This window comes from Compostibacillus humi, assembly GCF_014637175.1.
GTDB classification, from domain to species: domain Bacteria; phylum Bacillota; class Bacilli; order Bacillales; family Amphibacillaceae; genus Oceanobacillus; species Oceanobacillus humi.
This window is the reverse complement of sequence record NZ_BMEV01000015.1, coordinates 1-54,195: the sequence shown is the minus strand read 5'-3', so window position 1 is coordinate 54,195 and position 54,195 is coordinate 1. Positions and strand designations below refer to the sequence as shown.

At 42.2% G+C, this 54,195-nt stretch carries 52 protein-coding genes and 1 other annotated feature; of the genes, 4 read left to right on the top strand and 48 right to left on the bottom strand.

The window, feature by feature from the left end; translation table 11 throughout:
• Positions 1-166: 166 nt before the first annotated feature.
• From rpoZ to IEV18_RS05775, 4 genes are all read right to left on the bottom strand, one after another.
• Complete coding sequence (gene rpoZ / locus IEV18_RS05790; RefSeq protein WP_188391438.1) at positions 167-361, bottom strand: DNA-directed RNA polymerase subunit omega; 195 nt, start codon at positions 359-361, stop codon at positions 167-169.
• A gap of 3 nt (positions 362-364) precedes the next feature.
• Positions 365-976 (bottom strand): guanylate kinase, encoded by a 612-nt coding sequence (gene gmk / locus IEV18_RS05785; protein ID WP_188391437.1) that lies wholly within the window; start codon positions 974-976, stop codon positions 365-367.
• Between the two features lie 28 nt (positions 977-1,004).
• Positions 1,005-1,265: an extracellular matrix/biofilm regulator RemA gene (gene remA / locus IEV18_RS05780; protein ID WP_188391436.1), complete on the bottom strand. Its 261-nt coding sequence runs from the start codon at positions 1,263-1,265 to the stop codon at positions 1,005-1,007.
• 285 nt (positions 1,266-1,550) lie between these two features.
• Positions 1,551-4,202, bottom strand: coding sequence for a cation-translocating P-type ATPase (locus IEV18_RS05775; RefSeq protein WP_188391435.1), 2,652 nt, complete (start codon positions 4,200-4,202; stop codon positions 1,551-1,553).
• Between the two features lie 95 nt (positions 4,203-4,297).
• Here IEV18_RS05775 and IEV18_RS05770 point away from each other — a divergent pair, with 95 nt between their 5' ends.
• Entirely contained in the window at positions 4,298-6,022 is a 1,725-nt protein-coding gene (locus IEV18_RS05770; RefSeq protein ID WP_188391434.1) for an Rqc2 family fibronectin-binding protein, read from the top strand.
• Between the two features lie 49 nt (positions 6,023-6,071).
• Here the strand turns inward: IEV18_RS05770 and IEV18_RS05765 are convergent, their stop codons facing one another.
• The 37 genes from IEV18_RS05765 to IEV18_RS17560 form a co-directional block, all read right to left on the bottom strand.
• Complete coding sequence (locus IEV18_RS05765) at positions 6,072-6,935, bottom strand: LysR family transcriptional regulator (protein ID WP_188391433.1); 864 nt, start codon at positions 6,933-6,935, stop codon at positions 6,072-6,074.
• Positions 6,936-6,995: 60 nt separating this feature from the next.
• Complete coding sequence (gene pyrE / locus IEV18_RS05760; protein ID WP_308421545.1) at positions 6,996-7,619, bottom strand: orotate phosphoribosyltransferase; 624 nt, start codon at positions 7,617-7,619, stop codon at positions 6,996-6,998.
• On the bottom strand, positions 7,616-8,308 hold the full coding sequence (pyrF, locus tag IEV18_RS05755; protein WP_188391432.1) for an orotidine-5'-phosphate decarboxylase: 693 nt from the start codon (positions 8,306-8,308) through the stop codon (positions 7,616-7,618). The genes pyrE and pyrF overlap by 4 nt, the downstream gene beginning before the upstream one ends.
• Positions 8,305-9,219: a dihydroorotate dehydrogenase gene (locus IEV18_RS05750; protein ID WP_188391431.1), complete on the bottom strand. Its 915-nt coding sequence runs from the start codon at positions 9,217-9,219 to the stop codon at positions 8,305-8,307. The genes pyrF and IEV18_RS05750 overlap by 4 nt, the downstream gene beginning before the upstream one ends.
• Entirely contained in the window at positions 9,216-9,968 is a 753-nt protein-coding gene (locus IEV18_RS05745; protein WP_188391430.1) for a dihydroorotate dehydrogenase electron transfer subunit, read from the bottom strand. Before IEV18_RS05745 ends, IEV18_RS05750 begins: the two co-directional genes overlap by 4 nt.
• Complete coding sequence (gene carB / locus IEV18_RS05740; RefSeq protein ID WP_188391429.1) at positions 9,968-13,168, bottom strand: carbamoyl-phosphate synthase large subunit; 3,201 nt, start codon at positions 13,166-13,168, stop codon at positions 9,968-9,970. Before carB ends, IEV18_RS05745 begins: the two co-directional genes overlap by 1 nt.
• A 20-nt stretch (positions 13,169-13,188) precedes the next feature.
• Positions 13,189-14,484, bottom strand: a complete 1,296-nt coding sequence (gene pyrC / locus IEV18_RS05735; RefSeq protein WP_188391428.1) for a dihydroorotase — start codon at positions 14,482-14,484, stop codon at positions 13,189-13,191.
• Complete coding sequence (locus tag IEV18_RS05730; RefSeq protein ID WP_188391427.1) at positions 14,441-15,361, bottom strand: aspartate carbamoyltransferase catalytic subunit; 921 nt, start codon at positions 15,359-15,361, stop codon at positions 14,441-14,443. The genes pyrC and IEV18_RS05730 overlap by 44 nt, the downstream gene beginning before the upstream one ends.
• 146 nt (positions 15,362-15,507) lie before the next feature.
• A complete protein-coding gene (gene pyrR, locus IEV18_RS05725) occupies positions 15,508-16,050 on the bottom strand; it encodes a bifunctional pyr operon transcriptional regulator/uracil phosphoribosyltransferase PyrR (RefSeq protein ID WP_188391426.1) in 543 nt (180 codons plus the stop codon).
• 157 nt (positions 16,051-16,207) lie between these two features.
• Positions 16,208-17,119, bottom strand: a complete 912-nt coding sequence (locus IEV18_RS05720) for an RluA family pseudouridine synthase (protein ID WP_188391425.1) — start codon at positions 17,117-17,119, stop codon at positions 16,208-16,210.
• Positions 17,106-17,585, bottom strand: a complete 480-nt coding sequence (gene lspA / locus IEV18_RS05715; RefSeq protein ID WP_188391424.1) for a signal peptidase II — start codon at positions 17,583-17,585, stop codon at positions 17,106-17,108. The genes IEV18_RS05720 and lspA overlap by 14 nt, the downstream gene beginning before the upstream one ends.
• A gap of 146 nt (positions 17,586-17,731) precedes the next feature.
• Positions 17,732-20,482: an isoleucine--tRNA ligase gene (ileS, locus tag IEV18_RS05710; RefSeq protein ID WP_188391423.1), complete on the bottom strand. Its 2,751-nt coding sequence runs from the start codon at positions 20,480-20,482 to the stop codon at positions 17,732-17,734.
• Positions 20,483-20,560: 78 nt separating this feature from the next.
• Positions 20,561-20,786 (bottom strand) — a binding site (T-box leader).
• A gap of 55 nt (positions 20,787-20,841) precedes the next feature.
• Complete coding sequence (locus IEV18_RS05705; RefSeq protein WP_188391422.1) at positions 20,842-21,375, bottom strand: DivIVA domain-containing protein; 534 nt, start codon at positions 21,373-21,375, stop codon at positions 20,842-20,844.
• 87 nt (positions 21,376-21,462) lie between these two features.
• Complete coding sequence (locus IEV18_RS05700; RefSeq protein ID WP_188391421.1) at positions 21,463-22,239, bottom strand: YlmH family RNA-binding protein; 777 nt, start codon at positions 22,237-22,239, stop codon at positions 21,463-21,465.
• Positions 22,240-22,251: 12 nt separating this feature from the next.
• Positions 22,252-22,515 (bottom strand): YggT family protein, encoded by a 264-nt coding sequence (locus IEV18_RS05695; protein WP_188391420.1) that lies wholly within the window; start codon positions 22,513-22,515, stop codon positions 22,252-22,254.
• 15 nt (positions 22,516-22,530) lie between these two features.
• Positions 22,531-22,944, bottom strand: coding sequence for a cell division protein SepF (locus IEV18_RS05690; protein WP_188391419.1), 414 nt, complete (start codon positions 22,942-22,944; stop codon positions 22,531-22,533).
• Positions 22,945-22,953: 9 nt separating this feature from the next.
• Complete coding sequence (locus IEV18_RS05685) at positions 22,954-23,634, bottom strand: YggS family pyridoxal phosphate-dependent enzyme (protein ID WP_188391418.1); 681 nt, start codon at positions 23,632-23,634, stop codon at positions 22,954-22,956.
• A 23-nt stretch (positions 23,635-23,657) separates the two neighbouring features.
• A complete protein-coding gene (gene pgeF / locus IEV18_RS05680; RefSeq protein ID WP_188391417.1) occupies positions 23,658-24,467 on the bottom strand; it encodes a peptidoglycan editing factor PgeF in 810 nt (269 codons plus the stop codon).
• 61 nt (positions 24,468-24,528) lie between these two features.
• Positions 24,529-24,789, bottom strand: coding sequence for a YlmC/YmxH family sporulation protein (locus tag IEV18_RS05675; RefSeq protein WP_188391416.1), 261 nt, complete (start codon positions 24,787-24,789; stop codon positions 24,529-24,531).
• Between the two features lie 99 nt (positions 24,790-24,888).
• Positions 24,889-25,674, bottom strand: a complete 786-nt coding sequence (sigG, locus tag IEV18_RS05670) for an RNA polymerase sporulation sigma factor SigG (RefSeq protein WP_188391415.1) — start codon at positions 25,672-25,674, stop codon at positions 24,889-24,891.
• A 119-nt stretch (positions 25,675-25,793) separates the two neighbouring features.
• On the bottom strand, positions 25,794-26,513 hold the full coding sequence (gene sigE, locus IEV18_RS05665) for an RNA polymerase sporulation sigma factor SigE (RefSeq protein WP_188391414.1): 720 nt from the start codon (positions 26,511-26,513) through the stop codon (positions 25,794-25,796).
• Positions 26,514-26,527: 14 nt separating this feature from the next.
• Positions 26,528-27,436 carry a sigma-E processing peptidase SpoIIGA gene (gene spoIIGA, locus IEV18_RS05660; protein WP_188391413.1) on the bottom strand — a complete coding sequence of 303 codons (909 nt, stop codon included), beginning with the start codon at positions 27,434-27,436 and terminating at the stop codon, positions 26,528-26,530.
• A 275-nt stretch (positions 27,437-27,711) separates the two neighbouring features.
• Entirely contained in the window at positions 27,712-28,833 is a 1,122-nt protein-coding gene (gene ftsZ / locus IEV18_RS05655) for a cell division protein FtsZ (protein ID WP_188391412.1), read from the bottom strand.
• Positions 28,834-28,883: 50 nt separating this feature from the next.
• Positions 28,884-30,164, bottom strand: a complete 1,281-nt coding sequence (ftsA, locus tag IEV18_RS05650) for a cell division protein FtsA (protein ID WP_188391411.1) — start codon at positions 30,162-30,164, stop codon at positions 28,884-28,886.
• A 125-nt stretch (positions 30,165-30,289) separates the two neighbouring features.
• Positions 30,290-31,087: a cell division protein FtsQ/DivIB gene (locus tag IEV18_RS05645; RefSeq protein WP_188391410.1), complete on the bottom strand. Its 798-nt coding sequence runs from the start codon at positions 31,085-31,087 to the stop codon at positions 30,290-30,292.
• 187 nt (positions 31,088-31,274) lie between these two features.
• Positions 31,275-32,387, bottom strand: a complete 1,113-nt coding sequence (gene spoVE / locus IEV18_RS05640) for a stage V sporulation protein E (RefSeq protein ID WP_188391409.1) — start codon at positions 32,385-32,387, stop codon at positions 31,275-31,277.
• A 63-nt stretch (positions 32,388-32,450) separates the two neighbouring features.
• Complete coding sequence (gene murD / locus IEV18_RS05635; protein WP_188391408.1) at positions 32,451-33,797, bottom strand: UDP-N-acetylmuramoyl-L-alanine--D-glutamate ligase; 1,347 nt, start codon at positions 33,795-33,797, stop codon at positions 32,451-32,453.
• Between the two features lie 2 nt (positions 33,798-33,799).
• Positions 33,800-34,780, bottom strand: a complete 981-nt coding sequence (gene mraY / locus IEV18_RS05630; protein ID WP_188391407.1) for a phospho-N-acetylmuramoyl-pentapeptide-transferase — start codon at positions 34,778-34,780, stop codon at positions 33,800-33,802.
• 29 nt (positions 34,781-34,809) lie between these two features.
• The gene (locus IEV18_RS05625) at positions 34,810-36,165 is read right to left on the bottom strand and encodes a UDP-N-acetylmuramoyl-tripeptide--D-alanyl-D-alanine ligase (RefSeq protein WP_188391406.1); all 1,356 of its coding nucleotides are present in this window, start codon (positions 36,163-36,165) and stop codon (positions 34,810-34,812) included.
• 3 nt (positions 36,166-36,168) lie between these two features.
• Entirely contained in the window at positions 36,169-37,641 is a 1,473-nt protein-coding gene (locus IEV18_RS05620) for a UDP-N-acetylmuramoyl-L-alanyl-D-glutamate--2,6-diaminopimelate ligase (RefSeq protein WP_188391405.1), read from the bottom strand.
• A 95-nt stretch (positions 37,642-37,736) separates the two neighbouring features.
• Positions 37,737-39,662 carry a stage V sporulation protein D gene (locus tag IEV18_RS05615; RefSeq protein WP_188391404.1) on the bottom strand — a complete coding sequence of 642 codons (1,926 nt, stop codon included), beginning with the start codon at positions 39,660-39,662 and terminating at the stop codon, positions 37,737-37,739.
• A gap of 87 nt (positions 39,663-39,749) precedes the next feature.
• The gene (locus IEV18_RS05610; RefSeq protein ID WP_188391403.1) at positions 39,750-41,975 is read right to left on the bottom strand and encodes a penicillin-binding protein; all 2,226 of its coding nucleotides are present in this window, start codon (positions 41,973-41,975) and stop codon (positions 39,750-39,752) included.
• Positions 41,976-41,990: 15 nt separating this feature from the next.
• The gene (ftsL, locus tag IEV18_RS05605; protein WP_188391402.1) at positions 41,991-42,368 is read right to left on the bottom strand and encodes a cell division protein FtsL; all 378 of its coding nucleotides are present in this window, start codon (positions 42,366-42,368) and stop codon (positions 41,991-41,993) included.
• A gap of 114 nt (positions 42,369-42,482) precedes the next feature.
• Positions 42,483-43,445, bottom strand: a complete 963-nt coding sequence (rsmH, locus tag IEV18_RS05600) for a 16S rRNA (cytosine(1402)-N(4))-methyltransferase RsmH (RefSeq protein ID WP_188391401.1) — start codon at positions 43,443-43,445, stop codon at positions 42,483-42,485.
• A 21-nt stretch (positions 43,446-43,466) separates the two neighbouring features.
• Positions 43,467-43,904: a division/cell wall cluster transcriptional repressor MraZ gene (gene mraZ / locus IEV18_RS05595; protein WP_188391439.1), complete on the bottom strand. Its 438-nt coding sequence runs from the start codon at positions 43,902-43,904 to the stop codon at positions 43,467-43,469.
• Positions 43,905-44,080: 176 nt separating this feature from the next.
• On the bottom strand, positions 44,081-45,700 hold the full coding sequence (gene bshC, locus IEV18_RS05590; RefSeq protein WP_188391400.1) for a bacillithiol biosynthesis cysteine-adding enzyme BshC: 1,620 nt from the start codon (positions 45,698-45,700) through the stop codon (positions 44,081-44,083).
• A gap of 84 nt (positions 45,701-45,784) precedes the next feature.
• Positions 45,785-46,165, bottom strand: a complete 381-nt coding sequence (locus IEV18_RS17560) for a DUF3397 domain-containing protein (protein ID WP_188391399.1) — start codon at positions 46,163-46,165, stop codon at positions 45,785-45,787.
• Positions 46,166-46,361: 196 nt separating this feature from the next.
• Here IEV18_RS17560 and IEV18_RS05580 point away from each other — a divergent pair, with 196 nt between their 5' ends.
• On the top strand, positions 46,362-46,856 hold the full coding sequence (locus IEV18_RS05580) for an N-acetyltransferase (RefSeq protein WP_188391398.1): 495 nt from the start codon (positions 46,362-46,364) through the stop codon (positions 46,854-46,856).
• A 28-nt stretch (positions 46,857-46,884) separates the two neighbouring features.
• On the opposite strand, the gene IEV18_RS05575 is transcribed toward IEV18_RS05580, so the two are convergent.
• The 4 genes from IEV18_RS05575 to IEV18_RS05560 form a co-directional block, all read right to left on the bottom strand.
• Complete coding sequence (locus IEV18_RS05575; protein WP_188391397.1) at positions 46,885-47,364, bottom strand: RsfA family transcriptional regulator; 480 nt, start codon at positions 47,362-47,364, stop codon at positions 46,885-46,887.
• Positions 47,365-47,427: 63 nt separating this feature from the next.
• Positions 47,428-48,192 carry an enoyl-CoA hydratase/isomerase family protein gene (locus IEV18_RS05570; protein ID WP_188391396.1) on the bottom strand — a complete coding sequence of 255 codons (765 nt, stop codon included), beginning with the start codon at positions 48,190-48,192 and terminating at the stop codon, positions 47,428-47,430.
• A 74-nt stretch (positions 48,193-48,266) separates the two neighbouring features.
• Positions 48,267-48,440 carry a 50S ribosomal protein L32 gene (rpmF, locus tag IEV18_RS05565; RefSeq protein WP_188391395.1) on the bottom strand — a complete coding sequence of 58 codons (174 nt, stop codon included), beginning with the start codon at positions 48,438-48,440 and terminating at the stop codon, positions 48,267-48,269.
• A gap of 29 nt (positions 48,441-48,469) precedes the next feature.
• The gene (locus IEV18_RS05560; protein ID WP_188391394.1) at positions 48,470-48,994 is read right to left on the bottom strand and encodes a YceD family protein; all 525 of its coding nucleotides are present in this window, start codon (positions 48,992-48,994) and stop codon (positions 48,470-48,472) included.
• A gap of 211 nt (positions 48,995-49,205) precedes the next feature.
• Between IEV18_RS05560 and IEV18_RS05555 the strand changes: the two genes are divergently transcribed.
• Positions 49,206-50,414 (top strand): nucleotidyltransferase, encoded by a 1,209-nt coding sequence (locus IEV18_RS05555; RefSeq protein ID WP_188391393.1) that lies wholly within the window; start codon positions 49,206-49,208, stop codon positions 50,412-50,414.
• Positions 50,415-50,468: 54 nt separating this feature from the next.
• Here the strand turns inward: IEV18_RS05555 and IEV18_RS05550 are convergent, their stop codons facing one another.
• Positions 50,469-51,485, bottom strand: coding sequence for a SepM family pheromone-processing serine protease (locus tag IEV18_RS05550; protein ID WP_188391392.1), 1,017 nt, complete (start codon positions 51,483-51,485; stop codon positions 50,469-50,471).
• 176 nt (positions 51,486-51,661) lie between these two features.
• Here IEV18_RS05550 and spoVV point away from each other — a divergent pair, with 176 nt between their 5' ends.
• Positions 51,662-52,879: a dipicolinic acid transporter SpoVV gene (gene spoVV / locus IEV18_RS05545; RefSeq protein WP_188391391.1), complete on the top strand. Its 1,218-nt coding sequence runs from the start codon at positions 51,662-51,664 to the stop codon at positions 52,877-52,879.
• 70 nt (positions 52,880-52,949) lie between these two features.
• Here the strand turns inward: spoVV and coaD are convergent, their stop codons facing one another.
• Both coaD and rsmD read right to left on the bottom strand, forming a co-directional pair.
• A complete protein-coding gene (gene coaD, locus IEV18_RS05540) occupies positions 52,950-53,438 on the bottom strand; it encodes a pantetheine-phosphate adenylyltransferase (protein ID WP_188391390.1) in 489 nt (162 codons plus the stop codon).
• Positions 53,404-54,003, bottom strand: coding sequence for a 16S rRNA (guanine(966)-N(2))-methyltransferase RsmD (rsmD, locus tag IEV18_RS05535; RefSeq protein WP_188391389.1), 600 nt, complete (start codon positions 54,001-54,003; stop codon positions 53,404-53,406). The genes coaD and rsmD overlap by 35 nt, the downstream gene beginning before the upstream one ends.
• Positions 54,004-54,195: the final 192 nt, after the last annotated feature.

Genomic DNA, 54,195 nt, shown 5'->3' with positions numbered 1-54,195 from the left:
CTTCCTTCAGACATGACGGTCACCCCCCATGCCCTTGTCTTAAGCTACAGCTACTACTGCCTTCACTGTTCGGGACTTTCACCCTATAGTCTGCACCCATGCCGGGCACACCATGAAAGAACCAGGCAGCTGCTGTCCTGCCTGGTTTTGTCAGAGAATGATAGATTTACTCGTCAATATACAGCTTGTCCTGGGCAATTTCTTCCAAAGCCATGCCAACAAGCTTGTGAGATTTCGGATTTTCCACTTGCAAATCCTTCGTCTCGCTTAGCTGTCTTGCCCGCTTCGCAGCTAAAATGACTAACGAATATTTTGATTTCACTTTTTCTTGCAGCAAATCTATTGATGGTTCTAACATCATGCCTCATTCATCCTCCAATATTCTCTTATATTGCTTGGCAATTCGCTCGCGTTTTAAATGTTCTGCCTGAATAATTGCCTTAATTTTCTCAACCGCCTTATCTACACTGTCATTGACGACAACATAATCGTATGCATCCATCATATCGATTTCTTTTCGAGCTTCCTTCAGCCGGTTGATGACGAGTTCTTCCGATTCGGTACCCCTGTTTACAATTCGATTTTTCAATTCTTCCAAACTTGGGGGGAAAAGGAAAATAAACACGCCTTCAGGAAAATTTTCCTTTACTTGCATTGCACCTTGCACTTCGATTTCCAAAAAAACATCTAACCCTTTTTCTAACGTCTCTTCCACATATTTGCGGGGTGTGCCATAGTAATTATTGACATATTCGGCGTATTCTAAAAGTTCGCCGTTACGAATAAGCTCTTCAAATTCATTCCTCGTTTTATAAAAATAGTCTACCCCATCAACTTCCCCAGGACGTTTTTCCCGGGTTGTTACCGATATGGAATATTGCAAGTTCGTTGATGTTTCAAACAGCCTCTTCCGTACCGTTCCTTTCCCTACCCCGGATGGTCCCGAAAGAATAAATAATATTCCCTTCTCCTTCATGAAGTAAGTTCCTCCTAATTATGTACGTTTATTCTTCGGTGATTTCGTCGTTGCTGATTACCCTTTGACCGACTGTTTCCGGCTGCACAGCGGATAAAACAACATGGTCACTATCTGTGATGATTACTGCTCTCGTTCTTCTGCCATAGGTGGCGTCAATCAGTTTATTGTTCTCCCTTGCCACTGTAATTATTCTCTTAATTGGTGCCGATTCTGGGGAGACAATGGAAATAATCCGGTTTGCGGAAACTACATTTCCAAATCCAATATTAATTAATCGTAAACCCAAAATTTTTCCCCCTTAAATAATTCCTTCCTATGTATGCAGGAACCTCTTTATCTGTATATCGACCTATGGAACATACATCTGGATATCGTTTATACTATAGTATAAATAAAATAATGTGCATAATTCAACTATCTTTTTTCAAACCTGTTTTCCAGACTATTTCCCTCTACTCTTCATCATAACATATCGTAATCGTTATGAAAGACATTTCCCTTATTATCCTGTCAGTGCGGCGAAAAAAAGGAGCTGGCCATTTCCTGGAGGAAACGGCCAGCATCAGATAAGTTACTTTTTGAAGCCGAACAACACGGAAGGAATGGCGCTAATGGCGAGAATAAAGAGCCAGTCCCATATCGGCAAACTTATCGTATGGAAAATCGGCTGCAGCGGCTTCCAGTAGATGACGATGAGCAATAGTAAAATTGAGATGATGACTGCCATCACTAAATAAATATTTTCAAACGGATTCCGGGAAAAGATCCCCTTCTCACTTCGGCAATCAAAAACGTGAATAAGCTGGGCCATGACAAGGGTAGAAAATGCCATCGTTTGGGCATACACTAAATTTTCCGGATTATTCTGATATGCTGCAAGAAAGGCGAATAAGGTGACTAGCCCAATTAAAATACCCCTGGAAATAATCTTGCTCCCGAGACCCCGGGCAAATACTCCTTCCTTCGGATCCCGCGGCGGCCGGTTCATTACATCCCCTTCCGGCTTTTCCAGACCAAGGGCCATTGCTGGAAGGCCATCTGTGACGAGATTTACCCATAATATTTGGACAGGTACGAGCGGCAGAGGAAGGGCAAGTATCATGGCAAAAAGCATGACCAAAATTTCGCCGACATTCGATGCTAAAATATAGCGGATAAATTTTCTTATATTTTCATAGATGTTTCTGCCTTCTTGAATGGCGGCTTTAATTGTGGCAAAATTATCATCCATCAGCACTAAAGAAGATGCTTCCTTCGTTACGTCCGTTCCATTAATCCCCATTCCGATGCCAATATCACTTGCTTTAATGGCAGGAGCATCGTTTACCCCATCCCCGGTCATTGCCACAATATGTCCTTTGCTTTGGAAAGCTTGGACAATTTTTAATTTATGTTCGGGAGTTACCCGGGCAAAAACAAATGTATCGTCAATTGACTTTTCCAATTCATCCTTTGTCATCCGGTCGAGCTGATGCCCTTCCAATACGAGGCCGTCTTCCGGAAGCAAATGGAGCTGTTTTGCGATGGCTCTTGCTGTATGGACATGATCTCCGGTAATCATCACCGTTTTGATGCCGGCCCGCCGGCATTCTTCAATCGCTGCACGGACTTCTTTTCGGGGCGGATCAATCATGCCGTAAAGGCCAATGAAGGTTAAATCTTTTTCCAGAAAGGCATTCTCCAAAGGCTCGTCCTTTTTCAACGGCCGCATACAAATGGCGATAGTCCGGAGCGCCTTTTTCGTCATCGATAGCACCGCTTGTTCCAATTCTTTTCTCTTTCCATCCTGGAGCACCTTTCTGCCGTGTGCGTCGACATAATAATTGCACCGGGGGATTAAAACATCAGGCGCTCCTTTCGTAATGACAAATCTCATTCTGTTCTCATCTTCAACGACGACACTCATCCGTTTCCGTCCCGAATCAAAGGGCAATTCTTTAACAATGCAGAACTTCTCCCGGTCAATTGCTTTTAATCCTAATTTCCTTGCAGCAACTAATATTGCTCCGTCGGTCGGGTCTCCGTCAATAACATATTTTCCTTTTTTGATCATCAAGTTGGCATTGTTGCACAGCATTCCGTATAACAGCATCGATTCTAAATTAGGAAACCGGCGGTCTGTCTTTTTCCCGTCAATAAAAAAGTCCCCGTGGATCTGATAGCCGTCCCCTGTTACATATAAATGCTGACCATTGAGATACAGCTGCTTTACCGTCATTTGATTTTCTGTCATCGTCCCCGTTTTGTCGGAACATATGACGGAAGCAGTCCCTAACGTCTCGACGGCAGACAATTTTCGTACAATCGCCTTTTTCTTAATCATCCGCTGCACTCCGAGGGAAAGGGCTACGGTGACAATTGCCGGAAGTCCTTCCGGGATGGCTGCAACAGCCAAAGAAACCCCTGCTAAAAACATATCGTACAGCGGATTTCCTTGAATGACTCCTAAAACAACGACTAATGCGGTTAAAAGGACGGCAACGACAATTAATATTTTCCCTAACTCAGCTAACTTGCGCTCTAATGGTGTAGTGACTTTTTTCGTCGTCGTCATTAACGAAGCAATTTGACCCATCACCGTATTCATCCCTGTGCCAACGGCGATGCCAACTCCTGTTCCCCGTGTAACGAGCGTCCCCATAAAACCCATATTTACCTGGTCCTGGGCTTGAACCCCGTCCCTTGTAATTGCTCTCGTCTGTTTCATTACAGGAAGGGATTCCCCTGTTAAGGCGGACTCCTCCATCTCCAAACTGTTCGATTGGATAATCCGCATATCCGCCGGTACCCGGTCGCCGCTCTTTACCCGGATAACATCCCCGACAACTACCTCCCGGGATGAGATTTTTTCCCACTTGCCGTCCCTCAGAACGGTTGCCAGCGGGGCAGATAATTCTTTAAGCTTTTCCAACGATTTTTCTGCTTTTTGCTCCTGAAAATATCCGATAAACCCATTGACGAAAACGATAATCATAATAGCAATTGCATCAATATATTCCCCCAACAGTCCGGCAATTAGAGTAGCTGCAAGCAGCACAATCACCATGAAGTCTTGAAACTGTTTCAGGAAAATCAGCCATCTCGGCGTCTGTTTCTGTGCTTCAAGAATATTCCAGCCGAATTTTTTTCGTCGTTCCTGCACTTGTTTTTCCGTTAAGCCTTTGGCAGCGGATACGTGAAGTTTTTGTTCTACTTTTTCAACATCTAACTGATACCATTTCATCCCGATTCCTCCGCGATACTGTAATAATTGCTCTAGTAATACCTATGCATACTTGTCCATAAAAATGCTATAATGGCACAAAGAGGTGACAAACAATGCCATTTGACGGAATTGTAACGAGAGCGGTTACGAATGAATTGCAGGAAAAACTTTTGCCGGGGAAAATTACAAAAATCTATCAGCCGACAAACTACGATCTGCTTTTGACAATCCGCAGCAAGGGAGAAAATCACTCCCTCTTGCTGTCGGTACACCCGAGCTATGCCCGGTTTCATCTGACAGAACAATCCTATCAAAATCCGGCGGAACCTCCGATGTTCTGCATGGTGTTACGAAAACATTTACAGGGAGCAATCCTCGAACATATTGAACAGAAAGATATGGAGCGGATTGTCACCTTTACAATGAAAACGAGAAATGAAATTGGCGACATTAGCGATAAGCTGTTAATTTTCGAACTGATGGGAAAACATAGCAATATCATTTTAGTCGACCGGGAAAAGGAACAGATTGTCGACAGCATCAAACATATATCCTATGCCCAAAACCGCCATCGGGCCATTTTGCCTGGACAACCGTATATTTCGCCGCCATCCCAGAACAAACTCCATCCTTTGCATATCGATGAGGAGCAGTTTATTCGCCGGCTTGACTTTAATCGGGGCAAGCTCCATTTACAAATCGTCGAACAAGTGATGGGATTCTCGCCCTTCCTGGCAAAGGAAATCGTGGAACGGGCAAAACTCGGTTCTCCTGACATTTATGGGGAAAAATTTGCAGAAATCCAGCAGGAAATTGCCAGAAACGAATACGTACCAGCAATTTACCAGAATGGCAAAGAGGATTTCCACGTAATTCCGTTAACTTTCATAACCGGGAACATAAAAACATTTACATGTGTCAATGAGATGTTGGATACGTTTTACGCCAACAAGGCCGACCGGGATTATATCAGGCAGCAGGCAAAAGATTTATATCGCTTTATTGCCAATGAAAGGAAAAAAAATGAGAAGAAATTAATAAAACATCAACAGACGCTTAAAAAAGCGGAGGATGCGGAACATTACCAGAAGCTAGGCGAGTTATTGACTGCCCACCTTCACCTTGTATCCTCCGGAGATAAACAAGTTAAGGTAATAGATTACTATGATCCGGAACAGAAAGAAGTCACAATCGAACTGGATCCGCAAAAATCACCGAGCGAAAATGCCCAGCAATTCTTTAAATCGTACCAAAAACTTAAAAATTCGAAACGGATCGTAAAACAGGAGATAGAGAAGACGGAGAAAGAATTGCTCTATTTCGATCAGCTGCTGCACCAAATCGATGCCGCCGACTTGGATGATCTAGAAGAAATAAGAGAAGAACTGCAAGAGGAAGGCTATTTAAAGAAAAGACAGCGGGATAAAAAAGGCAAGAAAAAAACAGCTTTGCCTAAGCCGGAGACGTATAAGTCAAGCGACGGCACCATCATTTTAGTCGGAAAAAATAATAAGCAAAACGAGTATTTAACGATGAAATTAGCAAGACGGGATGAAATTTGGCTCCATACGAAGGATATTCCCGGCTCCCATGTCATTATCCGTTCCACAGAGCCAAGTGAAAAAACGCTATTGGAAGCTGCCCAGCTGGCAGCATATTTCAGCAAAGCAAAACAATCCTCTTCGGTGCCGGTCGATTACACCAGGGTCAGACATGTCAAGAAACCGAAGGGTGCAAAGCCTGGCTTTGTCATCTACGACCAGCAGAAAACGGTCTTCGTCACGCCATCAAAAGAATTGGCTGATTCCCTAAAAATCAAAGCATCGCAAAAACGATGAAATGAGAGAAGGTTCCAGACCCATGAAGCGGCTGGAACCTTCCAATATTTTATGTTAAAAAGGTTTTGGCTAACATAATGTCAATAAATTTATCCACTTGCGGCAGACGCCTTGCTACTTCCTGGAAACAAATCCAAGTATCCCTCGTTACAGGCACTCCATTTACCTCCAAGGGAAGATGAGGATATTCATCCATCATCGAACCTGAAACACTTTTTGGCAGCACCGCCATACCGATCCCTTGTTTCATAAATTGTTTGCATGTTTCAATCTGATCTACGGTTAACATCTTCAGCGGTTTAATGTGATCCTGATGATGGTATAGCCACTGGTCAACCAATTCATGCATGCTATCGTCACTATTAAAGGAGATAAGCGGTCTTTCTTTTACTCTATCATTTGGAAATGGCTCTGTATCAAAAATATATAAAGGATCGGCAAATAAATGAATACATTTTGTTTCCTTCAATTTTTCACCGCGGATAATACAAACATGATAGTTTTTATGATCCCTTCGAATATCTTCGCTAATCCCGGTTACTAAGTCGATCGTTACTTTCGGGAATTTTTCCGTATATTCGCCAAGGATGACCGGCAAAAAGCGCTGGCTAATAAGGGAGGAACAGGCAATCGACAACGTTCCTTGAATTTCATCCTGATTCATCGCCAGATGATTAAAGAGGCTTTTTTCCACGTCAATAATCTTTTTAGCATAGTTTAAAATGATTTCGCCGCTTGGTGTCGGTATTAGCCGTTTTGGAGTACGAATAAAAATTTCTTCACCAAAATAATCTTCAATATATTTTAATCTTTGGGTTACCGCCGGCTGAGAGATAAGAATCGTTTTTGCTGTACCACGAATCGTTCCGACTTCATTTAGTTTTAAGAGCAGCTCATAATCTTCTATTTTCAATGTAATCACCTATCATCGATAGTATCAGACTTTTTTAATTATAGCGAATCTGCACGTTCTTCATCCATTTAATTGCTCTCGCCATGTAACTAATGCCTTCCATTGCTCCTTACCAATGCTTCCCTTTTCTTTCAGCAGGGAAATGCATTCATCATAATTGGTAATCGCAGTGTAGATTAAATCGGCAGCTTCAAATTGATATTTTGCCCGATCTAGCCCGTAGGAAAAGATAGCAAGCACTCCAGCTACTTCTGCCCCTTCCTTTCTTAGTGCAAGTGCTGTTTCAATGGATGAAGTGCCGGTGGAAATTAAATCTTCAATTACAATAGCTCTTTGCCCTTTTCTGAACGTTCCTTCGATTTGATTTTTTTTGCCGTGCGCTTTTCGTTCTGACCGGACGTAAACAAGGGGAAGGTCCAATTTCTCTGCCAGCCATGCTGCATGAGGAATTCCTGCCGTAGCACAGCCGGCGATGAAATCCGGGCGGACGTCCATTTCCTCAATCATCTGTAAAAATGCGCCAGTTATTTTCCTGCGTATTTCCGGATAAGACATCGTTAGCCGATTATCACAATAGATAGGGGATTTTATTCCCGATGTCCAGGTGAAAAATTCATCCGGATTAATTTGTACCGCCTGAATTTTCAATAAGTCATGAAGGATTTCTTTGGACAGATTTTTCACAATTCCCACTCCTTTATCATCGTCTCGTACATCTGTTTCGGATTCTCCGCCTCTGTAATCGTTCTGCCGACAACGAGGATGTCTGCTCCCTTTTCCTTAGCGATTGCAGGGGTCGCAATCCTTTTCTGATCATGAGTTGCACTTTTTTCCGAGCGAATGCCAGGGGTGACCGTTAAAAATGATTCCCCGCATGCCTTTTTTATTTGTTCTGCTTCATGAACGGAACAGACAACACCGTCCGCCCCATTTTTTTGTGCCAGGCAGGCGAGATGCACGACATTTTCTGCTAAAGAGCCTTTCATGTTCAATTCTCGTGTCATTCGTTCTTCATCCATAGACGTGAGCAGCGTAACCGCAAGCAGCTTCGTATCCATTCCCCCGCTTGAAAGTCCTTCTTTCGCCCGTGCAATCATTTCCCCTCCGCCAAGGGCATGCACATTAACGAAATCTACGCCGAGTCTGGCAATATTTTTCATTGCCCGATAAACCGTTGTTGGAATGTCATATAATTTTAAGTCCAGAAATATCGGACAATCCATTTCCTTCAATTTTTCGATGATCATCGGACCTTCGCGGTAATACAGTTCCATTCCGACTTTCACCGGAATTTTTTCTAGCTCATGCTTTCGCAAAAACTGCTCGGCTTCTGCCCATGTCGGAAAATCGAGTGCAAGAAACAGCTTGTTCATCGGTTCACCGCCTTTCCGATTGCCTCTTCTACTGTATTAAAACCATATTTTTGCAATACTTTAGGCAGTTCTTCGATTATTTCCGGGCAAATGCAGGGATTTTGAAAATTAGCCGTGCCGATGGCTACCGCACTGGCACCTGCCAGCAAAAATTCGACCGCATCTTCCGCACTGGAAATTCCCCCCATCCCGATAATAGGAATGGAAACGTGGGGATACACTTCATAAATCATCCGAATTGCTACAGGTTTTATTGCCGGGCCGGATAAACCGCCCGTATTGTTCGCCAGGAGCGGGCGCTTTGTCGGCAAGTGGATTTGCATCCCTGTAATCGTATTAATCATGGACAGACCGTCAGCACCGGCCTCTTCTGCCGCCTTTGCCATGGAAACAATATCTGCCACATTCGGAGACAGTTTCACAAACACCGGAAGATGGGTGGCTCTTTTTACCCTTTCTGTCACTATCTTTGCCAACTCCGGATCCTGCCCAAATTGAATCCCGCCCTCTTTTACATTGGGGCATGATATATTCAGCTCCAGCGCATCTACTTGGCCTGTAGCGCTAAGTTTCTTTGCCACTTCTTCGTATTCTTCAATCGTCGTTCCTGCCACATTGGCGATAATGACGCTGTTAAACTGGGAGAGAAAGGGAAGCTCATCCCGAATAATGTTATCCACTCCTGGATTTTGCAGTCCGATGGCATTTAACATGCCGGACGGCGTTTCAGCAACTCGGGGCGTAGGATTGCCAAGTCGTTTTTCCAAAGTTGCCGCCTTCATGACAATCGCCCCAAGTTTATTCAAATCAAAAAACTGGCTGTACTCCTTGCCAAATCCAAAGCAGCCGGAAGCAGGCATAATCGGGTTTTTTAATGTTAAACCGGCCATATTCACCTGTAATGAAGTCATAGCAGTACCTCCCCTGCTCTGAAGACTGGACCGTCGGAACAAATTTTTTTGTAACCTTCCTCCGTATTTGCTTCGATGATACAGGCATAACAAGCGCCAATGCCGCAGCCCATCCGTTCTTCCATCGAAATAAATCCGGGCACGTCCTCTAATTGTTTCGTTACCGCCTTTAACATCATTAATGGACCGCATGCAAAATAAGTGTCGTAAAGCTTGAACCGGTGCAAGACATCGGTAACAAATCCCTTTTCTCCGTATGAACCGTCATCCGTTACAATAACCGTCTCCCCCAGTTTCCGGAATTTTTCTTCGTAAAAAACATATTCCCGGGACTGAAAACCAAGAACCGAATATACTTTCACGCCTTGCGCACAGAAATGTTTCCCCAGGCAGTATAGGGGCGGAACGCCAATCCCTCCGCCGATCAATAATACAGCATTGCTGCCATTCTCATCCGCCGGAAAAGGATTTCCGTTTGGACCGATGGCATCTAGTACGGAACCGGGGGGCAATGTTGCCATAAGTTCAGTTCCTTTTCCCGTCACTTTAAAGATAATCGTGACAGTTCCACTTTCTTTATCTATAGCTGCAATGGAAATCGGTCTTCGGAGTGTATGGCCTGGAAGCTGAAAGTACAAAAATTGACCAGGCTTTGCCTTTCTAACTGCATTCTTCGTTTTCAGTACCATCTCTACCGTGTCCTTTGCAAGCGGACTAATAGAGAGAACGGTCATTTTTTCTCTTTTCATTACGCCTTCACTGCCCCTTTTCCTGTTATTGGCTGAACGTGTAACACGTTGGAGTCAATTACTTTCAAAATGGCCTTCGCCGTATCGAGGTTTGTCAGGCATGGAATACCGTGTTCAGCCGCATGTCTTCGGATCAAAAACCCGTCCGAGCGGGGCTTTTTCCCGGAATTTAGCGTATTAATGACAAACTGAACTTTTCCTTCTTTAATAATGGATAAGACATTCGGCTTTTCCGTCCCGACTTTGTCTACTTTTTCCGCCCGGATACCGTGCTTATGCAGTACGTTGGCAGTACCTTCCGTTGCATAAATATCAAAGCCAAGGCGGTAAAAATGTGCTGCAATATCCAGCATTTCTACCTTATCCTTGTCAGCTACCGTAACTAAAACTCCTCCTTCATCCGGCACTTCAATATTTGATGCGATGAGGCCTTTGTACAATGCTTTTTCCAATATCCGGTCATAGCCGATCGCTTCCCCGGTTGATTTCATCTCCGGACCGAGAAACGTATCAACGCTACGCAATTTTGCGAAGGAGAAGACGGGAACTTTTACAGCTACTCCGCCCACTTCGTCCAGCAATCCTGATGAATAGCCCATATCCCTCAACTTCCTGCCTAAAATACATTTCGTAGCAAGATTTGCCATCGGCACTCCCGTAATTTTGCTGAGAAAAGGGATGGTGCGGCTTGCCCGTGGATTTACTTCCAATACATAAACTTCTTCGTTTTCAATAATAAATTGAATGTTAATTAATCCTTTCACTCGCAATGTTTCTGATATTTTCTTTGCGGCTTCAACAATTTTTTGCTGCTGGTGTACATTAATTTGCTGAGGCGGATAGACCGCAATGGAATCTCCTGAATGGACGCCGGAACGTTCAATATGCTCCATTATTCCGGGAATAATTGTCGTTTCACCGTCACTAATCGCATCTACTTCTGCTTCAATCCCCGTAATATACTTATCGATTAAAATTGGATTGCTTTGGACGGTTTCATCCAGTTTATGGAAATAATTCCGCAGTTCTTCCAAGGTATAGACAATTTCCATGTTACTGCCGCCGATAACGTAAGATGGACGGACGAGCACTGGAAAACCAATCGATTCAGCTGCCCTTTCTGCTTCTTCAATTCCGAAGACTCCCTTCCCTTTCGGCCGCAAAATGGAGAGTTCATCGAGCAATGTTTCAAAACGGTCCCGGTTTTCTGCCCGATCGGTGGAATCCAAACTCGTACCGAGGATGCTGACCCCCCGCTTTTCCAGCCCTTCCGCCAGATTAATTGCTGTTTGACCGCCAAACTGGACGATGACTCCTTCTGGCTGTTCCAAATGGACGACGTGCATGACATCCTCTACCGTTAACGGTTCAAAATATAGTTTGTCGGCAACGGAATAATCGGTGGAAACCGTTTCCGGGTTATTGTTGATCATGATTGCTTCATAGCCCATTTCTTTAATTGCCAAAACAGAATGAACGCTGGCATAGTCAAACTCAATTCCTTGGCCGATGCGAATCGGTCCCGATCCGAGGACAAGGACTTTCTTTTTACCGGAATGGATTGGCTTCTTCTCCGCTTCATACGTGCTGTAGCAGCAAGGGACCTGTGATGCTCCGGCCGATGTTTTCGTATCCGCATATTTATATCCTGGTACAATCCCCGCGGACAGCCGTTTTTCATACACTTCATCTTCTGTAATTTCCCAAAGCCGGGCAATTTGCCGGTCGGAGATACCGAGTTTTTTCGCCTGACGTAATATTTTCATCGAATTTTTATTTTCTTTCACTTTTTCTTCAAAACGGACAAGCTCTTCAATATGGGAGAGAAAATAACGGTCTATTTTCGTATGGCGAAAAACTTCATCTATCGTAAATCGTCGCCGAAAGGCCTCTCCGATGACGAAAATGCGTTCATGGTCTGCTTGCTTCAGCCGTTCAACAATTTCTTCCTCGTCCATTTCTTCCAGCGCTTCATTCCATAATTCTGTTGTGCCAATCTCTAACGAACGGATTCCTTTAAGGAAGGATTCGGCGAAAGAATTGCCTATCGCCATCACTTCTCCCGTTGCTTTCATCTGTGTTCCTAATCGTTTATCAGCTTTTGTAAATTTATCAAATGGAAACCGGGGAAATTTCGTCACGATATAATCTAATTCCGGTTCATAATACATATTTTTTTTGTCCGTTACCGTATCGTTTATTTCATCGAGTGTATAGCCGACAGCAATTTTGGCTGTAACTTTCGCAATCGGATATCCGGTTGCTTTTGATGCCAGGGCGGAGGATCGGCTGACCCGCGGGTTGACTTCAATGACATAGTAATTGAGACTTTCCGGATCCAAGGCTAGCTGGACGTTGCAGCCACCTTCAATTTCCAATGCCTGCACGATTTTTAACGATGCGCTTTTTAAAAGCTCTAGTGCTTCACGCTTTAAAGTTTGGGACGGGGCAACGACGATGGAATCGCCGGTATGTATACCGACAGGGTCAATATTTTCCATGTCACAAACAATAATAGCCTGATTTTTTCGATCCCGGATGACTTCAAATTCCACTTCTTTCCAGCCGCTTATATTTCGTTCAATCAGACATTGGTTCACTCGGGAATTGTTCAATCCGCTCTCGGTTACTTCCCGCAATTCCTTTTCATTGCGGCATATTCCGCCGCCCGTCCCTCCTAAAGTGTAGGCAGGACGGACGATAAGCGGGTAACCGATTTCTTCAGCAAATTGTACTGCTTCATCCACCCTATGGACTATTCTGCTCTCTGGCACCGGTTCACCAATTTTCTTCATTAATTCACGGAACTTTTCCCGATCTTCCCCTTTCTCAATGGATTCAAGAGAGGTGCCTAACAGCTTCACATCATATTTATCCAATACTCCTTCTGTTTTCAGCTTTAGAGCCAGATTCAGCCCGGTCTGCCCGCCCAAAGTTGGAAGCAGGGCATCCGGACGCTCCCGGGCGATAATTTTTGTTAAGAACTCGACCGTTAACGGCTCCATGTAAACTTTGTCGGCAACTGCCGGATCCGTCATAATCGTCGCCGGATTGGAATTCACTAAAAGAACCGTATAGCCTTCTTCCTTTAACGCTTGACATGCTTGAGTTCCTGAATAGTCAAATTCGGCTGCCTGACCAATGATGATCGGACCAGAACCGATGACGAGAATACTGCTAATCGATGTGTTTTTCGGCATGGATACCCACCTCTTTTTTCTTAGTTTGAAAGAATACCACTGTTTTCCTGTTTATACACGACTTCTCCGTCAACCATTGTCAACATGACGGATCCGGATACGTTCCAACGGTCAAAAGGTGTATTTTTCCCTTTGGAGAGGAACTTCTCCTTTTCAATAACCCATTCTTTCTCCAAATCGATGATCGTTAAATCGGCCTTTTCTCCGATTGTCAATTTTCCATATGGGAGGCGAAAAACTTCACAAGGTTTTGCTGTCAGCCAATTGACTAGCTGGTTTAAGGAAAAAATATTCTTTTTGACAAAGCAGGTATACAACAAGGGAAATGCTGTTTCCAAGCCGACAATGCCAAATGGAGCTTTGAGCATGCCTTTTTCTTTTTCTCTTTCGGTATGGGGAGCATGGTCCGTTGCAATAAAATCAATCGTTCCGTCTAACAGCCCTTCCAAAAGCGCCTCCTGGTCTTCTTTGGAACGAAGCGGCGGATTCATTTTATAATTGGCATCGTCATTTGGGATATCTTCTTCATTCAGCAGCAGATGATGCGGAGTTACTTCCGCAGTAACCCGTATTCCAGCTCGTTTCGCATCCCGAATAACCCGTACAGATTCCTTTGTACTTACATGGCAGACGTGGTAATGGCATCCAGCTGATTCGGCAAGAAGCACATCCCGGGCAATTTGCACCGATTCACTGATGGAAGGAATTCCTGGCAGTTGCAACCTTTCCTTCACTTCTCCATCATGGACAACCCCGCCGCCTACAACAGTATTATCTTCACAATGGGCAACGATGGACTTGTTGTTTTTCGCAGCCCGTTTCATTGCTTCAAGCATTTGGTCTGTTCGTTGAACCCCAACCCCGTCATCAGTAAAGGCAAATACTCCCATTCGGCTCAAGGTGTCCATATCGGTCAATTCCTCACCTTGTAAGCCCTTCGTTATCGAAGCGTACGGCAGAACCCGTACCGTCGCTTTTTCCTCTATTTTTGCAAAAAGCTCCTGGACCGTTTCTTCGTTATCAGGAACAGGATTCGTATTTGGCATGGTGCAGACGAGGGTAAAACCGCCTCTTGCTGCTGCTTTCGTCCCTGTTAGTATCGTCTCCTTCTCTTCTCCGCCCGGTTCCCTTAAATGGACGTGAACGTCGACGAATCCTGGAAACACCATATTTCCTTCGGCATCAATCACTTTGTCTGCACTTGCTTCGATTTTTTCGCCCATTTGGACAATCCGGCCATTTTCAATTAAAATGTCACAATGTTCCGTTCGGTCAGATGGCAGCAAAATTTTTCCGTTCGTAATTAATGTTTTCATCCTTCTTCCCCCATTCTTCCAATATCGTTAACATAATTGCCATTCGAATTCCTACACCATTTTCCATCTGTTTAAATATTCGGGAGCGCCCGCACTCTACTAAATCACTATCGATTTCAACACCGCGATTGACCGGAGCCGGGTGCATAATGATCGCCTTCTCCTTCATTTTCTTTTCCCGCTCCTTCGTTAAGCCGAATCTGTTTAAATAATTGGACGTTTCCATTTTGTTCATATGCCGTTCGTGCTGAACCCTTAAAAGCATGAGCACATCCGCAATTTCAACTGCTTCGTCCATTGAAACATAAGGAATGTCTAATTCCTCTGCCCGGAATTCAGGTGCAGCACTAAAATAGACCTGAGCCCCCAGCCGTGTTAAAGCCTTTGCATTGGAATGGGCGACACGGCTATGCTTGATGTCACCGGCAATCACAATGTTTAACCCTTGGAAACTGCCAAACTCTTGATATATCGTTAGCAAATCGGACATACATTGGGTCGGGTGCTCCGCTTTTCCGGCACCTGCATTGATAACCGGGATGTTTAACTGCTGTAAATCAGAAAACCAATTATCGGCTTGATGGCGGATAACGAGCAGCTGAACGCCAATTGCTTCCAGCGTTTTTGCCGTATCGTATAACGTTTCCCCCTTTAATAGACTGGAAGAATCAGGGTGAAACTCCACAATATCGAGACCGAGTTTTTTTTGGGCGATAATAAAGCTCATTTTCGTCCTAGTGCTCGGTTCAAAAAACAAATTGGACACAAAGAATTTTTCCTTCATTCTTTCCGGATTCTTTTGCAATTTTTGCGCTTGATGCAGCAGGCGGAAAATTTCTTCCTTCGACAATGAATCTACAGAAATAAAATGTTTCATGGCTCCTCCTTTAGTAGAAATGATGGTTATAAAAAAAACTCCTTGCAAAAAGGCTGCAAGGAGTCAGACGTGCAGTATAATCCATACACGTTTCACCAGTTACAACCTTTTAAATCTCTCTGGATTTAATTAAAAGTTGTGTTTATTTATTTTTCATAAATCGATACTAAGTCCTGATCATCCGTTTCCATCAAATGGACAACGACGATTTCTTTATCGGATGTAGGAATATTTTTGCCGACATAATCAGCGCGAATCGGCAATTCACGATGCCCGCGGTCGACCAATACGCCTAGCTGGATCCGGTCTGGTCTGCCGATATCCATGACCGCATCCATGGCGGCGCGGACGGTTCTTCCGGTATACAATACGTCATCAATCAGGATTACTTTTTTACCTTCCAATTCCACTTCGATCGTTGCGGAATGAATTTCCGGGTCTTTCGAATCGGTAATTTTTTCTAAATCGTCACGGTATAAAGTGATATCAATTTCACCAACGGGAAGATCAATATTCTCAATTTGTTTTATTTTGGCTTGGAGCCGCTTTGCAAGGGGAATACCTCTCGTTTTTATGCCGACGAGCACTAAATCATCCCCGCCTTTGTTTTTTTCCAATATTTCGTGGGCCATTCTTGTCAACGCCCGGTTAATAGCTGCCTGGTCAAGTATTTCTGCTTTTTTCTTCATGACTACTCCCCCTTTTCATCCGTCTGACGAAAAAACCCTTTTCTCCACAGAGGAAAAAAGGGCATATTACCGCAACGATTCCTTTTTAGCCTCACGGGACTAAATTAAAAGCTCTTATTCACTTCTTCGTTCATTATTCCAAAGCTTCCGGCAAAAGTCAATACGTTTTCTTTATTTGCTCCAGCACTTCTGTAAAATACTCCGGGAGCTCTGTTTCGAATTCCATCCATTCTTTCTTGCGCGGATGCAGAAAACCTAACTTTTTAGCATGAAGGATTTGGCCATTTGTATCCCATGTTTTCCGCGGGCCATATTTCGGGTCGCCTAACAGAGGATAACCGATATATTTCATGTGAACACGAATCTGGTGGGTTCTGCCAGTCTCCAATGCACATTCAATATGGGTGTAATCGGGAAACCGTTCAATGACACGAAAATGGGTAATGGCCGGCTTGCCTTTTTCCGTTACCGCCATGCGCTGTCGGTCTTTCGGGTCCCTGCCAATCGGAGCTTCTACCAGTCCCTTTTCATGGGGAATTGCTCCATGAACAATCGCTTCATATTTTCTTTCCACTCGTTTCTCTGAAAGCTGTTTTGACAGATGGATATGGGCATAATCATTTTTCGCTACAACTAAGAGACCGCTAGTGTCTTTATCAATCCGGTGGACAATGCCCGGTCTTTCAATCCCATTGATTCCCGATAAATCGTTACAATGGTGCAATAATGCATTTACTAACGTGCCCGTCTCATGCCCTGCCGACGGATGGACAACCACTCCTCTTGGTTTATTTACTACGAGCACATCCGCATCTTCATAAAGAATATGTAAAGGAATATTTTCTGCCTCCACTTGTAACGGTTCCGTTTCGGGAATCGACCATTGAATGTTATCCCCAGCCTGACATTTATAATTGGCCTTTACTTCTTTACTGTTTACAGTGACGTGTCCTTGTTCAATCCATAGCTGAATTTGGGAACGGGACACCTCTTCCAGCTGTTCAGCTAATAATTTATCGATTCGCTTTTTTGCCTGTTCTTCTGTCACTTCATAATTATAGGTTGACATTTTTTGCCTTTCCTTTCTTCCGTTCATCCAAAATCGTAGCAATAATAAAGAGAATAACGCCAACTGTCAAGGCAGAGTCAGCTACGTTAAAAATAGGAAAGTTGTAATTAAATATATAAAAATCGAGAAAGTCTACTACTTCCTGCCGAAAAAGACGGTCGATAAAATTCCCGATTGCTCCGCCTAAAATTATTCCTAAACTGATGCCGACCCATTTGTCATTTTTCCCGTATTTTTGCAAGTAATAAACGATGGCAACGATGACAACTGTGGTCACAATATAGAAAAAAAGCATTTGTCCCTGTAATATGCCCCATGCTGCCCCTTGATTACGATGGGAAGTTATATGAAAAAAGCCATCGATGACGGGAATACTCTCTCCAATTTCCATCCTCCGGACAATAAGCCATTTGGTCCATTGATCCAATAGGACGATGATCGTTGCAATGATATAGTACCAGTACATTGTACAGCCTCCGTTATGTATATGTCTTTTCTATCTTACCGATATTCTGCTTTATTTTCAATTGCGATGGTGCATTTATACAAAAGAACAAAAAAGATAAAGCAAGAAAAAAACTCCCCTTGTGAAAGGGGAGTGGTTAAAAAAGATTATGCAGAATAATGTTTTTTCACTACATCGGCACAGCGGGAACATAATTCCGGATGTTCCTCATCTTCACCTACAGTGTGGGAAGATACCCAGCAGCGCTCACATTTTTCGCCCGGATGTTTTTCCACTAAAACGTGGGCAAATTTATATTCGTCCTTGCCTGTTGCATCTTCTTCCACAATAGCTTCAGAAACGATTAAATATTGGTGTAAATAGTCGATTCCTTCAAGAACCGTTTTCGTTTCCTCATCCTTCGGCACAATCGTTACTTTTGCTTCCAATGATTTTCCGATTACTTTTTCATTTCTTGCTTCTTCCAACGCTTTCAGGACGTCGTCACGAACTCTCATGAAATGCTCCCATTTTTCTACATCCAGCCCGGCAATTTCCCTCGGTTCCGGCATGTCAGTCAGCTGGACGCTTTCTGCTTCCGTACCTGGGATATATTCCCACACCTCATCAGCCGTATGCGGAATAATTGGCGACAATAGCTGGACAAGGGAAGTCAAAATTTCATAGTAAGCCGTTTGAATGCTGCGGCGGCGCGGATGGTCCGAATGTTCGATATATAAAATATCCTTGGCAAAATCTAAGTAAAACGCACTTAAGTCTACCGCACAAAAATTATGAATCTGATGATAAATTGGCGAATACTCAAACCGATCATAGCTGTCCCGCACGCTTTTAATTAGTTTTTGCAGGCGGTGCAGCATAAATTTATCGACTTCTTCCATTTTCTCTTCCGGTACCCGGTGAATGTTTGGATCGAAATCACTTAAATTGCCGAGCATGAAACGGAACGTATTTCTAATTTTTCGGTAAGCTTCAGAAATTTGTTTTAAAATGTCATCGGAAATGCGGACGTCTCCCTGATAATCGACAGAAGCCACCCATAAACGCAATATGTCCGCCCCATATTGTTTCAGCACTTTCGATGGGAGAACGACATTTCCTAATGATTTACTCATTTTCCTTCCTTCCCCATCAAGGACAAAGCCATGGCTGACAATGTTTTTATAAGGAGCTTTCCCTGTGACGGCCACTGCCGTAGATATAGACGAGTTAAACCAGCCGCGGTATTGGTCGCTGCCTTCCAAATATACATCTGCAGGGCGGCGATGATCCTTCCGTCCTAACAATACAGCTTGATGGGAAGAACCGGAATCAAACCAAACGTCCATAATATCCGTTTCTTTCGTGAATTTGCCGTTTGGACTATGCGGCGAAGTAAATCCTTCCGGCAAGAGATCTTTCGCTTCTCTTTCAAACCAAACATTGGAACCGTATTTGGCGAACAGCTCGGAAACATGATTAATAGTTTCATCTGTAATAATCGGTGTTCCGTCTTCCCCATAAAATACAGGAATCGGCACGCCCCACGTACGCTGGCGGGATATACACCAGTCTTCCCGGTCCCGAACCATGTTGTAAAGTCTCGTTTCACCCCAGCTCGGATACCAGTTAATCTTTTTAATTTCCTCTAAAATTTCATGGCGGAAGTCTTTAATGGACGCAAACCATTGAGACGTTGCCCGGAAAATGGTCGGTTTCTTCGTCCTCCAATCGTGCGGATAAGAGTGGGTAATAAAGCTCAGTTTCAGCAACGCACCATTTGCTTCCAATTTTTCTGTAACAACTTTATTTGCATCATCGTAAAATAATCCTTCAAACCCTGGTGCTTCTTCCGTAAAGCAGCCACGGTCATCCACTGGAGAAAGAGCTTCTAAACCGTATTTCTTCCCGACATAGAAGTCATCTTCCCCGTGTCCAGGAGCTGTATGAACGAGACCGGTACCGGCATCAGTCGTAACATGTTCTCCAAGCATGACGAGGGAATCCCGGTCATAAAACGGATGTTTGGCCACTGCACGTTCAATATCCTGTCCTTTAAAGGTTTTCACCACTTCCCATTGTTCCCAGGAAAGTTCAGATGCAACTGTTTCTAAAAGTTCGTGAGCAACAACGTATTTTCCGCCCTTCACATCAACAACAGTATATTCCAGTTCAGGATGGACGGTAATGCCTAAGTTTGCTGGAATCGTCCACGGAGTTGTCGTCCAGATGATAATTTTATCCCCTTGTTCTAATACTCCTTTCCCATCCTTTACTTCAAAACTGACATAAATGGACGGAGAGCGCTTATCATAATATTCAATTTCCGCTTCTGCCAAGGCGGATTCAGAAGAAGGGGACCAGTAAACCGGTTTTAACCCTCTGTAAATATATCCCTTTTTCGCCATTTCCCCAAACACTTTAATTTGGGCTGCTTCAAAGTCTTTTGTCAAAGTGAGATAAGGATTTTCCCAATCGCCGCGCACACCTAGCTGTTTAAACTGCTGACGCTGACGATCCACTTGAGTAAGGGCGTATTCCGCACATTTTTCCCGGAACTCGGAAACACTCAGTTTTTTCCGGTCCACTTTTTTACTTTTTGTCAATGCCACTTCGATCGGCAACCCGTGGGTATCCCATCCCGGAATATATGGGGCATGGTATCCGGTCATCGATTTATGCCGGATGATAATATCCTTTAAAATTTTATTTAAGGCATGACCAATATGCAAATCTCCGTTTGCATATGGCGGACCATCATGAAGAATGAACGTCGGTCTCCCTTGAGTCCGTTCAAGCACCTTTTCATAGATGCGGTTTTCATCCCACTGTTTTTGTCTTATCGGTTCTTTGTTCGGCAAATTGCCGCGCATTGGAAAATCTGTTTTTGGCATTAGTAATGTATCTTTATAGTTCATCGTAATTTCCTCCTCTTCATCATCATAACCTTTCGTAAATCAAAACATAGCGGTATATAAAAAGTCTTCTCATCCCAAAGAAGGGACGAGAAGACTCGCGGTACCACCCTTATAGATTTAAAATGACTGCCATTTTAAATCCGCTCGACATCCGTAACGGGGATAACCGTCCATTACTACTCACCGTTCATAATGGATACTTCGGAGTGATCTTCTAAAAACACGGCCAGTCCGGGCTTTCACCAATTCCCGGCTCGCTGATACAAGCCCTTTGTTTTTATACTGTCTCCATCATCGTATCTTGCCTTCTTAAGGTTTTGTTAATGAATTATATGTAAATTATTGCATTCCGTCAAGCGTTACGAATCGCTTTTGGAATATTTGACAAGATTTTCTTCCGCTTCCTCTGCTTCCGCCAAGTCGTCCATTTCCATTTCAAACAAATTATCCCAATCATCGGTATTAATCATTTCCAATTGGGCTTCCACAAGCATCTTTAATCTTGTCCGGAAGACTTTTGCCTGTTTTTTCATTTCTTCCACTTCAATGGAAATTTGGCGGGATTTGGTTAACGCTTCGTTAATAATGCGATCGGCGTTCTTTTCCGCTTCCTTGACAATGAGCTTCGATTCTTTCGCTGCATTGCTCTTTAATTCTTCCGCCGTCTCCTGTGCCACTAAAATCGATTTGTTTAACGTCTCTTCTATATTGGTAAAATGGTTGAGCCGTTCATTTAATTGATTTACCTTTTCTTCCAATGCGCGTTTTTCGCGAATGACGATTTCATAATCTTTTACCACCTGATCGAGAAACTCATTTACTTCGTCTTCATCATATCCGCGGAAACTTTTTGTAAATTCTTTATTATGAATATCTAATGGCGTTAATGGCACATTAGGCACCTCCCTATGTATATATAATCATAAATTATTCCCTAATACTAGTTTATTCGACAAAAATCTGTTATTTCCTGCAAAGAATTATTTTAAAATTGCCGTAGTAATCCGCCATTTCTCTTTTTTTGTCAAGCCATGTATGTCAATAATTTTGCTGCGGCCTTTTCCACGGACAGAAAGAATATCTCCTTTCTGCAGCAGGAAATTCGCTTCGTCGACGATTCGGAAGTTTACTTTAACCCGTTCTTGCCGAATAAGGGCCTGTGCCTCGGACCTTGACATTCGGTATATTTCTTTTATTACCGCGTCTAACCGCAATGATGAAACGGTCTGTACCGATTCCAGCCACTTTTCCTGTTTCGCGATTAGGCTGGAAAAGCTTTGCTCCTGAAAATGAATCGCTGCACGTTTGATATAGTTTAAATTTGCCGTGACAAAGGGAGCAATTTCTGCGGCAACGATGATCTGTATTCGTCCGTCAGATATGTATATATCTCCCAGCTTCTTCCGTTTCATCCCGAGGGAAAGAAATGCCCCCAACACATCCCGATGGGAAATGGATACAAATTTTTGATGGTAAGCGGCCTCTAATAAGGTAAGCTGAAACATATCCTCTGTCATCTCTTCATAATACGGTCTTATAATTGCTCTTTTTCTTTCCGTATTCGGTCCTCCGCCGTTAAATTCGAGAACAACATCTGAAGCGTTCGTTCCGATTAAACTAGTCAGAATATCCTGTTCACGCGGGTCCAAAAAATCGGTCAGTTTGGGAACGTAACTTCTTTCCACCTGTTCTTTCCAGCTTAACGCCTGATCAATAAAGGGATGCTCTTCTTTGCGAAAATGCTGATAAATACTCATGTTTTCACCTAGCTACATAAAATATCCGAAAAAGGTTCCTAAACCGATTCGGGCGAAGTGAAGAACAAAAATTGCAACAATTGGCGAAAAATCGATCATGCCAAATGGCGGAATAAATTTCCGGAAAATTTCCAAGTACGGCTCGCAAATTCTCCCGAGCATTTCACCGGCGGAAGATTGCCTTGCCCCAGGAAACCATGACATAAATATATAAATAATAATTAACCAGCTATAAATTTCCATTGCATAGTATAACAAAAGGTATAATGACTGCATTCTTTCTACCATCCTTTATTCAAAACTGAAATCGTTTCCGTTTTCAAATTGACCCGAAATGGAGCCGGATACATCGATGTTTTCTGGGGTGCATAAAAAGGTTTCCATCCCTAATTTTTGAATATCGCCGCGCAACGCATACACTGTTCCGCTGAGAAAATCGATAATTCTCTTAGCCTGATGATGGTCCATCCGCTGCAGATTAATAATGACTGCCCGCCGGTTAATAATATGGTCGGCAATTTCCTGTGCTTCATTATAGGATGTCGGTTCACATAGGACCACTTTGGAAGTGTTTTGGTGCAGACTTTTCAAACTGACAACATTTGAGCTTTTTTCTTGTTGGATGGAATCAGACTCTTCTTCCACGTATTCATATTCATACTCTTCATCGACAAAGAAATTTTTAATTTTATTTTTTAAACTCATCCTGTCACCTCACTTCCATTCATTTCCGACTAATGTCGAACCTAGTCGAATATGGGTAGCGCCTTCTTCAATGGCAATTTCATAATCATTGCTCATCCCCATGGATAAAAACTTACAAGGAGCGTACTGGAACCCCTTCTCCATTATTTCATCCCGCAATTGTCTCAGCTTGCGAAAAACTTGGCGTATTTCCCCTTCATTGTCTGTATGGGGTGCCATTGTCATCAGGCCGATAATGTATACGTTAGGAAACTGTTCCATCTCCTCGATAAACGGTATAACTTCTTCAGGAGCTAGTCCATGTTTTGTTTCTTCTCCGCTTACGTTCACTTGAACAAAGCAAGGAATTGGGCGTTTTGCCCTTTTATTTACTTCTTTTGCCAGCGATTTCCGGTCTAAAGAATGAAGATAATCGACATAATCAATAACGTCTTTCACTTTTCTTGACTGCAATGTTCCAATAAAATGCCATGTTGCGTCCTTTTCTATTTTTTCGTATTTTTGCAAAAATCCATCGCTTCGATTTTCGCCAAGGTTTGTAATTCCCAAATCAACTAATGCTTTTGCTCGTTCTATTGTAACATATTTTGTTACGCCAATTATTGTAATTTCATCTGGATTGCGATTCGTTTTTTCGCAAGCTTGTCTAATTTTTTCTCTAATTCGTTCCAAATTTTGTTGTATATCCATCTTCCTCTTCCCCCCTGGCATGATTATGGCAATAATCCGATAAAACCAAGCATCCTGCCGGTTTTTCCCCGATCTCTCCGATGGGAGAAAAATAAATCTTTTTGCAAAAAGGTGCAATAATTTGTCACTATTATATTATGACGAATTAGCCCAGATTGTAAAAGGATATCCATATTTAACTGTTTTAAATCAAGCAAAAAGCGCCGATTATCAAGGGGAACGACCGCCTTCTCCACATATTGGGAATCAATTTGCCTAATTACTTTCTCATCTACTTCATAGCATGTTTTTGATATACACGGTCCGATTGCTGCCAGTAATTCATCAGGCGGGATTCCTAAATCAGCAAACTTTTCCACCATTTTCCTGGCGATTCCATTTACAGTGCCTCGCCACCCGGCATGGGCGATGCCTGCATATCCGAAAGACGGAGCAAAAAAATATAACGGTACACAGTCGGCAAAAAAGGCGGTACACAAAACTCCTTTTTGACCGGTTATCAGCCCGTCAATTCCTTTTAGACTGCTCTCGTAATTCGTAGCCCCTTTTCCTTGATCGTCATGCTTCACAATTCGTATTTCCGTCTTGTGGACTTGCTCTCCAGACACCCATCGTTCCAAAGGAAAATTGATTTTTTCAGCCAGCAACTTTCGGTTTTCTATGACATGTTCTTTTACATCAGGAACATGCAATCCGCAGTTGAGCCCATCATACGGCTTCTCCGACACGCCGCCGTTCCTCGTTGTAAATCCTGCCGCCAAATCTGGAAATCGATCTGTCCAGCTTTTTATCGTTAAATAGGTTTCGTCTGCTAACACAAAGGGTTCCCCCATCTTATCCCCCCTCCTGACGTTTTCTTCAAGATGTGATTTGTTCTATCATAACATATTTTTGCTATTGCTTCGTCAAAAGTAACGGTCCTTGCTGGTGCCGGACGAGAATGACATCGGAACCGATACGCACAATATGTTCCCACGGAATGATAATTTCCTCCGATTTCCCGAAAAAGCTTCCTTTTTTTTCCCGGGCTAATAAGATAATCCCTTCAATCTTTCCGGTATTCGGATTGATTTCCAAATCGTAAATCTGTCCTAGTCTCCTTCCGTCATCGACAATAATAACTTCCTTTAACTGTAATTCAGATAATCGAACCATTTTTTTCACCTGCCCTTTTGTACAATATATGCGTCTTTCCCGCATTATTTCTCAAGAACAAAAAAAGAAGTGCTGCGGCAGTTGCCGCAAGCACTTCTCTTATCCTTCAAACATTTGCTTCGTCATTTGATTGATTGCTGCTTTTTCCAGCCGGGAAACTTGCGCTTGGGAAATGCCAATTTCTTCTGCAACTTCCATCTGTGTTTTCCCCTGGAAAAACCGTTTATTTAAAATCATTTTTTCCCTCTCGTTCAGTTTATACATCCCTTCTTTTAAAGAGATTTTGTCCACCCAAGTGGAATCTTTATTTTTCTCATCACTGATTTGGTCAACGACATAGATTGGATCCCCGCCATCGTTATAAATCGGTTCAAACAATGAAACCGGATCTTGGATGGCATCCATAGCAAAAACGATTTCCTGGTGAGGTATTCCCATTTCCTCAGCAATTTCTGCAGGTGTCGGTTCTCGCGAAGTTTTATTCATTAATTTTTCTCTCACTTGCAATGCCTTATAAGCAATATCCCGCAAAGACCGAGAAACCCGAATCGGATTATTGTCGCGCAAATATCTTCGGATTTCTCCAATTATCATTGGAACAGCATACGTGGAAAATCTTACGTTATGACTTAAATCAAAATTATCAATCGATTTCATAAGACCGATACAGCCGACCTGAAAGAGATCATCTACATATTCGCCGCGATTGTTGAATCGCTGTATAACGCTTAAGACGAGCCGCAAATTTCCGTTTACAAGCTCTTCTCTTGCAGATAAATCTCCCTCCTCTTGCATTCTAATAAACAATTCCCGCATCTCTTCATTGCTGAGTACTGGCAGCTTTGATGTATCAACACCACATATTTCAACCTTATGTCTCGTCATTATGTTACCCTCCCAGTTGGTGATGCTGTTCATGGACAGTATCTCCTCCCAGAGGGTTTTTTATGCAGTGGCAAAAGTTGCAAAAATTTAGCAACATTGCTTAAAATCCTGTCTACAAGTTAAATCATTTTATTAAATTCCTTCTTTAAGCGGCGGATTATTTTCTTTTCCAGCCGGGAAATATAAGATTGGGATATTCCTAGCATGTCGGCTACATCTTTCTGTGTTTTTTCTTCATCGCCGACTAAACCGAAGCGCAATTCCATAATTTGCTTTTCCCGATCGTTTAATTTGGATAATGCAGACCGTAATAAACTTTTATCCACGTCCGACTCTAAATTTTTTGTAATAATATCATCTTCCGTTCCCAGCACATCGGAAAGAAGCAATTCATTCCCGTCCCAATCAATATTAAGCGGCTCATCAAAAGATACTTCCGCCTTTAGTTTATTATTGCGCCGCAAATACATTAATATTTCATTTTCAATACATCTTGATGCATAAGTCGCTAATTTTATCTTTTTTTCCGGATTAAATGTATTAACCGCTTTAATTAAGCCGATTGTTCCAATACTGATGAGGTCTTCAATATTAATCCCCGTATTTTCAAATTTCCTCGCAATGTAGACGACAAGCCGCAAATTTCTCTCAATCAGAATAGACCTTGCTGCCCGGTCTCCCTTTGGCAAGAGTGTCAGCAGCTCTTTTTCCTCCTGTTTCGACAGCGGCGGAGGCAGGGCCTCACTCCCCCCGATATAATAAATTTCATTCGGTTTGATGCCAATTTTTCTTAAAAACCTATTCCATTTCAACTGAAGGCGCAATTTCCATATTTTCAATTTCATCTCTCCTCTTAAGCCGAATGTATGTCTGCAAATTGCATAATTTGCGGCTGGAGCAGGCAATGATAAGTGCCATCTTTTGCCAGTTCTCCAAAGCGGACTCCGATTAAAAATTTTCGCGTTCGCAATGTCCGGTTCGTTTCATGGATTGTACATGCTTCCGGACGAATCGCCAGCAGTACACCATTTCCATTTACACCTTGATACGGAATAAAATGAATCAAATGTTCCCATTCTTCAGGCAAGAGGTCCATATCGAAACTATCAGCTGCCTTCTTTAGCGATTCCCAATCCTCATTTGAGAACCATTGTTTTAAAAAGGGTTCATCACAGATGACAACAGGTTTTTTGGAAATCGGATCGGTCAAATGATTTCCGCTGTCCACGTATGCAGTTGTTGTATATGCTTCATTTTTGATTTGTATCGTTACCGTATATAACTGTTCATAGCGGATTTTATCAATGATATGCTGGTTCATCCGATGTTTCGTAAACAAATAGCTAAGCGGAAATCCAACGAGGACAAACACCCAGCTGATAGGGTCTCCATGACCTGCTGCTACGAGAAAACCATTACCTGTTATGGAATGGGAAAAAAGATAATGGACTGCAATTAATCCACCTCCTATGGAAAATGTGACAAAATAAAAGATAAAAAATAATTTCAAAAACTGAAATATAGAATGAAAACCAAAGGCACAAAATATAATAATGAATGAATAAATAACTTTAAATAGAACACTTTGGACGAAACTGTCAGGAAATATGATGAGAATCGGCACGATGAAGGAAGCTACCAGCGCACCAATCCAAATCCGCCATGCCGGAGCAGAAAATCTGGCAATCCCTTTCGTTAACATAAGCAGCATCAAATCAAAGATGAAATTTAATAGCCATACTGTATCCAAATAGATGGTCAATGAACTCGTCCTCTCCGCCTCGTGAAAAACTTCTAGTTTTTCAAGGAAGCTGCCAAATAAAAAGAAAAGAAATCATATTAATAGGGTTATAGAGAGTATAGCTAATTTTAAAGGCAAAGTCTGTCATTTTTTGTATGCAAAATGGGGCTAATTTTCAGTTGTTTTGGAGAATAGTGTAGAAGGAAGGTGCTGATCTTCAGAACGGAGATTTATAGGGAGAAAAAGAGTACAAAAAAACTTCAATCCCCGGCATTCGTGGAGATTGAAGTTTTTGCTTACCTTCTATTTCGCTTGCGGTTTCTTAAAAATGCAGGTATATCTAATTCATCCTCTTCCTGCTTTGACTGTACATGGTCCCGAGGTGCCGGCTCCTCTCTTGTTGCCGCATGCTGACTTGCTGCTAGAGGACGGGATTGCCTTTGTTGCGGTTCAGCACTTTTTTTCGCCTCGTCAAAACCGGTAGCAATGACAGTTACAATAATTTCATCGGATAAATTCTCATTGATTACCGAACCAAAAATAACGTTTACTTCTTTATCGGCTGCAGATGTTACTAAATCTGCCGCTTCCTGCACTTCAAACAGGCTTAAATTCGTGCCGCCGGTAATATTCATTAAGATTCCGTGGGCTCCATCAATGGATGTTTCAAGCAAAGGAGAAGAGATCGCTTTTTTCGCTGCTTCTGTTGCTCTCGTTTCACCTGTAGCAATGCCGATTCCCATCAATGCAGACCCTTTATCATGCATGATCGTTTTCACGTCGGCAAAATCCACGTTAATCAACCCTGGTTTTGCAATTAAGTCGGAAATTCCTTGTACCCCTTGGCGAAGAACGTTGTCCGCTTCACGGAATGCTTCAAGCATTGGCGTGTTTTTATCTACAATTTCCAATAGCCTGTCATTCGGTATAACAATTAAAGTATCCACATTTTCCTTTAATGCTTCGATGCCGGAGATGGCTTGGTTCGCTCTTCTTCTTCCTTCGAAGGAGAAAGGTCTTGTTACGACACCGACGGTTAATGCGCCTAAATCTTTGGCAATTCGGGCAATGATCGGTGCTGCGCCAGTACCGGTTCCACCGCCCATTCCCGCCGTAACGAAAACCATATCTGCACCTTGCAGCACTTCTTCTAATTGTTCTTTGCTTTCTTCCGCAGCTTTTTTCCCGACCTCCGGATTCGCTCCCGCACCTAGTCCTCTTGTTAATTTCGTGCCGATTTGTACTTTCATTTCCGCCATCGACAGATTGAGTGCTTGGGCATCTGTATTGACAGCGATAAACTCTACACCTTCTACTCCATGTTCAATCATGCGGTTAACTGCATTATTGCCTCCTCCGCCTACGCCTACAACTTTAATTATCGCTAAATCGTCCATGCTTGTATCAAATTCTAACATAATCGTTCCTCCTAATTTGTATGCAATGTCAACATGTAACTTCCATCCAATTAATCAAAGAAATAGCGAAACAGGTTTGCCATTCTTCTCGGCTCTTTTCTTTGCGCACTTTGGGAATGGCTCTCTTTTTTATTCCTTTTCGGTTTCATGTCATTGGCAGCTTGTCCCATTTTTACTGCCGGGTATAAATCTTTTCCTTGAATTTTAGCATTGCGATAGGCAAATTGTAAAATGCCAACACCAGAAGTAAATTGTGGTTCTCTTACTCCAATGTAATCTGGAATCGCAATCCGGACATTAGCCTGGAACACATCTTCTGCCAATTCGAGCACTCCGGGCATCGACATTGTGCCGCCTGTAAGCACATAGCCTCCAGGCATATCATAATAGCCCATTTTGCGAATCTCTCTTTCGGCATAAGCATAGATTTCTTCCAGTCTTGCTTCAATTATATCTGCGATTTCCAACTGATTATGGGTTTCCCGATGATTGCTGCCAATGATGGATACTTCAAAAGTCTCTTCTTCCTGCGCATCATCGTAAAAGGCATGACCGTAATTTAATTTTACGTCCTCTGCCTCTTCAGTTGATGTTCGAAGTCCGATCGATAAATCTTTTGTAATATGATTTCCGCCTAGATGAATAACGCTTGTTCTTTGCAGATGTTCATTTTCAAAAATGGAAATTGTCGTACAGCCTCCGCCTATATCAATTAAGGCAACTCCCATGTTTTTTTCGTCCTTTGACAGGGCGATCGTTCCCGCTGCCATCGGCTGCAGACAAATATCCGCTACCTCCAGTCCGGCACGCTCGACACATTTTAATAGATTATGTAAAGCGGTTTTTGAACACGTAATAAGCGTACCTTCCATTTCTAAACGAACTCCGATCATTCCCCGGGGATCGGTTATTCCGTCCAGCCCGTCAACGATAAATTGCTGGGGTATGCAATCAATGATTTCTCTTTCCGGCGGAATGGACATGACTTGAGCGCCTTCAATAACCCTTTTCACATCCTCGTCGCCAATTTCCCGATTTTCACTTTGAACGGCTACGACACCATGGCAAGGTTGAAGCCCTATATGATTTCCGTTAATCCCAACGATGACCCGCTCAATTTCCATCCCGACCATATGTTCAGCTTGCTCTACAGCACTTTTTATCGATTGAACAGTCTGATCAATATCCACGATGGCACCTTTTTTCATACCGTTTGATTTTGCCGTTCCGACTCCGATAATATTTAATGAATCATTAAACACTTCACCAATGATTACTTTGATTTTTGTTGTTCCAATATCTAGACTTACAAGTACTTCGCTGTTATTCAAAGAAAGGCACCTCCAAATTTAAAAAAACGATCCGCTTATTCATGATTAGGAACATATATAGTTAGTTCCACAAAAACATGTATATTCCTTTAAAAAAATGGAAAAATCTGTACATTCTGCAATTGTTATTCAGTACTCGTGTTTATTTCCGTATCTTCTGAGCTGCTATTTTCTTCTTCTGTCAACGCTTCAAAGTAAACTCCAACTCCAAGATGAATAATTCCTTCCACTTCCGGGTCCAATTGGGCAACAATTGACGGATAAACTTCCATTTTTTCTGAAAAATCACGGATAGCTGCATCCACAATATATCCGTCAACCATATATAAGAGAATGCGATTTGGGTTATCCTCTTCTGGAAGCCAATAGATTTCCGAAATGAGGGATGTAATTGTTTCTGGCAATTTGTTCAATTCTGCTGCCATTCTATGTAAAACATCTTCATCCGTAAACTGATGGAGCAACGGTGAATTTCCGCTGTACTCCTTTTGGGAAGCATCATCGAGAACGACCCCATTGCCAAGAACAGGGTAGTAGAGGTTGTCCCTTTTCAAGTAGCCGACAACTTTATGCTCTTCAACTTGAATACGGATCGTTGACGGCAAATCCCTCGATACTTCCGCTTTATGTATTACTGGATTTTCCAGCAAATTTCTCTCCGTTAATTCTAAATCTATCATCCATATATTCGTTTTGACGTTTACTTCGCTCCATTTTATAATTTCTTCATCGGTAATATTGTTATTTCCTGTAATTTCAATCGTTCGAACATGGCTCAATGGAGACTGCAAATAAACGATAATAAAAATTAAGAAGAAAAAGATGGATAAATAGAAAATAAGACGTCGATTAGCTTTCTTTTTGCGAGCTTGTTTCAATTTTGGAATCCGGTCCTCAATTGAAACAATCTTTTTCTCACTCATCTCATTTCTTCCTTTTTTTGCAAATTTAAAGAAATAAAACGGCACCAATTGCCGCTTATATCCACTTAATTGAAATTATATCATAAAATAGTCATATTTATATAGTCTACAAGACTAGTTTACCAAGTTTTTTTACCGCCGTTTATTTCATTTTATTTAAAAATCAAAACAATTTTTTCCAGTTCTGTTACATCTTTGAATGAATGCTAATATTTAGCAATATCCCTACTGAACATAAAGTTAGCGTTAATGACGATCCGCCATAACTTAAAAATGGCAGCGTGATTCCTGTTACAGGTATTAAACCGATGACGACACTAATATTAATCATTGCCTGAATGGCCAGCATGGAGACGATACCGATTCCGAGCAATCTTCCGAATAAATCCGGAGCTTCAAGCGATACTTTTATCCCCCGCCAAAGCAATAGTGCAAAAAGCAATATAATTGCCGTTCCGCCAATAAACCCTAATTCTTCGGACAGAATGGCGAAAATAAAATCGTTTTGCGGCTCCGGCAAATAGAAATACTTTTGCAAACTGTTCCCCAGCCCCAACCCCATTAATCCTCCAGGTCCAATCGCATAAAGGGACTGGATAATCTGGAATCCATCCCCTAACGGATCCTCCCACGGGTTTAAAAATGCAGTAATACGGCTAATCCGATAAGGAGCGGACAAAATCAGGAGCACTAAACCGAGAACGCCGAGCAAAGCCAGTCCGGTAAAATGCAAAATACGGGCGCCGGCAACAAAAATCATCACCATGCAGCTTAGTACGAGTACCATGCCTGTTCCAAGGTCCGGCTGGAGCATAATTAATCCGAAGGAAGAGAAAATTAACAAAACACATGGCAAAAAGCCCTTTTGAAATGAAGTAATGTACTTCTGATTCGCCGACAGAATGGACGCTAGAAAAATAATTAAACCTAATTTCATAAATTCCGACGGCTGAATGCTAAAGGCGCCAATCCCTATCCAGCTCCGGGCACCTCCGCGCACCAAGCCAATCCCTGGTATGAGAACGATAAGAAGCAAGAGAAAACAAAGGAGCAGAATCAGTTTCGCATACTTTTTCCACGTATGATAAGGGATGAACGTGACAAAAAGCATGGCAGCTACCCCGGCGGCTGCAAAGAGCAGCTGTCTTTTCAAATAATAGGCGCTGTCGCCGAACTTGTATTCCGCCCAAACAAAGGAAGAACTGTAGACCATGATTACCCCGAAAAGGAGCAATGCTAATATAATCGCCAGTAACAGGAAATCAGGCTGAGAACGATAGTTCCATTTTTTTAGAAACAAAAAAACACCCCTTTACCTGATCGATATAGGGGCAAAATCATTCTTTGAACATGAAACAAGCCCCTACATTAGTCTATGCACGGCTTGTATAAACATGTCACCTCTTTCTTCAAAGGTCCTGTATTGATCCCAGCTGGCACAGGCAGGAGAAAGCAATATGACATCCCCTTCAACTGACATGTGAAAGGCCTGTTCCGCTGCTTGCTCTACATTTTCCGCAAGTATATAAGGGATATGTACCTGTTCAGCAATCTGTTGCAATTTTCCTTTCGTCTGGCCAAATAATACCATTCCTTTTACGTTTTTAAGGTATGGGATTAAATCAGTGAATTCATTTCCCCGATCCAGTCCGCCAGCAAGCAGAATTACCGGCTGGGTAAAGGAAGCTAAAGCTTTTTGCGTTGCTAAAATATTTGTTGCCTTGGAATCATTGTAAAATTTCCTGCCTTCAATCGTTTCCACGTATTGGAGACGGTGTTTTACCCCGGAAAAAGTGGCAAGAACATTGCGGATAGCTTCATTTTCTGCGCCTCTTAATTTTGCTGCAGCAACGGCAGCCAAAATATTTTCCAAGTTATGGTTTCCGACAAGGACGACATCGTCAACATGAATAATCTCTTCCCCGCGGAAATAAATTTTCCCGCTGCTTATGTAAGCACCATCCTCCGTCATGTTTTTCACAGAAAAAGGAACTAGCCTTCCCTTTGCATGAGAAATTTCATTCATAATGATCGGATCATCCGCATTAAATACAACGTAATCCTCTTCGGTTTGATTTTTGAAAATATTGCATTTCGCCGCTGTATAATTTTCAAACGTTTTATGGTAATCCAAATGAGCTTCATAAATATTCAATAGAACGGCAATGTTCGGCCTAAACTTCTCCGTACCCTGCAGCTGAAAAGAAGAAAGTTCCAATACCATCGTCGTATCTTCATCAATCGACAGGGCAACATCCGTTGCTACAATCCCGATGTTGCCTGCTACTTTTACTGGAATGCCGCTTGATTCAATCATTTTCGTAATCAGCGTTGTCGTCGTTGTTTTTCCATTGGACCCTGTAATTCCGATAATCGGTGATTCAGTAAGATAATAAGCTAATTCCACTTCCGTAATCACCGGAATATTTTTGCTGATTGCTTCGCGTACAATCGGATGGTCGTAGGAAATTCCAGGGTTTTTCACAACTATTTCCATATTATTTAATGCTTCAAGAGGATGGTCGCCATAAAAAACCTCGGCCCCCAAATCCTCGAGCTCTTTAATAAGACGGTCTTCCGGCTTTGCACTTTTATCGTTAATCCGTACTTGTTTTCCATGTTGTAGCAGCGCCCTGGCAGCAGCCGTCCCGCTTTTGGCCAGACCGAGGACTAGTATTCGGTAATATGGAAAATCCGCTAATTTACTCAATGTTAGCCCACCTCAATGTAAATTCCTAATATGGCAAATAATAATCCGATGAGCCAAAATGTCGTAACAACACGCCATTCCGACCATCCTAACAGTTCATAATGGTGATGCAAAGGGCTCATTTTAAATACCCGTTTGCCGGTCGTTTTAAAAGAAATAACTTGGATGATTACCGATAATGTTTCAATGACAAAAACTCCGCCAATGATAACAAGGAGAAATTCCGTTTTCGTTAAAATTGCTACCGCCGCAATGGCGCCGCCCAATGCTAATGAGCCGGTGTCACCCATAAAAACTTTTGCCGGATGGGCATTGAAAACCAAAAACCCAAGCAAAGCTCCAACAACGGCTAAAGAGAATATGACGACCTCCACACTTGTACCAAAATACATGCCTAAAATAGCATAAGCACCGAAGGCAATAGCCGCAGTTCCTGCTAATAATCCGTCCAGCCCATCGGTCAAGTTGACTCCGTTAGAAGACCCGACAAGCATAAAAATAATCAGTATTGCATATGCCCAACCTAATTCAAATTGGATGTCTGTTCCCGGAATTTGAATATATGTAGGGAAATCTTGACGGACTAAAATAAAATAAAAAATAAGAGCAATAATAATTTGGCCGAGCATTTTCTGTTTCGACGTCAAGCCTAAATTCCGTTTCATTGCAACTTTAATAAAGTCGTCTAAAAATCCTAACAAACCATATCCTAAAAGGACAAAAAGCAGCAATCCAAATTCGAAGCCGATCGTCCCGGGGGAAATCCGGAGTACCATAATTACTGTCGTTACTACAATGCTTATTACAATCATGATTCCGCCCATTGTTGGTGTCCCCGTTTTTTTCTGGTGGGATTGCGGTCCTTCTTCCCTAATGCTCTGACCAAATTTTAGTCTTCGCAGCAACGGAATAAATAAGGGAGAGATAAGGACGGTAATTAAAAATGCGATGGCAAGCGTTAAAAATATGGCAACTGTATTCACTACTGTAACCTCCTCTTATAAACCGTCCATTATATGATACTTTCAATGAATGTTTCAAACTGCAGTTTTCTTGATGCTTTAAACAATATGACTGCATTTTCATGGAAATAAGCAGGCAATTCATGTAACAAGGCTTCTTTCGTATCAAAGTGCTTGCATAAAATATCCCGTCTATTTTTCTTTACCGATTCTGATATTAGTTTCGCCTTCTCTCCGTATGTCAATACAGCTGTAATCGGTTTTTCTATTACCTCAGCAATGGAAGCGTGCATTTCCTCTGCATGGCTGCCGAGCTCTAATATGTCCCCTAACACGAGAACTCTCTCTTCGTATCCAGCCAATTGTTTCACTGTTTCAATAGCGCCTTTCACCGATGTTGGTGAGGCATTGTAGGCATCGTTAATGATCGATACCCCGTTTTTTCCTTTTAACATTTCAAAGCGCATTCCGGTATTTTCCATGGACGCCAATGAATCTTTTATTTCAGTGGAGGAAATCCCTAATTTTTCGGCAACGGCAATGGCAAAGAGGGCATTTTTTGCATGATGCCTGCCGGCAAGCGGTATTGAAAACTCCCCACCGCGAGACACGGTGAAACGGGTGCCATGGATGGATAGATGAACTTCCCTGATTTGATAATCGCATTCTTTGCCGTAACCGCAAGTCATCTTCTCCAATCCGGTTTGTTCATGTAAAAGGAGCGGTTCGTCTCCGTCCACAATTAGCAGACCGTCCTTCTTCATTCCGGCCGTAATTTCTAATTTTGCTTTGGCGATTCCTTCTCTCGAACCTAAAAATTCAATATGGGATTCGCCAATGTTCGTAATTATTCCGTAATCCGGTTTCGCAATGCGGGAAAGGGCTTCGATTTCTCCAAAATGATTCATGCCCATTTCCACAACAAGTACATCCGTATCCCTAGGCATGGAAAGAATCGTTAACGGCAAACCGATATGGTTGTTGAGATTTCCCTTTGTATAATGACATATATAGGAAGATTTTACGACAGATGCGACCAAATCTTTCGTCGTCGTTTTGCCGTTCGAACCGGTAACCCCAATCACCTTCGGATTAATTTCTTCCCGATATTTCATCGCTAATAATTGCAATGCTTCGGTCGTATCATCGACAAAAAACAGCGAAATGTGATCAGGAAAATGTTCCGGAAGCTCCTTTTTCTTATCCCAAAAAACAGCCTTCGCTCCGTGCTCAAGTGCCTGGTAAACAAATTGGTGCCCGTCAAACCGCTCGCCAATAATCGGAATAAAGAGGGCGTTTTCTGTTTCCAGCCGGCTGTCGGTAATGACATTATCAATAGGTGCATCACTAATGGGTCCTTTATATTCAGGAAATAGGTTGCTTAACCATTTTATTGTAAAGAGCATGAATCATTTCCCCTTTGCTTGAATTGCCTGTCTGGCCACTTCCCGGTCATCAAAATGGTGTTTTTTATGGCCGATAATTTGATACGTTTCGTGTCCTTTTCCGGCTATGATAATGATATCATCCGGTTTGGCGTAGGCTATCGCTTTTTCAATTGCTTCCTTCCGATCGGCAATCACTTCAAAGGAATGGGATGCATCCAGTCCTTCCACCATATCGTTCAAAATTGCCATCGGATCTTCGGTCCGGGGATTATCCGACGTAAATAATGCATGGGAAGCATGCGTTACGGCAATATTTGCCATAAGCGGCCGTTTGGACCGATCTCTGTCACCGCCGCAGCCGACAACAACATACGTTTTTCCTTTCGCAAATTCATTGGCCGTTTTTAAGACATTTTCCAAGGAATCCGGAGTATGGGCATAGTCAACAATGACCGTATATGGTTCATCTGTCGTCACCACTTCAAATCTTCCGTTTACACCGTTCATCTCTGCCAATGCCTTTTTTACCGTATCCAGAGGAATGCCGTAAGAAACAGCGGCAGCAGCAGCAGCCAGCATATTATATACATTAAATTTGCCGATTAACTTACTTTTAATTTTTGTTGACCCTAAAGGGGTTTGTAATGTAAATTCTGTCCCAGCCGCAGTTAAAACGATGTCATCCGCTTTAAATTGCGCTTCCTTTTCACAGCCGTAAGTAATTACCTTTTGTGCTGTGCTCTTTTTCAGCAACAGGAAGGAGGAATCATCCGCATTTAGGATGGCAAACTTCCCTTTTCCTTCTCCATAGCTGTTTCCCAGCTGGCTAAATAGCAGGCTTTTCGCCCGCAAGTAATCCTCCATATCTTTATGATAATCTAAATGGTCTTGTGAAAGATTCGTAAAGATGGCGATATCATAATCACATCCGTAAACCCTTCCTAAATCAAGAGCATGGGAAGATACTTCCATAATCGCTGTATCTACCTGTTCCCTATTCATATGATGAAACAGCCGCTGCAGTTCCAAAGCATCCGGCGTTGTGTTCACCGCCGGGTAAATATCTTCCCCCACTTTTACTTGAATTGTTCCGATAACCCCTGTTTTTTGCCCGTACGCTCGAAAAATTTTTTCCAATACATACGTAATCGTCGTTTTTCCGTTCGTTCCTGTCACACCGATAAGGGATAGATTCTTCGTCGGATTTTGAAAAAATTGGACTGCTAGGAACGGCAATACCCTGGAAGTGTCCTCCACAATGACGACCGGCACTTCAACGGAAAGCGGTTTTTCGGCAATCACCGCGACTGCTCCTTTACGAACTGCCTCTTGTGCAAAGTCGTGACCGTCTACCGTAAATCCTGGGATGCATATAAACAAATCACCAGAGCGGACTTTCCTTGAATCCGTTTCTATTCCGTTAATTTCGATATGTTCCACATTTCCTTCTGATTTGTAAAATGGGATATTGGCTAGTAATTCACGTAATTTCACGTTCTTAACACCCTTTTTTATGTCATATTCAGTGATTCTTTTAGTCCATTTATATTTCGCTACTCAATTATAGCAGATTTCATTTCCGCACACGATTAATTTTCTGTTACATATATGCGCAAGGTGGAGCCAGGTTCCAGTTTCGTTCCAGGTGCAGGAGACTGGTCGATAATGACATCTCCCTTTCCGCTCGTCTCCACAGACAAAGGAATAAGCATTTCGGAAAGCTCACCAGTCTTTTTGCCGATTAAATTTGGTACTTCGACAGGCGGCTCTTCCGGCCATAAATATTTCTTGTCGAGCCCGCCTTCCCTCTCTTCGACTCCAAGCACCCGCAAACTATCTTCCAAAATATTTCCTACAATCGGGGCAGCCACCGTCCCGCCAAACTGGACCGTATTTTTCGGATTATCTACCGCAACGTAGACGACAATTTCCGGATCATCGGCGGGGGCAAAACCGATAAAAGAAACGATGTAATTATTTTCCATATATCTTCCGTCCGGGCCTACCTTTTGGGCAGTTCCCGTTTTTCCTCCTACCCGATAGCCTTCCACGTATGCAGGTCTGCCGGTACCGTGGGCAACGACACTTTCCAGCGCATGGCGTATTTCCTTCGACGTTTGTTCGGAAATAACCCGTTTCTTCACCTTTGGTTCCCGCTTCTCGACCGTTTTCCCCGTTTTAGGGTCAATCCATGCTTCTGCTATGTATGGCTCATACAAATACCCTCCGTTTACCGCTGCAGCTACCGCCATCACTTGCTGGATCGGTGTAACGGACACCCCTTGGCCGAAGGAAGTAGTCGCCAGCTCAACAGGACCAATCTTATCTTGGGAAAACAAGATGCCGCTTGCTTCCCCCTGCAAGTCGATGCCTGTCTTTTCACCAAAGCCGAAATTTTTAATATAGGAAAAGAGCCGCTCGGTGCCAAGCTTTTGGCCAAGGTTCACAAAACCGGGGTTGCAGGAATTTTGCACTACTTCCAGGTAGCTCTGTTCGCCATGTCCACCCCGTTTCCAGCAATGTATCGTTGCGCCCCCTACTTTAATTGCTCCGTCATCGTGGAAATGATCATCTACCAAATCGATCGTATTTTCCTCCAGCGAGGCTGCCAAAGTAATAATTTTAAAAGTCGAACCAGGTTCATAGGTGCTCCAAATCGGCAAATTCCGGTTAAAGACCGACTGATCCACCTCTTGATAGTTTTCCGGATGGAAATTTGGCCTGGAAGTCATCCCAAGAACTCCTCCAGTTTTTGGATTAACCGCAATGGCCAAGGCAGAATCCGGATTAAATTTGGCTTCCGCGATATCCAGTTCCCTTTCCATAATCGTCTGCACTCTTGAATCAATCGTCGTTTGCATATGCATTCCGTCTGTTGGAGGGTTATATTCATCAGCCAATGTTTCCAGCCTTCTTCCTTTCGCATCGGAATAGAACGAAAGACTGCCTTTTTCGCCTTTTAATTTTTCGTCATAATATAGTTCCAGCCCCATCAAACCTTGATTATCTATTCCAGCAAATCCTAACACATGAGACAAAGCTTTCCCATACGGGTAATGCCGCTTTGAATCCTTCGCCAAATAAACGCCAGGCAAATTTAATTCCCGAATCGCCTGCTCTTCCGCTTCGGTTATTTTAATCCCCTCTGGCCGCAAATTAACACTGGACGTATTTTTTGTAATTGAGGCATACACTTTATTTGCTTCCATACCGAGAATCTGCGCCAATTTTTCCGCTGTATCTTCAGGATTTGTAATTTGCCTCGGGATGATGACGATGGAAGGGGCAGTCACATTTTCAGCAAGTATATCTCCATTTCTATCAAGTATCAGTCCTCTTTCTGGCTCAAAGATGATATCTCTCGTCCATAAATCATTGGCTTGTCCGACCAATTCTTTGCCTAAAAAAAATTGGACATAGCCAAGACGAATGACAATAATGAGGAAAATAAGCAAACCAAAAAGAAAAACAGTAACTATTCGTTTTCTAACGATCACTTGTGATACACGTTTCATTTCTATCCCCTTTTCCATAGGTAGGCTTGTATCAACTATATGACGTTAGAAAACGTAATAGAACACTGTTTCTTTTATTCGAAGGGCTTATCCGGATTCATGGTCAACATTATTTTCTGCTTCATCATTTGTTTCCTTATTCCCTATGTTCGGTTCAGCAAACTCCACCCCTAAGTAGTCGTTTTTCTTCAGAGCAGTGCCTGCCTCAATGCTTTGGGATATCGCGTATCCGCCTCCGAGCACTTCCATTTTGAGCTCCATTAAGTCTGCCAGCTGGACAACATCCCGCACAGACCAGCCGATAATATTTGGCATTTTCGGATTATCTGTAACGAGGAAAACCCGTTTCTGAGACAATACTTCTTCTCCAGCATCCACGCTTGCGGCAATAATTTTATTCCCGTCGCCAATTACAACCGGATTTAGACCTAAATCGCTTAACCGCTGTTTCGCTTCGGAAGGGTTCTGACCCTTTAAGTCAGGAACGGTGACGAGTTCTACATTCTTTTCCTCTTCCATATCCGGCTCGATGTTTAAATAGCGCAAACTATTCCCCATTACTGTTTTAAATATTTTTGCAGCCGGTTCGGAACTAGGCTTATCTCCCAATTCGGGCTGTTTCACGGCCACATACATCATCAGCTCTGGATCTTCCACCGGTGCAACACCAAGAAAGGAAAATACATAATTATTCCGTCCAGTTAAATAGCCGTTTCCATTCGGATCGGGAATTTGGGCGGTACCCGTTTTCCCCCCCACCGTATAACCTTCCAGCTGGTAATTTTTCCCGGTTGCATGTTTGCCGTTAACCGCCGAATCCATTAACTGTAACACTTCTTTCGCCGTTTCCGGGGAAATCGGTTCTTTCACTACGGTCGGTTCCTTTTCTTCAATTACTTTGCCGGTAGATGGGTCAACAATTTTTTGAATTACATACGGCTGCATCATCTTCCCGTCATTGGCAATAGCGGTAGCTGCTTTCATCTGCTGGATTGGCGTTAACGTTGAACCTTGCCCGAAGGCAGTTGTTAATTTCTCACGAGGCCAATTGTATAAAATTTGTCCTTGAATCTCACCCGGAAGGTCAATTCCCGTTTCTTTATCTAAATCAAAGGCCTGCAAATATTCGTGGAAAGTGTCGGTTCCCATTTTTTCCCATACGAGTCTGGCAGCGGCCACGTTGGAAGAGCGGGTAAATCCTTCATCATAGGAAATGACTCCCCATCCCCTGCCTTGGTTATGGTCCCGGATAGGGACAATTTTTTCGTTCACCTGGTACTCTCCGGACATGAAGCCTTCATTTCCGTTGTACACCCCTGCTTCAATCGCCGATGCCCACGTGAAGATTTTCATCGTTGATCCGGGTTCAAACGGAGAAGAAATTGCATCATTATACCAGTTTTCCACGTTTGCTGGATTATTCGGGTTGTAGCTCGGCCGATTTCCCATCGCCAATATTTCCCCTGTCTTCGGATTCATTACGATGGCAGTAATACGTTCCGGATTGTACTCTTCCTGGACATCGGTAAGTACATCTTCCAGCAGGGTCTGAATTTTTTGGTCAATTGTCAAATACACATCATGACCGTCTTTTGGTTTTTTTACAATTTCATCTGCATCCAATAACTTTTTATTGTATCTATCCCGCTGATAGGAGATGTAGCCATCCTCCCCTTTGAGGATGTCATTCATTTCCCTTTCAATGCCCGTTACACCGGCAATTTCTTTTGTAACTTCCCCTTCCTTTTCCACATCCATTTCTCGGGCGAACCCGATAATATGAGTAGCAAAAGTTCCGTTTGGATAATTGCGCAAGGAGTCTTCTTCAAAATAAATTCCGGGCAGGTTTAAAGCGAGGATTTCGTCTCTCTTATTTTGTGAGAGGTTCTTGCCAATCTTGCCAAATTCCACTTGGAATTTGTTGTTTTTCAGTCCATTTTCAATTGGCGTTAATATATCCTTTTCATCGACATCCAGGATAGGGGCAAGCGCCTTTGCAGTTGCGGCTGGATCCACGACATGGAGCGGTTCTTCCATTCCTTTGGAATATTCTTCGCTGATGATGGCATATAACCGGTAAACCGGCATATCATATGCTAAAGTCATGCCATTTTTATCAAAAATTTTTCCCCTTTCTGAACTAAGGGGATAAGAAGTCGTCCGTTTTTCCTTTGCCCATTGTTCCAGCGAAACACCGGCCACCTCTCCAGTTGCCTGAATATACATGAAACGGCCGGCCAATAGCAGAAACAGCAATGAAAAAACAATAATAAATACGCCAGACATGGCATGGGTCGTTCGGTTCTTTTTCATTTGCCATTCCTTCCCCTATTCACGTGTTAATTCCTTCGCCTGTTTCACCTTTGTATCCTGAATCTTCAAGCCGTTTTTCTCAGCAATGGAAATAATTCTTTCTGGTCTGCTTAATTCTTTTTTCTCAAAGGTTAAACCTTCGTTTTTAATTTGTTGTTCCTGAACCTTGCTTTCTATCGTCTGCACTTCCCGGTTCAGCTGATCCAATGATGAAGAATAGGAAACGATAAAAATGCCAAAGCAAATAAAAAGAAGGCATATGAAAGAATAGATTACTTTTTCTCCCTTTGTAATCCATCCGCTCGTTCTGACTTTTACTTTCACTTGCTGGTTAGGTTTTGGTATTTCTTGAGGATACATTTGGCGCCAATTTCTCGCATGATTTACACTCATCTTTCCTCCGTCCTTCCTCTCAAAAAAGTTTCTCTTCTCTTTGAAAACTCCATGCATTTATAACAAATTTTTGCTAATACCGTAGATGGTTAAGGAAAAACTATTGTCCAACAATTATTTTGCAGAAAAAGATTCGTCCCACGGATTGATCTTCTCTGCGATACGAAGCTTGGCAGAACGTGCCCGCCGATTATTTTCCAGTTCCTGTTCCGAAGGAGTAATTGGTTTTTTCGTAACCAGTTTGAAAGGAGCTTCAAATTCCTTCGGCAAAACCGGCAAATTCCGAGGGGTTTCTTTTGGGGTACTCCATTTTTTGAAAGCTTGTTTACAAATTCTGTCTTCTAAAGAATGAAATGTTATAACCGCAATTCTTCCGTGAATCCGCGTCAATTTAGCTGCCTGATTTAATGCGCTTTGAAAAGCATTTAATTCATCGTTGACTGCAATTCGCAAAGCTTGAAAAATCCGCTTTGCCGGGTGTCCTCCCTTTCGTCGTGCAGGGGCCGGAATTGCTTCTTTAACAATATCTACCAATTCCCCTGTCCGCTCTATCTCCTTTTTCTTGCGGTATTCCTCTATTTTTCGGGCTATCTGTTTTGAAAACTTTTCCTCACCGTACTGAAAAAATATCCGGACAAGCTCATGATAGTCCCATTCATTTACAATATGTCTTGCAGTTAATCTTTGGGATTGGTCCATCCGCATATCCAATAAAGCATCCTGATGGTAGCTGAATCCCCTTTCCCCATGATCAAGCTGGGGAGAAGACACTCCTAGATCAAAAAGAACTCCGTCCACTTCCTTGATGTTTCGCTCAAGCAATTCTTCTTCCAAAAATTTAAAATTTGCATGAACATAGATGATTTGCTTTTCATACGGCGCTAGCCGCCTTTTCGCATTTTCCAGTGCGATTTTGTCCTGATCAAAGGCAATAAGGAGCCCGTCCTCATTAAGCCTGGAAGCAATTTGCTCCGAGTGTCCTCCAGCACCTAGGGTACAGTCGACATACGTTCCATCCGGTTTTATTTCCAATCCGGCAATCGTTTCTTCTTTTAATACACTGACATGTTCAAACATGATGATATCACCGCTTTTACGTTAAAAGTTTATATCGAAATCCATTAGATTTTCGGCAATTTCAGCAAACGATTCTTCGGAGGTGTCTACATATTCCTCCCACTTATCATTTGCCCAAATTTCGATTCGATTCGAAACACCGATAATTGCACATTCTTTCTCCAATCCGGCATATTTTCTTAAAGTTAACGGGATATTTATTCTTCCCTGTTTATCTATTTCACATTCTACTGCTCCGGAAAAGAAGAAACGTGTAAAGGCACGGGCATCCTTTTTCGTTAAAGGCAGTTTTTTCAGTTTTTCTTCCAATATTTTCCATTCATGTAGGGGGTAACAAAATAAACATTGGTCCAATCCACGGGTAACAACAAATTTTTCCCCAAGTTCTTCTCTGAACTTGGAAGGCACGATTACTCTTCCTTTTTGATCGATATTGTGCAAATATTCACCCATGAACATTGTAAACACTGCCCCCCACTTTCATATTTTTATATTACCACATCCCCCCACTTTCTACCACCCGATTTCAAGCATTTGGGCAAAATAAGTATTTTTAACTATTGCCAAATAAAAAAATGCTGTCATATCAATAATGACAGCATTTTTATTAAAAGTGGCGGAAAGTGGCGGACCATTTAAAAATAGACGAGATAGTGCCCATGGTCAAAGGTTAAAGAATGATTATTTACGTTCCGAATAAATTCTTTGCCGTATTTATTGAGCAACGGCAGCGGGTTCCAAATCCGTTCCTGCAGCCCTCCATATGGTTTTAGACACATTTGAATAAGATCAAAATGATTCCATTCCTTGGCGTACTTTTCTTCTAACGCTTTCACCATTCTATTTTCAAGAAAATCAATTTCCCGATATAGATAAAGCAAATTTTTTTCTGCTAATTGGTAAATGTCGGAACGGATATTTTGGGCAATATCTCGAAGCGGTTCATGACCTTCTGCAATTATTTTCTTTAAATGGCTGACTGTTTCTGCAATCGGCGGATCTGCTTTTTTATCCAACCAATTTTTGCGGAAATGTTCTACCCCTTTTTCGATTGCATAAGATTCATCCAGTCCGAAACGATGCAGTGCTTTTTCTACTTTTCTATCAATATAGGTGAAGGATAATCGCGGAACTACCGGCGGCATCGTCATATCCATCATCTGAAATGCGCCTTTCAGTGCAGCCCAATATGCAACTTCACCGGGACCGCCAATAAACGCTATCGAAGGAAATAAACATTCCTGCATTAATGGTCTAGTAACGACATTGTTGCTCAATAATTCAGGCCTGTTTTTTGCAATTTCCAATAATTGTTCCGTCGAAAGAGATACTTCATTCTGTTTGCCTACCCATTCCCCGGAAGCATCCCGAGTCAGTAAAACCCGGCTGTTGTTTCCGTGATAGAAAAGATGTCCGCAGTTTTCACCTAAATCCAGGTTTACGTCATACCCGCTTTCCTTAAGCTGCTCTATCGTCTGTTGGATACTATGGTTTATTTTTGGCTGTTTTTCGATCATTTTCACAAAATACGGGGATTCGATTTCCCGGAGCCGCTCGTCATGAGAATCAATAAGCACCAAGCCTTCTTCATCAAACAGCCAAAAGATTAGACGGGCAAAAAAATCTGTAAATGATGTTGCCGACTGCAAACATCGCAAAATCTGCCGGTGTAAGTCCTTCGTGTATTCCGTTTCTTCCAGCTGCTTAAATATTTTATTGATCCAAATTTCCAATTTTTCCTGATCAATTATCATGTCGGATACCGATCGTTTTTCTGTCACCTGTGCGGTGAAAGTGAATTTTTCCATTTTCCTTTCTTTCGGCAAATAGACATGGTTTATTTCTGCAAAATCATGATCTTCCCCAGCAATCCAGAAGACAGGAATAACCGGGATTCCCAGTTCCATTTCCTGCTGCTTCGCAAGCTGCAATATCGAGATAATTTTATTGATTGTATACATTGGACCGGTTAAAAGTCCTGCCTGTTGACCCCCAATAACAACGACACTTTCATCTTTTTTTAGCCGTTTAATATTATGTATTGTCGATTGAGGAGCATCCCATTCCTGATTCATGGCAATCAGCAAATCGGTCAATTCCTCGCGGGGAAATTGACGCATCTGTAATTCTTTCATCCTTTTGTGAAAATCGGAAAATGGATGGTATGAAAAAAACTTTTGAATTTGTTCATTAAAGTTACGATAATCTTCCATGATTTTTGTTTGATTATGTAACGGAATAGGATTTATACGCATCATATCTGCTCCTTTGTTCCATACTTTCCCATTTGTATTGTACATAAAAGGAAAAGCTATTTCATGTTTCCTGCTTGAATCACCTTATACAAAGATTCGAAGCAATATGCTGAGAAATGTCGCACAAACATATAAAATAAAAAAGAACAGAAAACTGCCCCTCCATAGAATTTTAAACGCCTTTCCAATTTTCACTTCCATATGTACCTTCCACTGCAAAGTAACAATAACGGCTAAAATAAGCAATAAAAAAATGAGCGTATAACCAATGGTCGGTCGCTCGAACATCATAAAAAAAATCAGATTGACCGAAATGATATAAAACACCAGAGACCAATTAGCAGCGGTGATAACTGCCTTTCGCCTCCGCCTATGCCAAAAATAGGCAAGAACATAGATTAACCCAGTAACAATAATCGGTACCGTTACAAAAAATGCAAATAAATAAACAAAAATTTGCAGCATCGTTCATTTTTCCTCTCTTCAGCACTGAGCAGCACGTTCGGTAATTGCAGTTTGCCGTTTTTAGCTTTCATGCATCCATTTTTTCTTTTATTTTAAAATTAACACTTTTATATTATAATAAATATAAATAATTATTTCATCTGCTTAACTATTCGAGCAGTTTCATGGGGCAGCAAACGAAGGGGGAGGAAAGTCCATGAAGACGGCAGTAAAAGTGGAAAGATTAAAAATAAATTATAAAACCCTGGAAATGTTTAAACGCTTCAAAGAATACGGCCATCAGGAATTATCCATGCTGGAAGATTTGGAAAATAATTTTGTGGAGAACAACAGCGACTCGCCGTTTTATGGAATATACATCGGGAAAAATTTAATTGCAAGAATGAGCCTTTATGAAATTAAAAAAGAGTATGACGATTATTTCGATCCGCCGCAAGACTATTTAGCCCTTTGGAAGCTGGAAGTGCTTTCCGATTACCAAGGGCAAGGATATGGAAGAGCGTTGGTAGATTATGCAAAAAGTTTTAAATTGCCAATTAAAACAAATCCGCGCATCAATTCCCACGGATTTTGGGAGAAGATGGGATTCCAAAAAGCACATTATGATATGAAGCGGGATTTAGGGGAAAATCCTTACATTTGGCTTCCGGAAGGAGTTAAGGAAAAAAATCCACGCAAAACAAAGACATGAATGATTTTTCCATTCATGTCTTTTTCTTTTATTCCTTATTATTATTTGCCCACTGCCACAATTTCCCTATTTCTGCCCAAGCCTGCTCATATTTTTTTAATTGCTCTTTCAGCTGCATATTTTCTTTTTGGAGCTGTTCCATCTTTTGTTTTTCTGCTTCACTGGCACGTTCCGGCTCTTCCAAAAATTTATCCTTCATTTTTTCCAGCAAGGAAATCGCTGATTCAATCGTGTCCTTTTCCGATTGATTTGTTTTCACCAGCTTCCACATATCTTTTCTCGTTCCTTGTTTTCGTTCTTCTTTTGCCAATTGAATCGCTTCCTGATATTGCTTCCGTATAGTTGCATTCCAGCGGAAACCGCATGCAGCCGGAGTACGTGACAGCTTTTCCGCCACATCTTTAAAGGCCTCCAATTGGGTTTTCCCTTCTCGAATATAACGAAGGACCGTTTCAGCTAAGAGAATATCTTCATCTTTTGTCCAGGCATCTTGCCGTGTCTCGTTCATAACATCCCTCCTTATTCTTTGCTATCAATGTATGCAAAAAATAGGAGTACTAGAATCAATGTTTTACGAAGGACGGGCTAAAAATTTCTCCACGGCACTGATATGTTCCGGACTATCCCATAAACTGGCACTGTTTTTGACTTCCTCTGTCATAGATGCCAAAATCGGCTTCTGCAGAAGGTTCTTTATATATTGTTTTTTTATTAATTTCATTTGTTGCCGTGATCTTTGCATATATGGCTTCAGCAGTTGTTCTTCATCCAGTATGGCGCTTTTTTCTGCAACCCGGTGAATCCACCCCTTTCTTTCCAGTGTTTTTGCATCATACACTTTCCCTTCTATTATCCATTGAAAAGCAAAGTCGGGATGGACTTTTTCATATAATAATGCTCCTCCGCCCCAGCCGGGAACAATGCCTAATTTTGCCTGGATAAAACCGAACTTCGTTTCGCGAGAAGCAATGCGAAGATCGCATGCAGTAGCCAGCTCACAGCCCCCGCCGTAGGCATCCCCGATTAATAAACAAATAACCGGTACGGGAAAATTTACGATTTCCCATAGCACCTCTTTCATTGGAACAAGTCTATTAAACGCCTCTTCTTTACTTAATTGACCGTGCAAATCGTTCAGATCCCCGCCGGCACAAAAAATTTTTTCCCCATTTGCTGTAATTAATAGAAATTTGATTTCTTGAACTCTGAAATAATTGAGAGCGTTTTTCAGTTCTTTTGCCATTTGCAGCGATATAGCATTCCGTTTTTCCGGCCGATTGAGCCGAATCTCTCCATAACCGCCCGCATTTAAGTGATACGTAATCGTCTCCCCCATCTTTTTCCCCCTTCCAGGCTAAAAACTCTAAAATACAAAAAACAGACCACTCGAGTGATCTGTTCTCTTATGCATTATTTGCTGACAACTTCTTTTCCATCATAGTGGCCGCAGGATTTGCATACATGATGCGGTTTTGTCAATTCTCCGCAGTTGGAGCATTCTACCATGCCAGGTACATGTAGTTTTTTATGTGTACGACGTTGATCTCTTACCTTTTTTGAAGTTTTTCTTTTTGGTACTGCCATGACTTCCACCTCCTTCAAAGATGCATCCATTACTTCTCTTCCGGTTTTTTTTCAAGTAAAGTTTCTAATATTTGCAAACGTGGATCTACTGTCTTTTCCTTTTCTTCCTCGGAAATAAAATTCCAGCCTTCTCCACTTGTTAAAACATTTCCGGTTCCTTCCTCCGCATATACCCGGTAAGGAAGCCCTAATAATACGTTCTCCTTTATGTATGGGGTTAAATCAATCACTTCCCCATCCACGGGATGGATTTCTTCTTGTTCATCATCGCTATCAAGTTTTGCGGACGAAGAAAAAATTTCCGTTGCTTCCATACGAAAAGGATATACAACCTCTTCCAAGGTGCGAGCATCAGGCAAAGTCGCTTCACCTTCAATGGTAAAACGGAAATAAAACTGTTCACCCTGAATCGTGCAATTCCCTGCAACTCGTACCGGTTTTATATGCTGAACATCATTATTCATGTGAACAATGTCGGAAATATCGACATAGTCGTCAAATTCATACGGGCCAGTATGCGCCTTTTTCCTGATTTGACTTAACGTAAATTTCATATTTATCACCCCAAGGCAACAAGAGTTATTTTAAAAGAAAAATGGCATTTTGTCAACCGCTATTTAAGCAGGAGACGAACGAGGAACGATATTAGCTTCCACCAAGTATTATTCCCTTTCCCGCTGGCGATAAACACGCGCAAAACTATCGTATTAGGAAAAATAGTATTTTTTTGATAAAATAGAAAAAAACTTTTTAGGAGCGTAGCCGATGAAAGCATGTGGATTAGTCGTCGAATATAATCCTTTTCATAATGGACATGTCTATCATCTTCAGCAAGCAAAAAAAGTAACGAATGCTGATTGTATCGTAGCGGTTATGAGCGGTTCCTTTTTGCAAAGAGGTGAACCGGCCATTAGCGATAAATTCCACCGGGCGAAAGCAGCACTGCAGACGGGAGTGGATCTCGTGCTGGAGCTTCCTTTTGTCTGCGCAGTACAGCATAGTGATTTATTCGCCGACGGGGCCGTTCGAATTTTGCATGAATGTAAAATTTCTGCTCTCTGTTTTGGAAGTGAGTCGGGGGAACTGTCCAGCTTCGTCCATGGTTATCATGCTTGGAAAGAGAACAAGACTAAATTTGATATTTTTTTAAAAGAAAAGCTTCATCTAGGTTATTCTTTTCCTCAAGCTGCAAAATATGCTTATGAAAAATTGGGACTCACTGCCGGCGATTTCGATTTAACCCAGCCGAATAACATATTAGGCTTTGGTTATGTCAGGGCCATTATGGAGAACAATTTTCCGATGGAACCGAAGACAATTCGGCGCATCCAGAGCCATTACCATGATTCCCATCTTCATGGGAATATTGCCAGCGCCACAAGTATCCGGAAAGAATTGCTGGGAAATTCGGAACTTACAACGAAAGCAAGAAACAGTTTGCCGGATTCTACCATTGTCCAATTGGATGCCTATCGGAAGAAAGCGGACCTTTGGCATCATTGGGAGTTGTATTTTCCTCTGTTGCAATACCGCATTAACACGATGACACCGGAAGAGCTGAGGCAAATTTTTGGTGTGGACGAGGGGATGGAATACCGCATTAAAAAAATGGCTTCCAAAGCGATGAATTTTGCCGATCTCGTTCGGCTCGTTAAATCAAAAAGATATACATGGACGCGAATCCAGCGCATGTTCGTCTATATATTAGCGAATATAAAAGACGAGGAAATGAACCGGTTAAAACAAGCAGAAATTCCTTATTTGCGCATTTTAGGATTTACCGAAAGAGGAAAAGCTTTTCTAAACGAAAAGAAAAAGGATATCGCCGTCCCCCTCGTTACGTCCTATCACCGGGATCAGCATCCGATGCTCGCAATCGAAGAAAAAGCAAGCCATGCTTATTATAGTGTATTAAAAGCTGAAAACAAACAGACATTATTTCAGCAGGAAATGCAAGGTCCGGTACAAATTTAATAATTATAAAGAAACTTCCAAGTATGGCTATAATAGCCTATACATTGGAAGTTTCTATTGCAGACTTTTTAAAAAGTTTAACGCGTCATCAAAAGTATCGACGGGAACAATTTTCATGTCTGAGCCGATGGCTTCTGCAGTTTTTACTGCAATCTCATAGTTGGACCCTTCTTTGCCATTTTCATTTGGAGCAAAAAATATGTCAATCCCTTCCTTATCGGCGGCGACGATCTTTTTGTCTATACCGCCAATGCGGTGAACATTGCCTTCATAATCAATCTCCCCCGTCCCGGCGATGTGATACCCCCGAGTTAAATCTTCCTCCGTCAGCTGATCATAAATTTCCAACGAAAACATTAATCCTGCACTTGGGCCGCCAATTTTTCCGCTGGAAAATTCCACTTCCGGATGAACCGTAACTTCCCGGTCCGTCACAAGGGTAATTCCGATCCCAATTTTGCCGTCCGCTTCATCAATAACATCCAGTTCAATCGTATCCGTCATCGTTTTATCCCCGCGAATAAATTCGACTGTGACAATATCCTTCGCTTCTCTCGTTTGAATATAGTTGATCAGATCTTCTGCTTCTTTTATTTCGTTTCCGTCGACGGCAATGATTCTGTCCCCGGATTGCAATATCCCGTCTGCCGGACGGTCCTTCAAAACAGAAACGACATAAACCCCTTTATATTCAATCTCAATATCGGCTCCTGCAGCCGTATAGGCAACGACGGTAGCAGCCTCCTGGGAAGTTTCCATCACCTGAAGCTGGGCTTCCATATATTCTTCCTGGCTGATGCCATCGGGAAAAACATCTTCAATCGGCATAATATCATTATAAGGAGCAATTTTTGCCAGAGCATAAAACAGCGGCGTCGCCTGCATTCCGCTAACTGTCACCAAATGCATATCCCCTTCGCTTTCATAGCCATCGGCCACCTCTACAATCGGATTTAATGCGTCAGCTCCACCGGGTTTTTGGATATAGAACGGCAATTTATACGAGGACAAAAAATATGTGACGATTGCTGCAAATAAGAGGAAAACAATTTTTCCCTTGGAAAACTTCATGTATTCGATATACCCCTTCCAGCCAAATGACTTTTTTAACCAAAGTCTATGGCATAAATGCAATATGTATGAGCGTATATTGGTAAAAGACTTGTACAAATTCAGTTTAAAATTATTCTACTATGTTCCTTACAAGTTGTACAGGAAGACTATGAGCGGAAGTAGGAGGCATCTTTTTGAGACCTGTTATTCAAACATGCATTTATTCAACCATTACCGTATTTATTACTTTCTGTTTGATTAAATTTCCTGATGATGCTTTGGAGGCGAGCATCCGGGGCTTAAGTCTTTGGTGGGAAGTTGTCTTTCCTTCTCTTCTTCCCTTCTTTATCACCGCCGAATTGCTCCTTGCATTCGGGGTTGTCAAATTTATCGGTGTCTTATTTGAGCCAATTATGCGACCGTTATTTAACGTCCCGGGTGTTGGGAGTTTTGGCTGGATGATGGGAATGGCCAGCGGTTATCCGACGGGTGCAAAAATTGCCGCAAGACTAAGGGAAGAAAGTCATCTCTCGCAGATTGAAGCAGAACGGCTCGTTTCATTTACGAATAATTCCAGTCCGCTGTTCATTTTCGGCGCAATTTCCGTCGGATTTTTCCACGATGCCAGATTGGGCATGCTGCTTGCTGCAAGCCATTATATCGGCAATACGGTCGTCGGAATAGTGATGCGATTTCACGGCCAAAGCGCCGGAGCAAGCCTAACGGAGAAAAGGAAAAGGGTATCATTTAAGAGAGCATTTCAAGAAATGCATCAAACGCGAATGAAAGACAGAAGGCCATTTGGGGAAATACTCGGCGATGCTGTATTGAATTCCATTAAAACATTAGTAATGGTAGGTGGATTTATCATTCTCTTTTCCGTGCTGATAAAACTATTGTTTCTTATTGGCATTTCCGAAAAAATCTCCCTGCTGTTTCAATACGCGCTGGCCATATTATCTCTCCCAAAAGAACTGGCCCTTCCTTTCTTTTCCGGATTATTCGAAATAACAATTGGCGGCAATATGATTTCCCAGGTGCAAACCGATACTCTTCTTCAGCAGGCAATCCTTGTCAGTTTCATCCTTGGGTTCAACGGATTTTCTGTTCAGGCTCAAGTAGCAAGTATTCTAGCAAAAACAGACATTCGTTTTTATCCGTATTTTCTTTCCCGCCTGCTTCATGGAACGGTTGCCAGCCTGTTAACGATTTTGCTATATAAGCCTCTTTATTTAGACAGGCAAGTGTATGACTTGGAAGCTATACCAGTGAGCGGCCAGTTTGCCGGGAACCTTTCGTATGCGATATGGGAATACCTTCAGCAGCTGGGGCCGATGATAACGTGGGCAGGACTAGGAATCGGCATCATTTTATTATGGAAAAAAGAAATGATTGCTAAAGGCAGGTGGTGACAGAGAAAAAGGGACCCTTGTGCAGGGTCCCAAGTTTTAATGACGATTTCATAGGAGCGAGGCACTGGTGTTATACCTTATGGTGAAACTTCTTTTTTAATGCATAAATGACCGGTTCGGGGACGAGTCCTGTAATATCCCCGTCATATTTGGCTATTTCCTTTACCATGCTGGAGCTTAAAAAAGAATATTGATTATTTGTCATCATAAATAACGTTTCTACTTCCGGGTTTAATTTCCGGTTCATCGATGTAATCTGCATTTCATATTCAAAATCACTGACCGCTCTTAACCCCCGAACTACAGCTGCTGCCTTTTTCTCCCGCGCATAATCCATCAGCAAACGTTCGGAAGAATCAACGACAATATTCGGCAAATCTTTCGTTGATTCCCGCAGCAAATGCATCCTTTCCTCTACGGTGAACAATGGAGATTTTGATTGGTTGTTAAATACGGCAACAATAACTTCATCAAAGATTTTTGAGGCCCTAGTAATAATATCTACGTGTCCGTTCGTCACCGGATCAAAACTCCCGGGACAAATCGCTAATTTTCCCATCCGTTTCTTCCCCCTTGTACTGATACATCGTTACGCCGATTGCCGAACTGTACTTCACCCTTTTCATTAATTGCAAAGCATCAAAGGAATCAGGCAACATCTCTTTTCCATCATGTTCACAAAATATAATCCCATCTTTTTTGACAATATGTAATGACAATATCTGATTTAATAATTTTTCGAAATCCGCTTTTCCATAAGGTGGATCAAGCAGAATTAAATCAAATGACAAGTTTCTTTTTGCTGCCCCTTTCAATGCCCGGAAAGCTTCTGTACAATAGACTTCTGCCCGGTCATCCAGCTGCAATGCATTAATATTTTCCATAATAATATGCTTCGCTTTCGGGGATTTATCAACAAAAATACAACGGTCCATGCCGCGGCTTAATGCTTCAATACCTAAAGCGCCGCTCCCGGCAAATAAGTCAAGAGCTAGCCCTCCGTCAAAATATGGGCCGATAATTTGAAAGACAGCCTCTTTTACTTTATCTGCCGTTGGTCTTGTCATTTTGCCTGATAATAATTTTAACGGTCTGCCTTTAAACTGTCCGGCAATCACACGCATTACCCTCACTCCCAGGTTCCTTAGTCTACTATCCGTGATTAATCCTAACATAAAATATAGCAAACATCTATCGATAGTAGAGTCTGTCAAGTATTTACGGGAGGTCTCCCTCACCTTTGATTTTTCCTTTGTTTTTTCGTTTCAATAAATTTTTTCTCTGAGAATCTGTGTTAAAAGGGTACAGAACCCCTT

Excerpts from the sequence above, each read along its gene's own strand:
- rpoZ (WP_188391438.1), bottom strand. The coding sequence starts at position 361 with ATGATGTTAGAACCATCAATAGATTTGCTGCAAGAAAAAGTGAAATCA.
- gmk (WP_188391437.1), bottom strand. The coding sequence starts at position 976 with ATGAAGGAGAAGGGAATATTATTTATTCTTTCGGGACCATCCGGGGTA.
- IEV18_RS05775 (WP_188391435.1), bottom strand. The coding sequence starts at position 4,202 with ATGAAATGGTATCAGTTAGATGTTGAAAAAGTAGAACAAAAACTTCAC.
- IEV18_RS05770 (WP_188391434.1), top strand. The coding sequence starts at position 4,298 with ATGCCATTTGACGGAATTGTAACGAGAGCGGTTACGAATGAATTGCAG.
- pyrF (WP_188391432.1), bottom strand. The coding sequence starts at position 8,308 with ATGAACAAGCTGTTTCTTGCACTCGATTTTCCGACATGGGCAGAAGCC.
- IEV18_RS05750 (WP_188391431.1), bottom strand. The coding sequence starts at position 9,219 with ATGACTTCATTACAGGTGAATATGGCCGGTTTAACATTAAAAAACCCG.
- IEV18_RS05745 (WP_188391430.1), bottom strand. The coding sequence starts at position 9,968 with ATGAAAAGAGAAAAAATGACCGTTCTCTCTATTAGTCCGCTTGCAAAG.
- carB (WP_188391429.1), bottom strand. The coding sequence starts at position 13,168 with ATGCCGAAAAACACATCGATTAGCAGTATTCTCGTCATCGGTTCTGGT.
- pyrC (WP_188391428.1), bottom strand. The coding sequence starts at position 14,484 with ATGAAAACATTAATTACGAACGGAAAAATTTTGCTGCCATCTGACCGA.
- IEV18_RS05730 (WP_188391427.1), bottom strand. The coding sequence starts at position 15,361 with ATGAAACATTTTATTTCTGTAGATTCATTGTCGAAGGAAGAAATTTTC.
- pyrR (WP_188391426.1), bottom strand. The coding sequence starts at position 16,050 with ATGAAGAAAAAAGCAGAAATACTTGACCAGGCAGCTATTAACCGGGCG.
- IEV18_RS05720 (WP_188391425.1), bottom strand. The coding sequence starts at position 17,119 with ATGTCAACCTATAATTATGAAGTGACAGAAGAACAGGCAAAAAAGCGA.
- lspA (WP_188391424.1), bottom strand. The coding sequence starts at position 17,585 with ATGTACTGGTACTATATCATTGCAACGATCATCGTCCTATTGGATCAA.
- ileS (WP_188391423.1), bottom strand. The coding sequence starts at position 20,482 with ATGAACTATAAAGATACATTACTAATGCCAAAAACAGATTTTCCAATG.
- IEV18_RS05700 (WP_188391421.1), bottom strand. The coding sequence starts at position 22,239 with ATGAGTATTTATCAGCATTTTCGCAAAGAAGAGCATCCCTTTATTGAT.
- IEV18_RS05695 (WP_188391420.1), bottom strand. The coding sequence starts at position 22,515 with ATGCAGTCATTATACCTTTTGTTATACTATGCAATGGAAATTTATAGC.
- IEV18_RS05690 (WP_188391419.1), bottom strand. The coding sequence starts at position 22,944 with ATGAGTTTAAAAAATAAAATTAAAAATTTCTTTGTCGATGAAGAGTAT.
- IEV18_RS05685 (WP_188391418.1), bottom strand. The coding sequence starts at position 23,634 with ATGGATATACAACAAAATTTGGAACGAATTAGAGAAAAAATTAGACAA.
- pgeF (WP_188391417.1), bottom strand. The coding sequence starts at position 24,467 with ATGGGGGAACCCTTTGTGTTAGCAGACGAAACCTATTTAACGATAAAA.
- IEV18_RS05675 (WP_188391416.1), bottom strand. The coding sequence starts at position 24,789 with ATGGTTCGATTATCTGAATTACAGTTAAAGGAAGTTATTATTGTCGAT.
- sigG (WP_188391415.1), bottom strand. The coding sequence starts at position 25,674 with ATGACGAGACATAAGGTTGAAATATGTGGTGTTGATACATCAAAGCTG.
- ftsZ (WP_188391412.1), bottom strand. The coding sequence starts at position 28,833 with ATGTTAGAATTTGATACAAGCATGGACGATTTAGCGATAATTAAAGTT.
- IEV18_RS05645 (WP_188391410.1), bottom strand. The coding sequence starts at position 31,087 with ATGAGTGAGAAAAAGATTGTTTCAATTGAGGACCGGATTCCAAAATTG.
- IEV18_RS05625 (WP_188391406.1), bottom strand. The coding sequence starts at position 36,165 with ATGCTCTTTACAATAAAATGGTTAAGCAACCTATTTCCTGAATATAAA.
- IEV18_RS05615 (WP_188391404.1), bottom strand. The coding sequence starts at position 39,662 with ATGAAACGTGTATCACAAGTGATCGTTAGAAAACGAATAGTTACTGTT.
- IEV18_RS05610 (WP_188391403.1), bottom strand. The coding sequence starts at position 41,975 with ATGAAAAAGAACCGAACGACCCATGCCATGTCTGGCGTATTTATTATT.
- ftsL (WP_188391402.1), bottom strand. The coding sequence starts at position 42,368 with ATGAGTGTAAATCATGCGAGAAATTGGCGCCAAATGTATCCTCAAGAA.
- rsmH (WP_188391401.1), bottom strand. The coding sequence starts at position 43,445 with ATGTTTGAACATGTCAGTGTATTAAAAGAAGAAACGATTGCCGGATTG.
- mraZ (WP_188391439.1), bottom strand. The coding sequence starts at position 43,904 with ATGTTCATGGGTGAATATTTGCACAATATCGATCAAAAAGGAAGAGTA.
- bshC (WP_188391400.1), bottom strand. The coding sequence starts at position 45,700 with ATGCGTATAAATCCTATTCCGTTACATAATCAAACAAAAATCATGGAA.
- IEV18_RS17560 (WP_188391399.1), bottom strand. The coding sequence starts at position 46,165 with ATGCTGCAAATTTTTGTTTATTTATTTGCATTTTTTGTAACGGTACCG.
- IEV18_RS05580 (WP_188391398.1), top strand. The coding sequence starts at position 46,362 with ATGAAGACGGCAGTAAAAGTGGAAAGATTAAAAATAAATTATAAAACC.
- IEV18_RS05575 (WP_188391397.1), bottom strand. The coding sequence starts at position 47,364 with ATGAACGAGACACGGCAAGATGCCTGGACAAAAGATGAAGATATTCTC.
- IEV18_RS05570 (WP_188391396.1), bottom strand. The coding sequence starts at position 48,192 with ATGGGGGAGACGATTACGTATCACTTAAATGCGGGCGGTTATGGAGAG.
- rpmF (WP_188391395.1), bottom strand. The coding sequence starts at position 48,440 with ATGGCAGTACCAAAAAGAAAAACTTCAAAAAAGGTAAGAGATCAACGT.
- IEV18_RS05560 (WP_188391394.1), bottom strand. The coding sequence starts at position 48,994 with ATGAAATTTACGTTAAGTCAAATCAGGAAAAAGGCGCATACTGGCCCG.
- IEV18_RS05555 (WP_188391393.1), top strand. The coding sequence starts at position 49,206 with ATGAAAGCATGTGGATTAGTCGTCGAATATAATCCTTTTCATAATGGA.
- IEV18_RS05550 (WP_188391392.1), bottom strand. The coding sequence starts at position 51,485 with ATGAAGTTTTCCAAGGGAAAAATTGTTTTCCTCTTATTTGCAGCAATC.
- coaD (WP_188391390.1), bottom strand. The coding sequence starts at position 53,438 with ATGGGAAAATTAGCGATTTGTCCCGGGAGTTTTGATCCGGTGACGAAC.
- rsmD (WP_188391389.1), bottom strand. The coding sequence starts at position 54,003 with ATGCGTGTGATTGCCGGACAGTTTAAAGGCAGACCGTTAAAATTATTA.